63 protein-coding genes, 1 pseudogene and 2 riboswitches (2 of these 66 only partly in view) are annotated in these 55471 nt (G+C 35.2%); of the genes and pseudogenes, 39 read left to right on the plus strand and 25 right to left on the minus strand.

From position 1 onward, the window contains the following. The 7 genes from ACFVQC_RS00380 to ACFVQC_RS00410 all read left to right on the plus strand — a co-directional run. A protein-coding gene (locus tag ACFVQC_RS00380; RefSeq protein ID WP_377890691.1) for a DedA family protein crosses the window boundary here: on the plus strand, positions 1–335 show its 3' portion. 280 nt of this gene lie to the left of the window's left edge; 335 of the gene's 615 nt are visible here — the last part of the coding sequence; the start codon falls outside the window, past its left edge; its stop codon occupies positions 333–335. A 28-nt stretch (positions 336–363) separates the two neighbouring features. Beyond that, positions 364–1065, plus strand: a complete 702-nt coding sequence (locus ACFVQC_RS00385; RefSeq protein WP_377897176.1) for a response regulator transcription factor — start codon at positions 364–366, stop codon at positions 1063–1065. Further along, positions 1049–2557 carry a sensor histidine kinase gene (locus tag ACFVQC_RS00390; protein ID WP_377890693.1) on the plus strand — a complete coding sequence of 503 codons (1509 nt, stop codon included), beginning with the start codon at positions 1049–1051 and terminating at the stop codon, positions 2555–2557. The genes ACFVQC_RS00385 and ACFVQC_RS00390 overlap by 17 nt, the downstream gene beginning before the upstream one ends. A 132-nt stretch (positions 2558–2689) precedes the next feature. Next, positions 2690–3055 carry a YxeA family protein gene (locus ACFVQC_RS00395; RefSeq protein WP_377890883.1) on the plus strand — a complete coding sequence of 122 codons (366 nt, stop codon included), beginning with the start codon at positions 2690–2692 and terminating at the stop codon, positions 3053–3055. A 194-nt stretch (positions 3056–3249) separates the two neighbouring features. Next, positions 3250–4020 carry a rod shape-determining protein MreC gene (mreC, locus tag ACFVQC_RS00400; RefSeq protein WP_377897177.1) on the plus strand — a complete coding sequence of 257 codons (771 nt, stop codon included), beginning with the start codon at positions 3250–3252 and terminating at the stop codon, positions 4018–4020. A 267-nt stretch (positions 4021–4287) separates the two neighbouring features. Further along, positions 4288–5049, plus strand: a complete 762-nt coding sequence (locus ACFVQC_RS00405) for an ABC transporter ATP-binding protein (protein ID WP_377897178.1) — start codon at positions 4288–4290, stop codon at positions 5047–5049. Positions 5050–5064: 15 nt separating this feature from the next. Next, the gene (locus ACFVQC_RS00410) at positions 5065–6915 is read left to right on the plus strand and encodes an FtsX-like permease family protein (RefSeq protein ID WP_377897179.1); all 1851 of its coding nucleotides are present in this window, start codon (positions 5065–5067) and stop codon (positions 6913–6915) included. A gap of 217 nt (positions 6916–7132) precedes the next feature. On the opposite strand, the gene ACFVQC_RS00415 is transcribed toward ACFVQC_RS00410, so the two are convergent. From ACFVQC_RS00415 to hpt, 3 genes are all read right to left on the minus strand, one after another. After that, complete coding sequence (locus ACFVQC_RS00415) at positions 7133–7312, minus strand: cold-inducible protein YdjO-related protein (RefSeq protein ID WP_002067775.1); 180 nt, start codon at positions 7310–7312, stop codon at positions 7133–7135. A 150-nt stretch (positions 7313–7462) separates the two neighbouring features. After that, complete coding sequence (locus ACFVQC_RS00420) at positions 7463–8365, minus strand: diacylglycerol/lipid kinase family protein (protein WP_377890698.1); 903 nt, start codon at positions 8363–8365, stop codon at positions 7463–7465. Between the two features lie 83 nt (positions 8366–8448). Then, the gene (gene hpt / locus ACFVQC_RS00425; protein ID WP_000687586.1) at positions 8449–8976 is read right to left on the minus strand and encodes a hypoxanthine phosphoribosyltransferase; all 528 of its coding nucleotides are present in this window, start codon (positions 8974–8976) and stop codon (positions 8449–8451) included. A 161-nt stretch (positions 8977–9137) separates the two neighbouring features. On the opposite strand from hpt, the gene ACFVQC_RS00430 reads away from it, so the two are divergent. The 6 genes from ACFVQC_RS00430 to ACFVQC_RS00455 all read left to right on the plus strand — a co-directional run bounded on the left by ACFVQC_RS00430 (position 9138) and on the right by ACFVQC_RS00455 (position 13825). Next, positions 9138–9353, plus strand: a complete 216-nt coding sequence (locus tag ACFVQC_RS00430) for a hypothetical protein (RefSeq protein ID WP_002145200.1) — start codon at positions 9138–9140, stop codon at positions 9351–9353. A 185-nt stretch (positions 9354–9538) separates the two neighbouring features. Next, positions 9539–9871, plus strand: a complete 333-nt coding sequence (locus ACFVQC_RS00435; RefSeq protein WP_377890701.1) for a hypothetical protein — start codon at positions 9539–9541, stop codon at positions 9869–9871. A gap of 173 nt (positions 9872–10044) precedes the next feature. Then, the gene (locus ACFVQC_RS00440) at positions 10045–10539 is read left to right on the plus strand and encodes an LPXTG cell wall anchor domain-containing protein (protein WP_377890703.1); all 495 of its coding nucleotides are present in this window, start codon (positions 10045–10047) and stop codon (positions 10537–10539) included. An 89-nt stretch (positions 10540–10628) separates the two neighbouring features. Next, positions 10629–11249: a class D sortase gene (locus ACFVQC_RS00445; protein WP_377890705.1), complete on the plus strand. Its 621-nt coding sequence runs from the start codon at positions 10629–10631 to the stop codon at positions 11247–11249. Between the two features lie 39 nt (positions 11250–11288). Beyond that, complete coding sequence (locus tag ACFVQC_RS00450) at positions 11289–11978, plus strand: response regulator transcription factor (RefSeq protein ID WP_002145204.1); 690 nt, start codon at positions 11289–11291, stop codon at positions 11976–11978. After that, a complete protein-coding gene (locus ACFVQC_RS00455) occupies positions 11975–13825 on the plus strand; it encodes a sensor histidine kinase (protein WP_377890707.1) in 1851 nt (616 codons plus the stop codon). The genes ACFVQC_RS00450 and ACFVQC_RS00455 overlap by 4 nt, the downstream gene beginning before the upstream one ends. A gap of 210 nt (positions 13826–14035) precedes the next feature. Here ACFVQC_RS00455 and thiT read toward each other — a convergent pair whose 3' ends face one another. Then, positions 14036–14695 carry an energy-coupled thiamine transporter ThiT gene (thiT, locus tag ACFVQC_RS00460; RefSeq protein WP_377890709.1) on the minus strand — a complete coding sequence of 220 codons (660 nt, stop codon included), beginning with the start codon at positions 14693–14695 and terminating at the stop codon, positions 14036–14038. An 85-nt stretch (positions 14696–14780) separates the two neighbouring features. Further along, positions 14781–14882, minus strand: a riboswitch (TPP riboswitch). Between the two features lie 194 nt (positions 14883–15076). On the opposite strand from thiT, the gene ACFVQC_RS00465 reads away from it, so the two are divergent. The 3 genes from ACFVQC_RS00465 to ACFVQC_RS00475 are packed head-to-tail and all read left to right on the plus strand — an operon-like array spanning position 15077 to position 17473. Beyond that, entirely contained in the window at positions 15077–15304 is a 228-nt protein-coding gene (locus ACFVQC_RS00465) for a FeoA family protein (RefSeq protein ID WP_000060512.1), read from the plus strand. Further along, on the plus strand, positions 15301–17289 hold the full coding sequence (gene feoB / locus ACFVQC_RS00470) for a ferrous iron transport protein B (protein ID WP_377890711.1): 1989 nt from the start codon (positions 15301–15303) through the stop codon (positions 17287–17289). Before ACFVQC_RS00465 ends, feoB begins: the two co-directional genes overlap by 4 nt. 16 nt (positions 17290–17305) lie before the next feature. After that, on the plus strand, positions 17306–17473 hold the full coding sequence (locus ACFVQC_RS00475; RefSeq protein ID WP_000989601.1) for a FeoB-associated Cys-rich membrane protein: 168 nt from the start codon (positions 17306–17308) through the stop codon (positions 17471–17473). A 34-nt stretch (positions 17474–17507) separates the two neighbouring features. On the opposite strand, the gene ACFVQC_RS00480 is transcribed toward ACFVQC_RS00475, so the two are convergent. Further along, a complete protein-coding gene (locus ACFVQC_RS00480) occupies positions 17508–18086 on the minus strand; it encodes a lipoprotein BA_5634 family protein (RefSeq protein ID WP_377890713.1) in 579 nt (192 codons plus the stop codon). 411 nt (positions 18087–18497) lie between these two features. Between ACFVQC_RS00480 and ACFVQC_RS00485 the strand changes: the two genes are divergently transcribed. From ACFVQC_RS00485 to ACFVQC_RS00505, 5 genes are all read left to right on the plus strand, one after another. Then, on the plus strand, positions 18498–19163 hold the full coding sequence (locus ACFVQC_RS00485; RefSeq protein WP_002067789.1) for a PspA/IM30 family protein: 666 nt from the start codon (positions 18498–18500) through the stop codon (positions 19161–19163). Positions 19164–19242: 79 nt separating this feature from the next. Then, positions 19243–19647: a DUF350 domain-containing protein gene (locus tag ACFVQC_RS00490; RefSeq protein ID WP_002067791.1), complete on the plus strand. Its 405-nt coding sequence runs from the start codon at positions 19243–19245 to the stop codon at positions 19645–19647. 21 nt (positions 19648–19668) lie between these two features. Next, on the plus strand, positions 19669–20175 hold the full coding sequence (locus ACFVQC_RS00495) for a DUF4178 domain-containing protein (protein ID WP_016095930.1): 507 nt from the start codon (positions 19669–19671) through the stop codon (positions 20173–20175). 13 nt (positions 20176–20188) lie between these two features. Continuing rightward, on the plus strand, positions 20189–21007 hold the full coding sequence (locus ACFVQC_RS00500; protein ID WP_219920642.1) for a DUF4247 domain-containing protein: 819 nt from the start codon (positions 20189–20191) through the stop codon (positions 21005–21007). Positions 21008–21103: 96 nt separating this feature from the next. After that, complete coding sequence (locus ACFVQC_RS00505; RefSeq protein ID WP_219920641.1) at positions 21104–21322, plus strand: hypothetical protein; 219 nt, start codon at positions 21104–21106, stop codon at positions 21320–21322. Between the two features lie 201 nt (positions 21323–21523). On the opposite strand, the gene ACFVQC_RS00510 is transcribed toward ACFVQC_RS00505, so the two are convergent. Beyond that, complete coding sequence (locus tag ACFVQC_RS00510) at positions 21524–22396, minus strand: YitT family protein (protein WP_002112469.1); 873 nt, start codon at positions 22394–22396, stop codon at positions 21524–21526. 187 nt (positions 22397–22583) lie between these two features. Next, a complete protein-coding gene (locus ACFVQC_RS00515; protein WP_377897180.1) occupies positions 22584–23618 on the minus strand; it encodes a YdcF family protein in 1035 nt (344 codons plus the stop codon). Between the two features lie 711 nt (positions 23619–24329). Here ACFVQC_RS00515 and ACFVQC_RS00520 point away from each other — a divergent pair. Beyond that, entirely contained in the window at positions 24330–24563 is a 234-nt protein-coding gene (locus ACFVQC_RS00520) for a spore germination protein (RefSeq protein WP_002015747.1), read from the plus strand. Positions 24564–24732: 169 nt separating this feature from the next. On the opposite strand, the gene cydB is transcribed toward ACFVQC_RS00520, so the two are convergent. Further along, the gene (gene cydB, locus ACFVQC_RS00525; protein WP_377897181.1) at positions 24733–25761 is read right to left on the minus strand and encodes a cytochrome d ubiquinol oxidase subunit II; all 1029 of its coding nucleotides are present in this window, start codon (positions 25759–25761) and stop codon (positions 24733–24735) included. After that, on the minus strand, positions 25751–27100 hold the full coding sequence (gene cydA / locus ACFVQC_RS00530; RefSeq protein WP_199675525.1) for a cytochrome ubiquinol oxidase subunit I: 1350 nt from the start codon (positions 27098–27100) through the stop codon (positions 25751–25753). The genes cydB and cydA overlap by 11 nt, the downstream gene beginning before the upstream one ends. A gap of 224 nt (positions 27101–27324) precedes the next feature. Here cydA and ACFVQC_RS00535 point away from each other — a divergent pair, with 224 nt between their 5' ends. Further along, on the plus strand, positions 27325–27888 hold the full coding sequence (locus tag ACFVQC_RS00535) for a beta-class carbonic anhydrase (RefSeq protein WP_377890722.1): 564 nt from the start codon (positions 27325–27327) through the stop codon (positions 27886–27888). On the opposite strand, the gene yidD is transcribed toward ACFVQC_RS00535, so the two are convergent. Next, positions 27885–28121 (minus strand): membrane protein insertion efficiency factor YidD, encoded by a 237-nt coding sequence (gene yidD, locus ACFVQC_RS00540; protein ID WP_341305533.1) that lies wholly within the window; start codon positions 28119–28121, stop codon positions 27885–27887. The genes ACFVQC_RS00535 and yidD overlap by 4 nt on opposite strands. A 128-nt stretch (positions 28122–28249) precedes the next feature. On the opposite strand from yidD, the gene luxS reads away from it, so the two are divergent. Continuing rightward, the gene (gene luxS / locus ACFVQC_RS00545; protein ID WP_001141371.1) at positions 28250–28723 is read left to right on the plus strand and encodes an S-ribosylhomocysteine lyase LuxS; all 474 of its coding nucleotides are present in this window, start codon (positions 28250–28252) and stop codon (positions 28721–28723) included. A gap of 62 nt (positions 28724–28785) precedes the next feature. Here luxS and ACFVQC_RS00550 read toward each other — a convergent pair whose 3' ends face one another. The 5 genes from ACFVQC_RS00550 to ytzI all read right to left on the minus strand — a co-directional run bounded on the left by ACFVQC_RS00550 (position 28786) and on the right by ytzI (position 30280). Next, on the minus strand, positions 28786–29016 hold the full coding sequence (locus ACFVQC_RS00550; protein WP_377890725.1) for a YczI family protein: 231 nt from the start codon (positions 29014–29016) through the stop codon (positions 28786–28788). Positions 29017–29041: 25 nt separating this feature from the next. Continuing rightward, positions 29042–29275, minus strand: coding sequence for a hypothetical protein (locus ACFVQC_RS00555; protein WP_377890727.1), 234 nt, complete (start codon positions 29273–29275; stop codon positions 29042–29044). Between the two features lie 378 nt (positions 29276–29653). After that, positions 29654–29884, minus strand: a complete 231-nt coding sequence (locus ACFVQC_RS00560; RefSeq protein ID WP_377890729.1) for a YczI family protein — start codon at positions 29882–29884, stop codon at positions 29654–29656. A 14-nt stretch (positions 29885–29898) separates the two neighbouring features. Beyond that, positions 29899–30129, minus strand: a complete 231-nt coding sequence (locus tag ACFVQC_RS00565) for a DUF3953 domain-containing protein (RefSeq protein ID WP_377890731.1) — start codon at positions 30127–30129, stop codon at positions 29899–29901. A 1-nt stretch (position 30130) separates the two neighbouring features. Then, positions 30131–30280, minus strand: a complete 150-nt coding sequence (gene ytzI, locus ACFVQC_RS00570; protein ID WP_070145237.1) for a YtzI protein — start codon at positions 30278–30280, stop codon at positions 30131–30133. 83 nt (positions 30281–30363) lie between these two features. Between ytzI and ACFVQC_RS00575 the strand changes: the two genes are divergently transcribed. The 3 genes from ACFVQC_RS00575 (at position 30364) to ACFVQC_RS00585 (ending at position 31897) form a co-directional block, all read left to right on the plus strand. After that, positions 30364–30681 (plus strand): hypothetical protein, encoded by a 318-nt coding sequence (locus ACFVQC_RS00575; RefSeq protein ID WP_002089150.1) that lies wholly within the window; start codon positions 30364–30366, stop codon positions 30679–30681. 84 nt (positions 30682–30765) lie between these two features. After that, positions 30766–31245, plus strand: coding sequence for an antimutator 8-oxo-(dGTP/GTP)ase (gene mutTA, locus ACFVQC_RS00580; RefSeq protein ID WP_002015736.1), 480 nt, complete (start codon positions 30766–30768; stop codon positions 31243–31245). Between the two features lie 115 nt (positions 31246–31360). Then, positions 31361–31897 (plus strand): DUF3267 domain-containing protein, encoded by a 537-nt coding sequence (locus ACFVQC_RS00585; RefSeq protein WP_377890734.1) that lies wholly within the window; start codon positions 31361–31363, stop codon positions 31895–31897. Between the two features lie 69 nt (positions 31898–31966). Here the strand turns inward: ACFVQC_RS00585 and ACFVQC_RS00590 are convergent. Then, positions 31967–32080 (minus strand): annotated as a pseudogene (locus ACFVQC_RS00590) (HAD family hydrolase); the annotation flags it as partial. Positions 32081–32173: 93 nt separating this feature from the next. Here ACFVQC_RS00590 and ACFVQC_RS00595 point away from each other — a divergent pair. Together ACFVQC_RS00595 and ACFVQC_RS00600 are read left to right on the plus strand one after the other, a co-directional pair. Further along, positions 32174–33292 carry a recombinase family protein gene (locus ACFVQC_RS00595; RefSeq protein WP_377890736.1) on the plus strand — a complete coding sequence of 373 codons (1119 nt, stop codon included), beginning with the start codon at positions 32174–32176 and terminating at the stop codon, positions 33290–33292. 226 nt (positions 33293–33518) lie between these two features. Continuing rightward, complete coding sequence (locus ACFVQC_RS00600) at positions 33519–33746, plus strand: hypothetical protein (RefSeq protein WP_377890738.1); 228 nt, start codon at positions 33519–33521, stop codon at positions 33744–33746. A gap of 34 nt (positions 33747–33780) precedes the next feature. On the opposite strand, the gene ACFVQC_RS00605 is transcribed toward ACFVQC_RS00600, so the two are convergent. The 3 genes from ACFVQC_RS00605 to ACFVQC_RS00615 are packed head-to-tail and all read right to left on the minus strand — an operon-like array spanning position 33781 to position 36363. Next, complete coding sequence (locus ACFVQC_RS00605) at positions 33781–34587, minus strand: ABC transporter permease (protein WP_377897182.1); 807 nt, start codon at positions 34585–34587, stop codon at positions 33781–33783. Beyond that, positions 34580–35344, minus strand: a complete 765-nt coding sequence (locus ACFVQC_RS00610; protein ID WP_377890742.1) for an ABC transporter ATP-binding protein — start codon at positions 35342–35344, stop codon at positions 34580–34582. Before ACFVQC_RS00610 ends, ACFVQC_RS00605 begins: the two co-directional genes overlap by 8 nt. An 11-nt stretch (positions 35345–35355) precedes the next feature. Next, positions 35356–36363 (minus strand): ABC transporter substrate-binding protein, encoded by a 1008-nt coding sequence (locus ACFVQC_RS00615; RefSeq protein WP_377890744.1) that lies wholly within the window; start codon positions 36361–36363, stop codon positions 35356–35358. Positions 36364–36483: 120 nt separating this feature from the next. On the opposite strand from ACFVQC_RS00615, the gene ACFVQC_RS00620 reads away from it, so the two are divergent. The 4 genes from ACFVQC_RS00620 to ACFVQC_RS00635 all read left to right on the plus strand — a co-directional run bounded on the left by ACFVQC_RS00620 (position 36484) and on the right by ACFVQC_RS00635 (position 40039). Beyond that, positions 36484–36780 (plus strand): DUF3986 family protein, encoded by a 297-nt coding sequence (locus tag ACFVQC_RS00620; RefSeq protein ID WP_088079542.1) that lies wholly within the window; start codon positions 36484–36486, stop codon positions 36778–36780. An 11-nt stretch (positions 36781–36791) separates the two neighbouring features. Continuing rightward, the gene (locus tag ACFVQC_RS00625; protein ID WP_377890747.1) at positions 36792–37022 is read left to right on the plus strand and encodes a hypothetical protein; all 231 of its coding nucleotides are present in this window, start codon (positions 36792–36794) and stop codon (positions 37020–37022) included. A 188-nt stretch (positions 37023–37210) separates the two neighbouring features. Further along, entirely contained in the window at positions 37211–37789 is a 579-nt protein-coding gene (locus ACFVQC_RS00630) for a YwbE family protein (protein ID WP_377897183.1), read from the plus strand. Positions 37790–37972: 183 nt separating this feature from the next. Beyond that, a complete protein-coding gene (locus tag ACFVQC_RS00635) occupies positions 37973–40039 on the plus strand; it encodes an LTA synthase family protein (protein ID WP_377897185.1) in 2067 nt (688 codons plus the stop codon). Positions 40040–40358: 319 nt separating this feature from the next. Here the strand turns inward: ACFVQC_RS00635 and ACFVQC_RS00640 are convergent, their stop codons facing one another. Together ACFVQC_RS00640 and ACFVQC_RS00645 are read right to left on the minus strand one after the other, a co-directional pair. Beyond that, positions 40359–41168 carry an alpha/beta fold hydrolase gene (locus ACFVQC_RS00640; RefSeq protein ID WP_377897186.1) on the minus strand — a complete coding sequence of 270 codons (810 nt, stop codon included), beginning with the start codon at positions 41166–41168 and terminating at the stop codon, positions 40359–40361. A gap of 21 nt (positions 41169–41189) precedes the next feature. Continuing rightward, positions 41190–43217: a catalase gene (locus tag ACFVQC_RS00645; protein WP_377897188.1), complete on the minus strand. Its 2028-nt coding sequence runs from the start codon at positions 43215–43217 to the stop codon at positions 41190–41192. A gap of 165 nt (positions 43218–43382) precedes the next feature. Between ACFVQC_RS00645 and ACFVQC_RS00650 the strand changes: the two genes are divergently transcribed. Beyond that, positions 43383–44612 carry an ATP-binding protein gene (locus tag ACFVQC_RS00650; RefSeq protein ID WP_377897190.1) on the plus strand — a complete coding sequence of 410 codons (1230 nt, stop codon included), beginning with the start codon at positions 43383–43385 and terminating at the stop codon, positions 44610–44612. A 25-nt stretch (positions 44613–44637) separates the two neighbouring features. Next, positions 44638–45858: an ATP-binding protein gene (locus tag ACFVQC_RS00655; protein ID WP_377897191.1), complete on the plus strand. Its 1221-nt coding sequence runs from the start codon at positions 44638–44640 to the stop codon at positions 45856–45858. A 133-nt stretch (positions 45859–45991) separates the two neighbouring features. Here ACFVQC_RS00655 and ACFVQC_RS00660 read toward each other — a convergent pair whose 3' ends face one another. Further along, positions 45992–47905 (minus strand): collagen-like triple helix repeat-containing protein, encoded by a 1914-nt coding sequence (locus tag ACFVQC_RS00660; protein WP_377897192.1) that lies wholly within the window; start codon positions 47903–47905, stop codon positions 45992–45994. Between the two features lie 346 nt (positions 47906–48251). Further along, entirely contained in the window at positions 48252–49172 is a 921-nt protein-coding gene (locus tag ACFVQC_RS00665; RefSeq protein ID WP_377897193.1) for a Nif3-like dinuclear metal center hexameric protein, read from the minus strand. A 485-nt stretch (positions 49173–49657) separates the two neighbouring features. Between ACFVQC_RS00665 and ACFVQC_RS00670 the strand changes: the two genes are divergently transcribed. Beyond that, positions 49658–49981, plus strand: a complete 324-nt coding sequence (locus tag ACFVQC_RS00670) for an iron-sulfur cluster biosynthesis family protein (RefSeq protein ID WP_002145256.1) — start codon at positions 49658–49660, stop codon at positions 49979–49981. Between the two features lie 272 nt (positions 49982–50253). Then, a complete protein-coding gene (locus tag ACFVQC_RS00675) occupies positions 50254–51159 on the plus strand; it encodes a DMT family transporter (RefSeq protein WP_377897194.1) in 906 nt (301 codons plus the stop codon). Between the two features lie 28 nt (positions 51160–51187). Here the strand turns inward: ACFVQC_RS00675 and ACFVQC_RS00680 are convergent, their stop codons facing one another. Continuing rightward, a complete protein-coding gene (locus ACFVQC_RS00680) occupies positions 51188–51409 on the minus strand; it encodes a hypothetical protein (protein WP_002123250.1) in 222 nt (73 codons plus the stop codon). A 290-nt stretch (positions 51410–51699) separates the two neighbouring features. On the opposite strand from ACFVQC_RS00680, the gene ACFVQC_RS00685 reads away from it, so the two are divergent. After that, positions 51700–52083, plus strand: a complete 384-nt coding sequence (locus ACFVQC_RS00685; RefSeq protein WP_377890771.1) for an ATP synthase subunit I — start codon at positions 51700–51702, stop codon at positions 52081–52083. A 482-nt stretch (positions 52084–52565) separates the two neighbouring features. Here the strand turns inward: ACFVQC_RS00685 and pckA are convergent, their stop codons facing one another. Continuing rightward, on the minus strand, positions 52566–54152 hold the full coding sequence (gene pckA, locus ACFVQC_RS00690) for a phosphoenolpyruvate carboxykinase (ATP) (protein ID WP_377897195.1): 1587 nt from the start codon (positions 54150–54152) through the stop codon (positions 52566–52568). A gap of 228 nt (positions 54153–54380) precedes the next feature. Then, positions 54381–54502: riboswitch (SAM riboswitch) on the plus strand. Positions 54503–54671: 169 nt separating this feature from the next. Here pckA and metK point away from each other — a divergent pair. Continuing rightward, a protein-coding gene (gene metK, locus ACFVQC_RS00695) for a methionine adenosyltransferase (protein WP_002145260.1) crosses the window boundary here: on the plus strand, positions 54672–55471 show its 5' portion. Its footprint extends 400 nt past the window's final position; the window shows 800 of its 1200 coding nt (coding positions 1–800); its start codon is at positions 54672–54674; its stop codon lies beyond the right edge, outside the window.

The following is a 55471-nucleotide window of genomic DNA, read 5'->3' on the forward strand; positions in this document are numbered from 1 at the left end:
TAAAATCACAAGAGATAGTAGGAAAATATGGTCATTATGCATTAGTAATAAGTTATTTTATCCCCGTTGTGAGACATATCGTACCGTATTTAGTAGGAATGAATAACATGTCATTTAAAACGTATGTGATTTATTCATATGTGACAGGATTTGTTTGGACGTTAGTTTACTTTGTACTAGGCTCTATATTTGGAAAGCACATAGAAATGATAGTAACCCTTGTGACCGAGTATGGTATATATTTTGGTGGCATCGTTATCATAGTTTCTAGTATTTCTTATGTGTATATGCATAAGAAGAATGCAGTAGTGAGTGAAGTAAAGCAACATTCATAGTTTGGTAAATGATGCTGGAGGAGATTTTGTGAGTAAAGGAACGATACTTATCGTGGACGATGAGAAGGAAATTAGAAAACTTATCGCCATCTATTTGAAGAATGAAGGTTACGAAGTATTACAAGCTGGAGATGGTGAAGAGGGGTTAGAAATAGTAAGGAAAAGAGACGTGCATCTAATTGTACTTGATATTATGATGCCGAAAATAGATGGTATTCATATGTGCATGAAAGTGAGAGAAATAGCGGAAATGCCCATTATTATGCTGTCGGCAAAAACGCAAGATATGGACAAGATTTTAGGGTTAACAACTGGAGCAGACGATTACGTAGCAAAACCATTTAATCCACTTGAACTCATTGCTCGTATTAAATCACAACTTCGGAGATATATGAAAATGAGCGGGGCGAGTGTAAAAGATGAAAATGTATTTGAAGTTGGAGATATAAAGATAAATATAGCAACGCGGCAGGTCATTATTGCAAATGAAGAGGTGAAATTGACACCGAGAGAGTTTGAGGTATTAGAATTGCTTGCACGAAATCAAGGAATGGTATTAAATGTAGAACAAATTTATGAAAGAGTATGGAAAGAGCAAGCTTTCCAACCCGATAATACTGTGATGGTACATATTCGGAAAATACGTGAAAAGATAGAGGCAATTCCAAGGAAGCCTCGTTACATTAAAACAGTATGGGGAGTTGGCTACAAGATTGAGAAAGATATTTGAACCGATAATATGGATGAATCAAGTTTTTAAAAAAATGATAGGTAAAACAGTTAGTTATTTGCAGAAGAGTATACGGGTACAGCTAATTACTACATTTACTTTCTGTACATTACTTGGTGTATTAGTAGGGTGGTCTTCATCTTCCTTTTTCGAGGATGCGAATAAAATTTCTATCATTGATTATGCATCAGGTATGGAAGCCATTGATGGACAGACACAAAGGCTTGTTGAAAGTATGACAGAAGAGGGTAAGGAAATTAATATACAAGAACTGCTTGATCAATTAAATCATCAAAATCAATTGAAGGTTTTAATAATAGATGAGAATGGGAAAGTCGTTTATAAAACAAAGGGAGCACCGGAAGAACAGATTAATCTTCATGAGACGATGCGTAATGTAATGGATTTTAAAATGGATCAAGTACGCTATGTAGAAGCACAAAATTTAATTCAAGATAGAGCTGAACAAAAGCGTAAGGAGTTTACAACCTTTTATCCAGTTACTGTTAATACGAAAAATATGTATGTCATTGCAAGTGGTATACCACAAGGAAATGTAAAGTATGTAGTGAACGGTAGTAGTCCATTCCCATCTTTACTAGGTTTTATTACTTTTCTACTTTCTTTCTTTTATATAACGAAAAGAAAGATGAATCAGATTGAAGCAATGGCAGAAGGAGTAAGGGAGTTTTCGAAAGGGAACTTACAATATAAAATCAAACAGGCAGGTCAAGATGAAATAGGTGTATTAACTTCAAATATTAATCAAATGGCAGAAAAGCTTTTGGCTAATATAGAAAAAGAAAAACAAATAGAGAAACAAAAAAGTGAATTGATTACAAATGTATCACATGATTTAAGAACACCACTTACTTCTATTATGGGGTATTTATGTTTACTAGGTGATGCGAAATATGAAAATAAAGAACAGCATGATGAGTATATAAAAATTGCTTTTTCAAAATCAGAGCAGTTGAAGATGTTAATAGAGAATTTGTTTGAGTATACAAAACTAACAGATGAAAATATGGCATTAAATCTGCAAGAAGTGTGCATGAATGAACTACTTGATCAATTAATAGAAGAGCTAGTACCACAAGCGGAGGAACATAATCTTTCTTTTGTGAAAGAATTCCAGGAAGAGCGTATATACGCTCTTGTGGACTCGGAAAAAATGGTGCGTGTATTTGAAAATCTCTTAATAAATGCAATCAAATATAGTATAGAAAAGAGAGAAATTAAAGTTTCTATTCAAAGGGAAGAACGTCATATTAAAGTCTCAATAGCAAATCATAGTGAAGAATTTACAAAAAAAGAGTTAGAGAACTTATTTGAGCGTTTTTATAAAAAAGATCAATCTAGAAGTAGAGCTGTAGAAGGTTCAGGCTTGGGGCTTGCAATTGCAAAAAGCATTGTTGAATTGCACAAAGGAGAAATTCGAGCGGAATATGAAAATGGGGTTATTCAATTTATTATCTTATTGCCAACTTAATTAGAAATATCGGTTACCTTCTAATTAGGGAAGAATGAGTGATAGTGTTGCTATTGATTTAGAGGGAGTCTTATTCCATCATTCAGGGGGACATTGACTAATAAAACAGAGAAGTGGAGAATCGAAAGTTATATGAAAAAATTAAGTGCGTTTATGATATTGATTATAGTTGGAGTTACATTACTTGTAGTGAAAGGTGGACCGATTGTAGATCAACTCAATCCTTTTATTAAAGAAGATATTTATTATGCTGTTGTCGACAATGATGGGGAATATGAAGCCAAAAGTAATGGTTTTGGTAGATGGAACTATAAATTTAAAGGATATGATGAATCTGGGAAAGAACAAAAAATTATGATGACTTCTTCAAAACATTTACGAATAGGAGCATATTTAAAGATTAAGTCTAAAGGGACGTATGGTATGAAATGGGAAGAAATACAAGGTGACGAAATGCCCACTAAAGCAAAAGAAAAAGTAACAATAAAGCATGTCTAGTTATAGAAATGATAAGTTGTATTCAATAGATAAAGTAACGATCAAGCTTCAAATGTAATGGCAGTATATGATAATTTCTAAAATTTTTATAAAGAAGATAAAGATTATCTGAACTTTATCTAAACTGCATTTCTTCTGTATACAACTACTAGTATTCTATATTGTGTAGATAAAAAATGGTAAGGAGTAACAGGATGATTATGCAGGTTTCTAAGAGGAAAATATTATTATTTCTTTCAATTATTCTTTTTGTTTTATTGATGATGTATGTATGTACGAATAATAGGCATGTCTTCTATATTGTTAACAATATAGAAGACATTTATAAAGTATATAAAGAGAATCAATTATTGCAAGAAAAAATCGAGAACCAAGAATCGTTAAAGAGTAAAGTGCAAATGTTAAGTGAGGAGAAAGAAAACCTTACTAAGCTTATCAACAAGACGAGAGAATTAAAGGAACAAGGAAAATATAATTTAATTCAAGCTACAGTAGTAAGGCGTGTAGCAGAAGATTGGTATGGAAAAATCGCTCTTGATAGAGGGGTACAACATGGTGTAAAGGTTGATATGGCTGTTATGACGGTGAGTGGTCTTATTGGAAAGGTAGAGAGTGTAGATCAATTTACATCTATTGTGAAATTAATTACGAAAGATGAACGAACAAATCGTTTAGCAATCACCTTCCAAAATAACTCATCCATTTTAGGATTTGTCACAGGGTATGATAAGGAAAAACAAGCTCTTCGAATTGATAATATTCCATCAGATAAAGCGAAAGAAATAAAAATAGGTGATAGCATTATTACCTCTGAATTGAGCCGGAAAATACCACCTGGTCTTGAAGTAGCGGAGGTAATAGATCAAGAGCCGGATAAATATGGCCTTGCACATATTATTTATGCAAAACCAAAGGCGAATTTATATGATTTAGAAGATGTCATTTTAGTAGAACCTAAAGGGTAGAAAAGTATAGATGAATATCATTTTTTTTTAGGTAGAGTAAGATTAAGAGGAGAAATAAAGTCTTTATTTCTTACTCAAAAATAGAATATAGAAATCAAAAGTCCCAAGCTACTAGCTTTGGGACTTTTTCATATTCTTAAAGAAATATTAAGAATATCCGCTGCTATTTATTAAGAAATGCTATCTATACTTAGAAATGGGTTAAGAAATGCTCGGAAAATATGTAAGGAAAATAAAAATAGGAAAAAGAAGTGTAGGAGGATATAAATGACAGCATCAGTTGTAGAGGTAAAGAATGTACAAAAGGTATACGGCAAAAAAGGTGAGAGCCAATCGCATGCACTAAAGAATGTATCGTTCTCGATTCAAGAGGGTGAATTCGTTGGGATTATGGGACCATCTGGTTCAGGAAAAACAACATTATTGAATGTAATTTCTACATTAGATAAAGCGACAGGTGGAATTGTTGAAATTGCTGGAACAGATATTACGAAAATGAAGCAAGGGGAATTATCTGATTTTCGCTCAGAGAAACTAGGGTTTATCTTTCAAGATTTTAACTTACTTGAAAATTTATCAATCTATGAAAACATTGCATTACCGCTTTCTCTGCAAGGTGTTCATTCGAAAAGAATTGGATTAAAGGTGAAAAAGGTAGCAGAGATGTTAGGAATTTCAGAGATTCTTCAAAAATATCCGTCCGAAGTATCTGGTGGACAAAAACAACGTTCGGCGGCGGCTCGTGCACTTGTACATGAGCCAGCAATAATTTTAGGAGATGAGCCAACAGGAGCGCTTGATTCTAAAAATGCGAAAAGTTTATTAGAGGCGATGACCAACTTAAATGAAGAACAGGATGTTTCAATTATGATGGTTACACACGATCCATTAAGCGCAAGTTATTGCCGACGTATTTTATTCATCCAAGATGGAGAATTGTATAAAGAAATTCATCGCAGAGGTACTCGTGAAGAGTTTTATAAAGAAATTTTAGATGTGCTTGCAGATTTAGGTACACAAAAAGCATAAGAAAGAAGGTTCAACATGTTATTCAAACTTTCCATGTCGGGACTAAAAAGTAAACGAAAAGACTATATGGTCTTATTAGTTGGGCTTATTATGTCTATTTCAATTTTTTATATGTTTCAAACGTTAGCGTTAAATAAAACATTTATCGAAGGGAATTCCATGGATGGAATTTTTTCAGTCTTCCAAACAGGATCATTTTTATTAGGCTTCATTACATTATTTTATATTTTATACGCCAATTCATTTTTATTATCACTTCGGCAAAAAGAATTTGGTATGTATATGGTATTAGGGGCAAAAAAGCATAAAATTACATTGCTCATGTTTATTGAAACAATTGTATTAGGAATAGTATCTCTTATAGTAGGTGTGATATTCGGTATAATCTTGGCGCAAGGTGTTGGCCATTTGCTAATGAAGGAACTAGAATTTACTGGTGGTGGTGGTTATCATGCATTTTATGTACCATCAATCATTGTTACTTTCATCTTTTTCATTGCATTATTTATGTTGTCCGCAATTATGAATGGTATGAAACTAGCGCGTAATTCGTTATTACAACTCGTTCACTCCAATAGTCACACAGAGCATACGCCTACTAAAGGAAAACTAACGAATATAGTAGCACTTTTATCAATTATTTTATTAGCAGTTGGTTATGCTTCGATGATTTATATGAAAGAGTTAAAGGAATCAGGATTTATCATTGCTACAATTACAGTAACATTAGGAACTTACATGCTATTTGCATCATTCCTTCCCATTATTATTAACAAACTAAAAGCGAATAAAAATCGTAGTGAAAAAGGAATCAATGCGTTTACGTTTGCACAGTTGAGTTTTTCTATTAATAGTTTAACGAAAGTATTAGCGACAGTTGCTATGTTAGTGGCTCTCGGTGCGGGTGCAATCTCCAGTGGTATGGCGTTAAAAAATAATGTCACAAATATGGTGGAGAGTGCAGAATACTATGATGTCGAAATTAAAAATCCCACAGCAGAAGAAAAGAAAATATTAGATAGCATTACATTTAAAGAAAAGAATGAATATCGATACAAAGTAGATGAGCAGTTTATTTATCAATTGAAAGAAGATTTAGAAAGAAATCGTCCGCTAACACGTACTGGAAAAGACGAGAATAGTAGCCGATTCGTTCCTGTTTCGAGGGAGCTAATTGTGGGAGCCGTTTTAAGTCATAGCCAAGAAAAAAATGAGGATAATACCAATGTAATTCCAGAAGAGTGGGGAAATGTTTTAAGGTCTCTTCAAAAGACATATATGAATCCTAGTCAAAAGATACAAATTGTAGATCAAAAGATGTATGACGGGATACAAGGTAAAGAAGAAATTATAATACTGGGGAAAACGGACAATTTTATAACGTATAAAGAAGAATGGAAAAAAATCGATGAATTAGAGCTAGCTAAATATAAAGATATGAAAGAAGTACATCTTTTGAGTAAATATATGCTGTATGAAGGATATTACAGTACTTACAGTGGAACAGTATTTATGGGATTTTTCTTAGGCATAGCTTTCTTAGCGATGCTGGCAAGCTGTTTAATGTTTAAAATTCTTTCTGGTGCTTCAAAAGATATTATTCGCTATCAAATGCTTCGTAAAATTGGTGTGCGTTATGAGCTATTAACGAAATCAATTTATAAAGAGTTACTTTTAGTTTTCTTGTTCCCAGCGATCGTAGGTATAATGCACGTATTAGTCGGAATGAGCATGTTCTCGTTCTTAATAGATAATCCATATTTCCGTATTTGGCTGCCGATTATTATTTTCTTAGTCATTTATGTGTTTTATTATTTCATTACAGTTCAATTGTATAAAAAAATTGTTCTTCCGAAAGAAGTGTAGTATGTAGTGAGTAAGGGGGATGATGAATAGAAATAAATTTAGGGGAATATTATATGGAATTTATAGCGATGAAGAAGTTATAGATTGAAAGAAGCAGCTATTCTACGTAATAGCTGCTTCTTTCATTATTTATAATTAGGAAGCAACTTGTACTGTAGATAAGGAGAAATAAAATCCTCTATCTTTTCAGTATATAAAAGATAAAGAGGGAAAGGTATTATAACTTCTGTAGTAATCGTTCGCTGCTTTTCATGTCGCCTTTACACAACGGGCATTGCGGCTTATCTTCTAAAGAAAAGTTTTTACGCATCCATCCAAGGCAGTCGTCTGCTTCGCATTCCCACACAGCAATTGCTTCTGGTTCTTCTACAGGTTTATCATTTTTTCTCCAATACATGTGATCGCTCCTTTAAATTGAAAAGTTTTTTAGAAAAAACAAAAAAGGTTGTTAACGATTTTTGTTAACAACCTTTTAGTTATTCATTATACTGTATTTTTTTAAAAAATGCGAAGGTTAGTAATTATTAAAATTATATTGAAATAGTAATTATACAAACGCAGGATTATAAATCATCGTAAAGTGTCCTTGTAATAGTTCAATATGGCATGGTGTATGGAGCGAACTTTCTCCATCTGTATCTACTTCTTTTTCTTCTTCTGTTTCAATATGAATGGATTTCGCTTTTACGTGGAAGATGTCATTTTCGTTTGTGTCTTCAAATAGTTTCTTTCCGATATAATCTTTAAACGCTTGAATGCCTGTTGATTTGACTACGAAAATATCAAGTGTTCCGTCATCACATTTTACGTTCGGAATAAAGGATGGGATACCCCCGAGATATTCACCGTTTCCAACCATAACAAGGACAGCTTCGTCTTCATATACTTGTCCGTCGTAAGTTATTTTTACTGGGAATGTTTCAGCGTTTTTTACAGTTCGAATGGTGCTTAAGTAGTAACCGATTTTACCAAGCTTTGCTTTCTCTTCTGCATCAATATTGTTTGATACTTCAGAGACGAGTCCAATACCCCAGAAGTTTAAGAAATGTTGTCCGTTTGCTTTTGCGACATCAATTGGTTTTACATGTCCTTTTGTAATGAGTTTTGCTGCTTCTGCAATATTTTGCGGAACACCAAGTGTGCGAGAGAAGTCGTTGCAAGTTCCGCCTGGAATGATTGCAAGGGTAGGTCTAGTTTCAAGAGGGGCTAAGCCATTTGTGCATTCAAATACAGTTCCGTCACCACCGAAGACGATAATTAAATCTACTTTACTAGCAAACTCCTGACAATATTTTGTTGCATCACCTTGTTGCTTCGTATGAAGGATATGTAAGTCAGGAAAAGCTGCGGCAAGTGGTGGTACGATTTTCGCTAAGTTAGTATGTAAATCACCTTGTCCTGCCTTTGGATTTACGATGAGGAGTACCTTTTCAAATTTTGTCTTTGGCATTTTTATTCTCTCCCTTTGTCTTTTACGAATTGTGATAGAAAATAAACTTCCATCAGTAATTGATGGAAGTTTATTTTGTTATATTATTCCGTTACAACTGAAGCGATAAATGGTAAGTTACGATATTTTTCTGCACAGTCGATACCGTAGCCAACGATAAATTCGTCTGGAATTTGGAAGCCAACATATTCAGCTTTTAAGTCCACTTTACGGCGCTCAGGCTTATCAAGTAACGTACAGAATTTTAATGCTTTTGGTTTATGCATGAAGAAGTGATCTTTTAAGAAATGAAGTGTTAAACCAGAATCGATAATGTCTTCTACGACAATTACGTTTTTTCCAGTAATGTTTACATCGATATCTTTTAATAGTTTTACTTTACCAGTTGTTTCTGTTTGATTTCCGTAGCTAGATGCAGAGATAAAGTCGATTGTTACTTCGTTTTTAATGTGACGAATTAAATCAGCAGCGAATACGAATGATCCTTTTAATACAGCGATTACAACGATTTCTTCTCCTTCAAAATCACGTTCGATTTGAAGAGCTAGTTCTTTTACTTTTTCTTGTAATTGTTCTTCAGAAATTAAAGTGTCTTTTATTTCAATTTTCATTTGAATCCTCCTACAGTGTAAAACTTGTGAACATTTCGACTGTAAAGGATAGAAAGAAAAAAGTCAAAGAAGATATAAGGTTTTTACAGAAACCCCCACAAAATAATCAGATGATATGATATACTGATTATATTAAGAAAACGCTTTCATAAAGGGTGATTATGATGAGGAAAAAACAGTATACAAGTGTAACATTTATAAAAGCATTGCTTTTAACAATTGTTCTTGGCATGTTGGCTTACATAATTGATGTACCTGCAATTCGCATTTCACTAATTGGAATGACTTTAGTATTAGGCGCAATTTCCCACGGTATGATGTCGCAGCTGCAAGAAGCTGGACTTGATGATATGAAAGATCATATAGATAAGAAATGAGAAACCTTCACGTATATAGAGTGAAGGTTTTTTCGTTTCTTACAAAAATGTAAGGTGATTTGTAAGACAAATCGATAGTTGCATAGTAGTGTTTTGGATAAACTATAAGTGTAAGGTAAAGGGCAAGCATATTTTAGGTGAATTAAGTTTTAGGCACTCTATATGTGAAGAAGGAGTATGAGGGCATGGAGAAACGTTGGACAACCTTTTCTTTTTTAGCGACTAGTAACACAGTAATGCTAGCTGGAGAAATGGATTTTTTGCACTTGTTTGATCGAGAAGACGATCATTCTTCTTCTAAATTTACAATGAAATGGCGTAAATGGAGCGAAAGTTGTAGATTGGAAGAAGAGGCCCCTAACGAAGAGCAAAGAGTTATTTTAACAAATCCTATTAAAGCATGGGTTGTTCAACGTCGTAAGTGTAACGTCAAAAATCACTTCAAGAAAACTGAGCTGAGACAATTAGTTATCGCTCCGGCCCGCTCTACTTCTGAAACACGCGAAAGTAACATGTAAATATTGAGACACGCACCCAAAAAACATCGTATATATTGCGATGTTTTTTATTTTTCTACAATGAAATCTTTAAATGAAATCTATTTCATCTGCATCTTATATTTATATCTCTTGTTTATTCTAGTGATACATCCGATGCGAAGTGATGTAAAACGTATAAGAGGAGAGATAAAATGAAAAAAAAACTATTACCAATTTGTGCAATGGCACTTTTAACAGTAGGATATTCTTCAGTAGCGAGTGCTTCAACTGGGACACTGACAAAGGAAGAAGCAGCGCAAGTGCAGTCAGATGTAGCTAAAAAGGAAGAAGCAATTAAGGCACAGCAAAAAAATGATGCAGAGAAAAAGCAAGCAGCACAAGTACAAGAAAAAAGTGATATGGCTAAAAAAGAGGAAGCAATAAAAGCTGGGCAAACGAATGATACAGCGAAAAAAGAAGTAACACCACAAGTGCAAGAAAAGGAAGCTCTTGCAAAAAAAGAAGCAGCAATTCAGGCCGGGCAAAAGAATGATGCAGCGAAAAAAGAAGTAGCGAAACCAGCTGTAAAAGGTGAAAAATTACCAAACACAGCATCAAATAATGTAGCAATGATGGCATTAAGCGCATGTCTTGTAGCGATAGGGACATTATTTGGATTGAATCGTCGCAATAAGGTTAAAGCGTAAATAAAATATTAGCCTATAAAGAATGGGATAATTTCATATATTAAAAATGGTAGGTTACTCCTACCATTTTTTGCATGGAGGGATTCACAGTGACAGTTCTAAATCGTATTGGATTTACGTTAATGATAGTAGGCCTATTAATGGGAGCCTATTACGCTTTTGAATGGTATAAAGGAAAAAGTTCTGCACAAGATTTAACGACAGAAGAAATTGAAAATTTTGAGCAGCAAACATATAAGCAGCCTTCTAGTGAGGTACCAGTAAATGCGCAAGTACCTTCTTCTCAAATACAGCATAAAGAAGGAGAAAAGGTAGCGATGCTAAATATACCGAAAATAAAGAAGAAGTTTTCTATATATTGGGGAGCAAATGATGCAACATTGAAAAAAGGAGTCGGTATGTTTGTTAGTGATTTAACGACAACACCCTCTGGAGGAGGTCATACTGTACTGAGTGGACATCGAGATACTGTGTTTACAGATTTAGGAGAGTTAAAAGAAAAGGATACTCTTATTTTAGAGTATGATAATAAAACTTACACATATGAAGTTCAAAAGACATGGATTACCCATGCGGATGATCGTACTGTTATTATAAAAAAAGAAGAACCAATATTAACACTGACGACTTGCTATCCATTTGATTATATAGGGGATGCACCGGATCGATATATTATTGAAGCGAAGTTAACTGGTAGTTATTCAAAGTGAAATTGTAGTTTTTGAAAGCGGGAGGGGGATACATAAGTTATGTCAAAAAACATTTTAATTGTTGAAGATGAAGATATTTTGCGTGAAATATTAAAAGATTATTTTTTGAGTGAACAATATATAGTGTTTGAAGCAAGAGATGGGAAAGAAGCCTTAGTTGTATTTGAAGAAGAAGAGGTTGATTTAGTTATTCTAGATATTATGTTGCCAGAACTCGATGGATGGTCTGTTTGCCGAAGAATCCGTAAGACGTCCGAGGTTCCTATTATTATGTTGACGGCGCGTGTAGATGAAGATGATACGTTACTTGGCTTTGAACTTGGGGCAGATGACTATGTGACGAAGCCGTATAGTCCGCCAATTTTATTAGCAAGGGCGAAACGATTATTAGAAAGTAGAAAAGCATCGAAGAAACCTTTAGAGAATGAAGATGATACGTTATCAATTCATGGTATCCACGTTCATTTTCCATCACGTACTGTTACTGTTGATGAGGTAGATGTTAGTTTAACGCATACGGAGTTTGAAATATTGGTGTATTTCATGAAAAACCAAGGAATTGTACTAACAAGGGAACAGTTAATTTCAAGAATTTGGGGATACGAATTTGCTGGTGATGATCGAACGGTTAATAGCCATATTCGTAATTTGCGAAATAAATTAGGAGAGAAAGCAAAGTACATTACAACTGTAGTGCGAACTGGATATAAGTTTGAGGGGAATGTATGAGAAAAGGGATTGTACTAAAATTATTTACTCTCACAACAGCATTATGTATGTTAATTTTAGCGACGATTTTTATTGGACAAACGATATTTTTCAAACAATATTATGCGAATCGAAAAGTAGAAGATATTAAAGTGAATTTAAATTCCTTTGAAAAGAATTATTTAAATTATGCAGGAAATGCAGAAGGAATTCAGAAACTGGAGCAAGATTTTTTAAGAGAAAATAATACGTGGATTACGACATTAGATCAGAATGGGAATTTAAAACATGCGGATGATTTTTATTTTGAGGTAACGATAGACCGTAGGCAACAAAAGAGCTTTGGACAACAAATATTCAAGATTCCCTTATACAATCTCGTCAATATAGAGGAGATTGATAATAAATCGTCAGATCAGTTTTTAGGACAAGAAATTTATTTTTCTGGAGTGAAACAAGAAGATAGCTTCATTCCATTCTCTTTCGCGTTAAGTAAGCAAAATTTAAATGGATCTAATAAACCGTTAGAAAAAGAGTTTCAGGAGAAAATGAAATTAGATGAGGAGAAAAAGAGAGCAGCTCAAGAGCAACTTGTTAAGGAAAAGAAACCAGCTGTTCAGGAAGAAGGTGCTCAGGAATTAGGCGTTTACATAGGAGGACGTGTTACAAAAGTACAGTTACCTGATGTAAAAGGTCCTGTGAATCCAATTTATAAAAATAGTTTATTCTTAGATAGCATAAAGGAATTTCAAGCTGATTTATTATTAAAAGAGAGTAATCATATACAGTATTCAACACAAATAAGGGACCATAAAAAAAATGATATAAAATATAAATTATTAATTAAACCAAAAAAAGAAAAAGACGGATCGGTAACATATATATATGCGATGGCTTCTTTGCAACCTGTCGATGAGGCTGTACAAATGGTACAAGATTATTACATCTATATTGTTGCATTTGTAGTCGTTCTAATTTTTCTAGCTTCGTTTTATTACTCAAAACAAATTGCAAAACCGTTACTAAAAATAAATGATACAACGAAGAAAATAGCACATTTAGACTTTACAGAAAAAATCCCGATTACTTCAAAAGATGAAATCGGTGATTTATCGCAAAATATTAATACACTATCGAATAAACTCCATTCGCATATTGGACAGCTAGAACAAGATATTGAAAAGGAAAGAAAGTTAGAAAAGACGCGGAAAGAATTCATTTCTGGTGTTTCACATGAATTAAAAACACCGTTAAGTATTATGAAAAGCTGTATTTCTATTTTAAAAGATGGGGTAGCTGAACATAAGAAAGACTACTATTTTCAGGCGATGGAAAAAGAAGTAGACAAGATGGATATACTAATTTTGGATATGCTTGAATTAGCTAAATTTGAATCTGGTACATATAAAATGAAAAAAGATTCATTTTATATTGATACAGCAATTGAAGATATATGCGAATACCTTTCTGTGGAGATAGAGAAAAAAGAACTTCGTGTTCATAAAAATATACGTTCATTTGAAGTGATTGCAAACCAAAGTCGGATTGAACAAGTTATCGTGAACTTCATTACGAATGCCATACGTTATACACCAAATAAAGAGGATATCATTATTTCTACAGTAGATGAGAAGGATCGTATAAAAGTGTGTATTGAAAATAAAGGTACTCACATTGAAGAAGAGCAATTAGATAAAATTTGGGATCGTTTTTATCGCGTGGATGCAGCGCGTCATCGTTCACAAGGTGGAACGGGGCTTGGGCTTGCCATTTCAAAGAATATTTTAGAATTGCACAATGCTGAATATGGGGTAAAGAATACAAAAGATGGGGTGTTATTTTACTTCTACTTACCGAAAAAAGCGTAGATCATACATGCTACGCTTTTTTTTAAGTTATTTTCATATTATCTTTACCTAATCTTTATTTTTAAGAGATATAATCTGGTTAGAAAAAGAGGTTATGTAAGGAGTAGATTAGCCATGAATAGCAATTTACTAGGTGTGATGGTATTTATTTTCTTTTGTGCATTTATTGTATTTATTATTGATATTACGATATGAAAAAAAGAGCGCTAATTAAGCGCCCTTTTTTTGTGTATTCATTTGATAAGCACCGGTGCTTTTGAATAAGCGTGGTGAAGTTGTAAATAAAAGAATTAGTAATACAGTACATAATATGAAAGAACCGATCATAGTACTACCGTTTACAATTAAGGAATATAAGGCAGCTGATTGTCCTTTAGGTGCATATTGACCAAAGAAAATAATACCAGCAATAAAGTGACAGAAATAGCGTGCAAAGCTACCGACAAATGTGGCAATGATAATGTAAACGAGTGCTTTTTTTCCTTTGTTTTGTTTTGGTTTATCTTTGCGACTACCAAAACTTGAATGCTCTGCATTATTGTTGTCTGAGGCAAGTGCTTTTTGAATTGGACGATAGAATAAACCAGCAAAGCCGATAAAGGAAAATGCAATGAAGTACTCAATGAATGCTTGAACAGGTGTTAGAATGTAGGCATCACCTACTACGATTTGTAATAGTCCCCAAATTAAGCCTCCTAAGAAAGCCATTTTGAAGCCCCAGCGGTATGCAATAATAAAAATAGGAATCATAGCAAATGAGATGGAACCGCCTGTTGGAAGTTTAAGTGATAATGGTAAAATGTCGATAATCAAGGCGAAGGCTGCAAGAATAGCAGATTCGATCATCGCTTGTAAATTGGTGTTACGCATGTTGTTTCCCCCTAAATCCAAGTTGCACAAAAAAGAATAGATATCATAGGAGGATACGAAATACGTAAATAAAAAGAGGTATGTATTTCGGACGTTTGCACAATCCCTGCGTTAGCATTAACTAACAGGTTCAAAGGGTCGGAACGAAATGTTCCCTCTCAGCGGTAAGGCTCCCCCTGCGATAACGAGATTCTTTATTTGTTATTGTTTATTGTAATTGAAATGGATGAGAATGGCAAATGTACGGTGTATGACAATTATTGAAATATAATTGTATTGAAATGTTAATAAATATGAAGTGAAAAGGTATAGTCCAAGTGAAATAGAGTATGATATAATTTTTTTGAAAATAATTATCATTCTCTTCTGAGGGGGAAGGTTATGAGCTTAGTAGATATTAAAATTGGTGAGAAAGTATTAGTAAAAAGTATTCAATCGTTAGATCAGTTATTAAAGCGTAGACTGGCTGCTTTCGGCCTCGCGGAAGGAAGCGAACTTCGCCTGAAACAGAAAGCGATGTTTAAAGGTCCTTGTACATTGGAGTGTCGTGGACAGTTAATTAGTATTCGTCATTGTGACGCGAAAATGATAAAGGTGGAATTAGCGTGAATAAGGTAGCTTTGCTAGGGAATCCGAATACAGGGAAAACATCATTATTTAATGCACTCACTGGTTCTTATGAATATGTAGGAAATTGGAGCGGTGTAACAGTAGAGAAGAAGGTTGGTAAATTAAAAGATAAGCAAGGAACACTAATTGATTTACCAGGCGTTTATGATTTAAATCCAGTTTCACGTGATGAAGGTGTCGTTACAAACTTTCTACTAACAGACGAATTTCATCATATGTTAAATATAGTGGATTCTTCGCAATTTGAGCGAAATATGCATTTAACATTACAATTACTTGAATTTGGTAAGCCAGTTTCAATTGGTTTAAATATGATTGATGTGGCAAAGCAAAGAGGAATTGTTATTAATGTAAAACGATTATCAGAAATATTAGGTGTAACAGTCGTTCCTGTCGTTGCAAGAAGCGGAAAAGGCTGTGAAGAATTACTTGCTACTCTTCATGAAGAGAAACAAAAAGAGAAAAAGCCATTCGTTATTTCATATGGTGTACAAATGGATGAAGGAATCGGAGAGGTAATTGCTCTTTTAGAGACAGCGAATTATGAGCATCCAAGATGGTTAGCCCTTCAATTTTTAAGCAATAACGAAGTAGTAGAAAAAGAAATGAAAGCATTACCAATTTATAAGGAACTTGTAGCCATTCGATCTCGTTTAGAAGGAAAACTTGATTGTACGTTAGAAGAGCACATTTACAAAACTCGTGAAGCGTATATTGAAAAGTTAAAAACAAATGTCATTCAGCATGAGAAAGAAGGGGAAATTCCTTTTTCGGAAAAAATCGATCAGTTAATTACACATAAAATTTTAGGACTTCCAATCTTTTTAGCAGTTATGTTTTTTATTTTTCAGGTTACGTTTACGTGGATTGGTACGCCTTTATCTGATATGCTTGATGGATTTTTTGGCGGACAACTTACTGATTGGGTTACAGCTGGGCTCACAAGTGTTGGAGCTTCTGACTTTATTCAAGCACTCGTTACAGAAGGTATTATTGCGGGCGTTGGTGCGGTATTAGTATTCGTTCCACAAATCTTTGCACTATTCTTTTTCATCTCGCTATTAGAAGACTCGGGATATATGGCACGAATTGCAGTTGTTATGGATAGAATTATGGAATTTTTCGGTTTAAACGGAAAAGCGTTCATTCCGATGATTATCGGTTTTGGATGTAACGTTCCGGGGATTATGGCAGCGAGAACGATTGAACAGGAAAAAGAACGTTTACTTACAGTTTTAGTAACTCCATTTATGTCTTGTTCAGCACGTTTACCTGTATATGCATTATTTGCGGGAGTGTTCTTCCCTCATAGTCAGGCGACTGTTGTGTTCTCTTTATACATTGCAGGTATTGTTCTTGCGTTACTTGTTACAAAAATTATGTCTCTTACTATTTTAAAAGCGGAAAAATCTATTTTCGTAATTGAATTACCTCCTTACCGTGTGCCGCAAGCGAAAACGTTATGGCTCAGCACGTGGGAGAAAGGTAAAGGATTTGTTCGTAAAGCAGGTACATTCATCTTCGGTGGTTCGGTTGTTATTTGGTTATTAAACTATGCAGGTCCATCAGGATTTGGTGTTGATATGGGAGACAGTTTCTTAGCGATGATTGGTGGATTTATCGCACCACTTTTTGCACCGCTCGGTTTTGGAACGTGGCAAGCTGCGGCATCCCTTTTAACAGGATTTTTAGCGAAAGAGGTTGTCGTTTCTACAATGGCAATTATTTATGCGGTTAAAGAAGATGTGTTAGGAAATGTAATGGGAGCGCATTATACGGCGTTATCAGCCTATGCATTTATGTTCTTTATTTTATTATATGTTCCGTGCTTAGCGACAGTAGCTGTTATTAAACGTGAAACAGGATCGATGAAATGGACAGTTTTCTCTGTCATTTATCCGCTCGTTGTTGCTTATGTATTAACGCTTATTATATACCAAGTTGGGTCCTTACTCGGATTCTAGAAGGAGATGTATCGCGGTGATGGTCAATATTATAATTGGAGCTATCATTTTTGGTTATGCAGCATATACGTTAGTTAATTTTGTAAAGAGAAGTAAAAAAGGCAAATGCGCAGCATGCTCTTTAAGTAAGTCATGTCAGTCACAAACTTGTAGTCCGGATATGGAGCAAATTGCTCATAAATAGAAAAAAGCTTTGCGAATTTCGCAAAGCTTTTTTATTATTTCTTAATTTTTACAAGTTGTGCTCCTTCTACACCATTTTTTCCAGGGAATTCTTTACTAGGGTCTTTATCAAATTTTAATACACCCACAGATTTTTCTTCACCTTTTACATTGCCGTAAGTTGCATCATCAACAATCGCGAACATATCTGCATATGCACGGCCACTACCAATAATTGTATTACCTTCATATTTTAATTTCGCGCCATCAATTGTAGCATTTTCTACTTTATTTTTTGCGAATAACACGCCTTGCTCTGTTGTTACAGCTGGTAATTTATCAAGTGGTTTCGTGTCGTCTTTTTCATCAACTTTTTGTAGTAATTCTTTCTTAACAAGTTCTTCACCAGTTTTCTTATCCATTACAAGAACCTTTTTATCTTCTAGCGTTGTAAGCTTCATTTTGTATACATCTTTTTCTTTTACTTCTTTTTTATTTTTATCTGCAATTTGCGTGACTTGCTCTTCTGTTCCGTATAATACAAAGCCGTTCGCTTTTTCTCCTAATAAAGAACAACCTGATAATGCTCCGAATGAAATTGCTGCTGCTAACCCGATTCCTACTAATTTTTTCATGATGATTTCTCCTTTTATATGTTTTATAGTAAATACAGTTTCTGTATTAGTCATTACAGTATGAGAAGCTTTTTTGTTATTCTGTTGCTTCTGGTATTAGTGTATAAGAAATGTGGAGATGCAACTATCGAGTTAGCTTACAGTAACATTACAATTATGTAATTTAGTGAAAGTACGTAAAAATGAGTTAATTTTGGAGGCAGAAATAATAAGGATATAGTAGGAATACAATATTCTATCTAGAATGTCATATTATATTGGATGTATTTTGGAAATAACATGTAAGGACATCTTAGTTTTGTTATAATAAACACATAGGTTATAAAAATGAATATTCTTACTGTAAAGGGAGATTTTAAAATTTCCAAGTAGTGAATTTGAAATATGAGGTATATCATAGGAGGAATTTGGATGTCTGTATTTAAACGATTAAGAGATTTAACAATGTCGAATGTGTATTCATTAATTGAAAAAGCTGAAGATCCAGTTAAGATGACGGATCAATATTTACGTGATATGCAAGCAGATGTACAAGAAGCTGAGAAAAGTGTAGCTGCTCAAATCGCACTTGAGAAAAAGTTCAAGTTGTTATTTGAAGAGCAAGAAGCACTTGTGAAAAAACGTGAAGAGCAAGCACATATGGCTGTTCAAGCAAGCAATCTTGATCTTGCACGTCGTGCTCTTGAAGAAAAACAAAATGCAGAGCAAAAGATGAATGAATATAAAGCGAGCTATGAACAAAATAAAGCTGCTGCTGATAACCTTCGTGCGAAGTTAGAAGAAATGCGTAAGCAATTAACAGAGCTGAAAAACAAACGTGAAACACTTGTAGCGCGTGTAAATGCAGCGAAAGCACAAAAGAATATTAATCAGGCGATGTCTGGATTTGACTCAAATACAGCAAAAGCTGGTTTAAGCCGTATGGAAGAGAAAGCTCTTCAATTAGAGGCTGAAGCAGAAGCAAGCGGTGAAATTTACAAGAAAGAAAAGTCATTAGACGATGAATTCGCAAGCTTAAACAAAAATTCTGCTGTTGACGATGAATTAGCTCGTATTATGAAGCAGTATGAGAAATAATATAGAATAGACAAAGAAGCCGACATGTCTGAAGAGAATTCATGTCGGTTTTCTATTACCTTTTAGAGGAGGTTTTGCAATGACGTGGACGAATGTTTTAGCCATGCTTGTATGGACTGGAGCAAGTGCGGTACTTTTATTTGCAATTATGTGGGTTGATTCGATTTTTACAAAATACAATGATTTAAAAGAAATAAAAAACGGGAATACAGCTGTAACAACTCGTTTCGTTATGAAATTATTTGCGCAAGGTTATATTTTATCCCAATCGATTACGAAAGCGAATGATTTATGGCAGGCACTTCTTGCTTCAGCAGTTTCTTTCGTTATTTTATTAGTTGTAGAAATGTTTATTGAATTTGTTTTAAGAAAAATGGCAGGTCTTGATTTAGAAGAAGGAACGAAAGAAGGCAGCGTAGCACATGCGATGTTAGCTGGTTCATTACATATTGTTGGTGCACTTATTTTAGGTGCTTGTTTATAAAGAGAGAAGGAGGGGTAGATTGTGAGCTTATTTAAACGTATTAAAAATATAATGAAAAGCCCGGAACCGCCGAAACCAGAAAAGAGTCTTTTAACGTTAGCTCCTGGCGACATGATCGAAGTTTCGTTAGTAATGTACGAATTAACTGGGAAAACGAGTATGCATTCTCGTAAGGAGATTGTTTTAACCCTGCAGGACGGGAAAGATATTCGCTATTTAAAAATTGAAGACCGTGAAAATACGTATTACAAATTATATACACCGATTGATGGTCGTTTAGATTCAATTGATGAAATTCCGACGACAATTGAAATGGATGATACAGAGTACCATATGGAAGAGCAATATAACGGACGTGTTGTTGTCATGGGGAAAACACCATTCGCTGCTTCAGAAGAACAGCACGTATGGGAATTCCAATCTGATAACCGAAAATTATTACGTATTGAATGGCAAAATGGTCGCACAATGATGTATGAGGGAGAAACAATTATTCCTGCTGATGTACAAATTATAAGAGCAACATAAGGGGGGCGTAATCATGTCAAACCGATTGTTTACCATGATTAAATCGTTCGTAATCCCTATACTTGCTATCGTTACATTACTTGTTATTGCTGGTTATGCTTTATCAGGCTGTCAAAGTGGTCAAGCGAAGTCAATTCAAGACCGTTATCCGCTTGAGTCTGTCGCAAAAGAAGGTAAACAAGAATCTTACGTGTATAGGGCCGCCAATCGGTCAGTTCCTGAAGTCGCAAAGGAACTTATAGCCGAAAGGAAACCGAAGCAAGCATCTAAAGAAGATGAAAATCAAATGTTCCTCGTTTATTCTGATAAAATGTATAATCTTCAAAAGGATAAAGAGAAACCATCTGATACGCTAATTGAAATAAGTAATGAAGAATTTGTTCGTCAAAATTACCAACCATCCTTCTTACAAGGATATATTATGGGGAGTATATTAAACGATATATTCGGTTCACGGAAATCATCATACGGTGATTATCGCGGATATAACGATAGACAAAATCATAAACCGGTTATCCCGGAAAGACCACCTACGAAAGAAGAAAAGAAAACCCCGCCTCCAATTACGAAGGAAGGGAAAGGATCTATCATTAAGCGAGGAGATAATGTAGATCCGAAATCATCAGTAGGTGATAAGGGAAGTATTACTGAAAAAGGAAGTAATACGACGCCTCCACCTTCTACCGGAAGCAAAGGGAAAATTACGAAAACGCCAGATGGATCGAGCGGATCTGATGTGAAGCCGAAATCATCCATTAAAACTCCGCCAAAGAATACGTCTCCCCCGAAAACGAGGGTTGGCGGTTCAGGGAAAATTTCGAAAAGAAGATAGTAGAGAGACCGAGAAGTGGAATTTGCTTTTCGGTCTTTTTTTTATGGTGATTAATTCCTTATAACTGGTACACTTAATCCATAAGGAGGGATTAGTATGACTATGTATAAAAGATTTAGTTTGATTATGTTCCTCGTCTTATTCCTCGGTTTGTTTATTAGTACAACGATGAAATTTCACTTTGTAGTAGGTATTCTATGGATACTATGTGCATGTACTCTATTTCTATATATTCCGCTTCGCTTTCAAGATGAAGTGACTGCCTTTCAAAAATACGTAGCATGGATTAAAAGCGGAGGAAGATGGGGTGAGTAAAATTATATCAGCGATTTTTGGAATATATCGACCGCAACTTCAAACGTATCAGCGAATATTAGAATATATCGACCGCAACTCTAAATATATCAGCGATTTTTGAAATATATCGATTTACCGCCAAAAACTGACAACGGTAGCAACTTAATAATAAGAAGAGGCTGTGCCCAAATGTTGGCACAGCCTCGTTTTTCATAACGATTAATGAATATCATGCTTCTTGAAATTACCGCCTTTTACTTCTGCTACGTCATACACTGTAATAAAGGCATTTGGATCAATTTCATGAATAAGTTCTTTCATTTTACTTTCTTCTAAACGGTTAATTACACAAGAGATTTCTTTAAATTTCTCTCTTGAATACCCACCATAAACTTCATTGTATGTTGCACTTCGACCTAAACGATCACGAATTGTTTCTACTATTAATTCAGGTTCTTTTGTAATGATTTTAAACGTTTTAGAACCACTTAAACCAACCTCAACGATATGAATCACTTTAGATGCGATAAAGTAAGCAATCGCTGAAAGGATAGCTCCTTGAAGACCAAATACTGTTGAGACAAAAATAAAGACAAACATATTTAAGAATAAGATAAGATCACTTGTTCCAAATGGTAACTTTCTAGAAAGTAATACGGCTAGCATATCGATTCCATCTAATGCCCCGCCATTACGTAATGCTAGTCCCATACCAAAACCGATAATAATACCACCAACAACAGTAATTAAAAGTGTATCGCCCTCAATAATTGTTGGTACTCCGTGCATGAGAACGGTACCTACTGCTAGCGAAGCAATCCCGATAATAGAATAAATTGCAAAGCTTTTACCGATTTGTTTATATCCTAACCAAACGAAAGGGATGTTAACGACTGCGATTAGAAGTCCTAATGGTAACCCGAATAATCTTGAACTAACGATACTTAAACCAGTTACACCACCGTCTGATACGTTGTTTGGAATTAATACGGCTTCTAATCCGTATGCTGTGATAAATGCCCCAATAATAATCATCAAAGCTTTTGAAGCGATTTTCAGCTTATTGGGCTTGTTTTTCATAATTCTCTCCATATAATTTCCTCGTTTCAAACTAGTTTCGTATTTGTTACATAATTCACATCTAAATTTCATTCTAACATTTTATTTGAAAAAATTCTCCTTTAATGGATGCATGCAGGGAATATTATCACCATATTACCATTAAAATATTTTTGAAATTCGTATAAGAAATCCCATCCTTTTAAAGGATGGGATTTTGTTAAGAAAGTATAAGACTAACGACCGTTAGGAATAAAGCGAAACCTAAAATAGTTCCACATATTTTCATATGGCGTTTACGTCCCATTACGACAATCGCAACGTATTCACGAATCATTGCGTTAGGCCAGTAATAAAATGCTGTTTTTGAGCCGATTCCTTGGCTATTAAGACCGGCTTGTCTTGCATATATACCGGCGCGGAAAAGATGGAAATTATTCGTTGTAAAAATACTTCTATACTTAACTTCAGGTTTTAAAGAATCCATAATTTCTTTAGAGAACGACATATTTTGATATGTGTTTACAGAGCGATTTTCTTGCACTGTGTGTTCAAGAGGAATTCCTTTTTCAACCGCATAACTTTGCATCGCTTCTGCTTCAGGAAGGCCCTCATCTGGACCTTGTCCACCAGAGAAAATAATTGTTGGTGGTGTATTCACAGCTGCTTGTTTCCAATAAAAGTCGATTGCTTTATTAATACGACTTGCAAGTAAAGGCGGTACTTTATCATTAATTAAGCCGCTACCAAGAACGATGATGAAATCTTGGTTACGCCTTGGTCTGTTGAATTGGTATAGAAAATAAGCCGTTAAGAAGTTAGATAGGTGTATAAAGAAATATACGGTTATACGAGAAATACCAGCAAAAATAGGCTCTAAATGTGATGAGAACAAGTTTGCTGTACTTATAAAAGGGAGTAACATACAGAATAGAATACCTAAAGCAGCAATGAGTGTTAAACAGTTAGTGAAACGTCGTCCCTCTCGTTTCATTAAAATTCTAGCATTAAGAAATAGCCCAAACATTAAAGCAACAATACCGAAAGGAATCATAACGATAAGTGCTAAAATAGGTAAGACTATTATGTAGCGCAGGGCATCATTACTTGAGTCCCAAGATACAAGCATACAAAAAAGAAGGAAAAAACAGAAAAAGGCATTAAATAAGAAACCGTTTATTATTTTTCGCGGATCCTTTAAGTAAGAGATAAGAAAAATAATAAACAATATAAGAGGAATAATTCCGAAATACATAAATATAGTACACCTCAATTTGTATAAGAATTTGACATACCTTTTATATTACATGATTTTATAATTGAAAATGAAAGAAAAAGGATTTGGAATTTTCTCAATAAACACTATAGATAAATATGGTAAAATGTATTCAATGCGAGATATTAAAAGTAAAATGGTTGAAAAGGCACTCTGAGAGTGTCTTTTTTCTTTTTGGTATGTAATTATGCATATTATGTTTATTTTCAAGGGAAGAGGATTAAAATATAAGTTGTGGATACACGCTATAAAGCAGAATTTTATATTAATATTTACCTCTACTCTTTTTGTACCTAACAATCTTGTAACAATTCATGATTCTGTTTTCTAGTGTGTGTTTACGAAAAGCGGATGGGTTTTATATAAACAGGGGAAAGGGCGTCTTTTTAAAAGGCGCCTTTTTGTTGTTTAGTGTATATAGTTATTACTGTTAATATAGTGGAAAGTATCTATACTAAACATTAGCAATCTTCCGTATAAAGATTATCAATTTACTATATATTCCAGCGGTGTTAAGCTACATATGAAAGGCTTTCTTTTTCAAAATATTACCCCTAATAAAATTTTGAAGAAGTCAACTGTCTCCAAACTTGCCATTCATGCTTAGAGAAAAAGCACTCAATTTGAGTGCTTTTTCTTATTGAAACATGCTATTTTTTTAGGCGATTTTCATAAAATAAAAGTAACGAAATGAAAGTAGGTGATAAAATGCCAGCTATTGTTGAAGGGGTTATTATTGAAAACTGTAACGGGACAATTAACTTAGGTGATAAATATAACGTACATCCGATTGAAAAAACGAAAGCTTATAATGGATCGGGATCTTCAAATACCGGATTAAATGTGAGGACATTCAGTGGTATTAGTACGGCAGATGTAACGGATAACGATGTGTATGACCAAGTAATTCAATCTACGTTATAAATTTTATATGTAAAATTGCATAAATTGATGTGTTTGCCCTGTGATACAATTTAGTTGTGAGCTGTTAGTGATTCTTCTTTATCATAGTTGTTAGATTAGAAATGTAACATCTTATCGAAAATCATACGTATAAGAAAAAAGACACTTCGCTTGAAGTGTCTTTTTCATTTTAGTGATACCCTTTAGCAGAGTCTTTATGGATTTTATTTTTAAAAATACTGTAGCTCCAAAGTTGATATCCAATAACGATTGGTACCATGACGATTGCAACGAAGAACATAATTTTTAAGTTTAATTCACTACCGGCTGCGTTATATAACGTTGTACTGTATGCGTCATTAATACGTGATGGTAACATTCTTGGGAACATACCTGCAAAACCAGTTGTCATAAACATTGCGATTGTTAAGCAAACGAATGTGAATGCAAGGCCAATTTTATGTTTGTACACCATAATAAGTGCGAGTACACTCATTAACATTGCAAGTACTGGAAGAATGAATAGTACAGGATATTCCGTGAAGTTTTGGAATAAATTTGTACGATTTGCAGTTGCGACATAGAAGATAGCTAAAATGATTGCAGCTGCCATTGAAAATGGTCTTGCGATTTTATAAGCACGATCAGATACTTCACCAGTTGTTTTAATCATAATCCAAAGGGCACCAGATACGACGAATATAGTAGTGAAGAAAAGACCACCTAAAATACCATAATGGTTTAGTAAGCTAAATAAAGTTCCTTCATAACCATCTTTTCCGATTTGCAGCCCGTAATACAGGTTAGCGAATGTAACACCGAATAAAAAGGCAATTAGGAAACTACCAATTGTAAATGCCCATTTGCAAGTTTTTTGCCAAATTGGTGAATCATCTTTATGCATAAATTCAAGTCCAGCAGCACGAGAAAATAGTGCAAGTAAGACTAAAAATAGTGGTGTATACAGGTAACTAAACATATTTGCATATGTGATTGGGAAGGCAGCAAATGTTGCGCCACCAGCTGTAATTAACCATACTTCATTACCACCCCAGAACGGGCCAATAGCTTCTTGTAATTGATTTCGTTCTTGTCGGTCTTTCGCAACGAATGGGAAAATCATCCCGTTACCGAGTGCGTAGCCATCAAGAATGAAGTAAACTGTCCAAATTATGCCCCATAAACCGAACCAGATGATTGCAAGCATATCATGAGACATGAGCTGTACCTCCTTCAGTAGCAGGTTCTTCTAATGCAGCTGGTCCTTTTTTCGCGAACTTCAGCATTAAGTATACGTCTGCAATTAAAAGTAAAGTGTAGAACAATATTAAACTAATTAATGAGAACCAAATTTGTGGAACTGATATAGGTGATACAGATTCTGCTGTACGCATTAGTTTATATACTGTCCATGGTTGACGACCTACTTCAGCAACAATCCAGCCAGCATTAATTGCAATGTATGGAAGTAAGACAGACCACATTGTAATTTTTAAATAGCGTTTTGAGTTTTCTAGTTTTCCTTTTCGGTTTAAATAGAAACCGAACCAAGTTAATGCCATAAAGAACATGCCAAGTGCAACCATTAAGCGGAAGCTATAGTACACGAGGTTAACATTTGGACGATCTTCTTTCGGAATATCTTTTAAACCAACAATTTCTCCATCAAATGAGTTTGTATAGAAGAAACTTCCGAGTTTTGGAATAGTAAGGAATTCAAAGTTCTTTTCATTTTTCACATCAGGAATTTGAATGATTGAGAAGCCTTGTCCTTTTCCCGTTTCCCAAACAGCTTCCATTGCAGCTCCTTTTGCTGGTTGATACTTAGCTGCTGATACACCGGATTGATGTCCCATAAAAGGTGTAATAGTTGCTGCGAATAATCCTAACATTAAACCAAACTTAAATGATTTTTTGAAAAATTCCACTTCATTTTTACGTAATAAGTGATAGGCACTAATTGCCATAACGAAGAAAGCACCAACGATATAACAACTAATTACAGTATGGAAGAACATATTCCATGCATATGGATTTGTAACAAGGGCCCAGAAGTCATTTAATTCAGCGCGGCCATTACGTACTACATAGCCAACAGGATTTTGCATAAAGCCGTTTGCTGTAATAATCCAAAGGGCAGAAATATTTGTTCCAAGTGCAACCATCCACATACAGAAAGCACGGAACTTTGGTGAGATTTTGTCTTTACCGAATAACCATATTCCCATGAAAGTAGATTCTAAGAAAAAGGCAACAAGTGCTTCGATTGCAAGAGGTGATCCGAAAATATCTCCCATATATTTGGAGTACTCAGACCAGTTTGTTCCAAATTGGAACTCCATCGTAATCCCGGTTATAATCCCCATTACGAAGTTAATTGTAAATAATTTACCCCAGAAATTTGCCATTTTGCGGTATGTTGGATTCAATGTGCGGGCGTATTGAGTTTCCATACATGCTACTAAAATAACAAGTCCGATTGTCAAAGGTACAAATAAAAAATGATAAAAAATAGTAATTGCAAATTGAAAACGACTCAGTAACAGAACGTCGGACATAATAAATATTCACTCCTTTTTTACATTATCTACAGTTAGTTTATAGTGAGAATAGGGATAAAGTATGTGTGACTTGTTACAAAGCTGTGTGTATATTTTGAAAGAATTATGTCGGTTATCTGAAAATATATTGCTTTTATAATAATGCAATATCCTTTTTGAGTTTTTCATATTTTGGTACACTATATATGTAATGTAAATGAGAGAAAAGAGGGTTCTTTACTATGAAGTCATTAGAAGAGATTTTACAATACAATGAAAAATTCGTTGAAGAGAAAAAGTACGAAGAGTATGAAACAGGAAAATTTCCAAACAAAAAAATGGTAATTATCTCTTGTATGGATACTCGTCTTGTTGAACTATTACCGAAAGCAATGAATATGCGTAACGGTGATGTGAAAATTATTAAAGTAGCAGGCGCTGTTATTTCACATCCATTCGGAAGTATTATGCGTAGTATTTTAGTTGCTGTATACGAACTGGGTGCCGATGAAGTTTGTGTAGTTGGTCACCATGATTGTGGTATGGCAAAAATTCAAGCAAGCAGTACAATTGAAAAAATGAAAGAGCGCGGCGTAACAGAAGAGAAATTAGATACACTTCGTTATTCTGGAATCGATTTAGAAAGATTCCTACAAGGGTTCTCTAGTGTAGAAGAAAGTGTAGAACATAGTGTGTCAATACTTCGCAACCATCCGTTACTTCCGGGAGAAGTACCTGTTCACGGTCTTGTTATAGATCCTGACACAGGAAAATTAGATGTAGTTGTGAATGGTTACGAAAATTAAGAATGTATATTGTCATCCTTTTTATCTGGGACAGGATCAAATCCTCCTGGGTGGAAAGGGTGACATTTTAATATACGCTTACAAGTAAGCCAAAAGCCTTTGAGTGCACCATGTTTTTGAAACGCCTCTAATCCGTAATGAGAACAAGTTGGATGAAAGCGGCAAGTTGGTGGTGTCATCGGAGAAATGAACTTTTGATAAAAGCGTATAATCCCAATAAAAATCTGTTTCATAATGGTCTCCTTTTCAGCATAGTCTTAAAGTATTATAGCACGACCGTACATAATACTTTACTAATGTTAATTTCCGTTATATCATATTGGATATAACGGAATTAAATTAAAAGCGGGAGAGATGTTGTATGCCATCAGTAGAAAGCTTTGAATTAGATCATACGATTGTAAAGGCACCTTATGTAAGACATTGCGGAGTTCACAATGTAGGTAGTGACGGTATTGTAAATAAATTTGATATTCGTTTTTGCCAACCAAATAAACAAGCAATGAAACCAGATGTTATTCATACGTTAGAACATTTATTAGCATTTAATTTACGTAAATATATTGATCGTTATCCGCATTTTGACATTATTGATATTTCACCGATGGGCTGCCAGACAGGATATTATCTTGTTGTGAGTGGAACACCGACAGTTCGTGAAATCATTGATTTATTAGAACTAACATTAAAAGATGCGGTTCAAATTACAGAAATTCCAGCTGCAAATGAAACACAATGTGGCCAAGCGAAGCTCCACGACTTAGAAGGAGCACAACGCTTAATGAACTTCTGGTTAAGCCAAGATAAAGATGAACTTGAGAAAGTGTTTGGATAGAAGGAAAACTGCCTGTTAAAGGGCAGTTTTTTATTTTGTTAAGTGAAAACTTGCTCTTCTTTTTATGAAAGTATACTAGACACCCCAACATATAAAATAAAGGCAGAACCGAGAAAATAAACAAATGCTTTTGCTTTTTGCCGCTCTTTTATTTCATCAATTCCAAAAAGGATAAACATAATACTTAAAAGGATAAATACGAATGGTAAAAGCATAGAGAAGTTTGTAAAGAGGTTAAGTAGAGCGAGAATGAGGGCAATAGTGGCTACTATAATTCGAATGTTTTTTAACATGAAATCCTCCTTAGTAGAAGTATTGTTATTGAGAGACAAGAATAAGAATGACAATAATTAAAGTAAAGACGCCAGAAAAGAAAGAGATTGTACTATTTACTTTCTTTTGTTTTTGCTTTTCTTCTGCACTCATGATGAAAGTCATAATAGATAAGGCAATAAGCATATAGGGCATAATAACAAGCGAGTTTGTAAACATTCCGGATAGAGCGAGAGCGATGACGATAAGAGCGGATATAATGCGAAATGTTTTTAGCATACTAATCTCCACCTTTTTTGTTTTTTAGATTGTCCTCAAATTTATTACCTGTTCGAAAAAGCCAAATTGGTGAAAGGTAATAGTCAGTAGGTGATTAAAAGTACATGCTACCTTTAGTGAAAGTAGATCGATATTAAAACGAAGAAAATAAGAATAGAAACGAAAAAATACAGAATACTCATTGATTTCCGTCCAGATTTCAGTTCATTAATTCCTAGAAGAATAAAGAAACAACTGAGAGTAAATTGTATGTATGGAAGAAGTGTGAAATTATCGGTAATAAGAGAATAAGTGCAAAGAGAGAGTATGATAAGCGTGAAAAACATGAGGAAAATCCGTAATCCAGTTAGCATTGTATACCTCCTTTAAATAGACTATTTAACGAAATATTTCTGAGAAGCCAAGTAATAAAGCAGCAGCGCCAGCTATGAAAGCAAGTGTGCCACTAGATTGTCTCTGTTTTTTAATTTCTTCTAGACCCATAGTGAAAGCCATCAAGCCTAAGGAAATGAACATGTAAGGCATAATGTCTCTGTTGTTGCTGATAAAACTATAGATTGCTATAAATAAAGCAATAAGTGAAAAAGTAATTCGCAATCCTTTTAGCATGGATGTACCTCCTTTTATCTTATATAGCTAATGATGAGAACAAGCCAAATGAAAGCACCAGCAACAATACAAATAAATCCGGTTCCTGAATCTTTCTTTTTTATTTGCTCAATAGCGATGAGAAACATTAGAGCTCCTAATAAAAATTGTGAAAGAGGTAGAAAGTTATTTTGACCTGTATATAGCCCAATTGCCGACATAATTATCACAGTAAGTGCGATTATGATGCGAAGTATACGAAGCATTTTATGAATCCTCCTTGCTGTTTTTTGTATAAGGGTTATCTTCTGGTTTATCAATCGAATGTTTGTAAGAGTAGCCTTTATTAATTGTCATGACGGAGAGTACTAATATGATCAGTACGATTATAATGCCGATAATTAATATTTTGAGCATGAAATCCCTCCTTTTCTTTATTTTACATAATTTTGTAATTAATGAAAACAATAGAAATTAAAAGGATGAAAGAAGGGTGTTACATGGAGAATAAAAAAACATATTATATATCAGTTGGAAATGGTCAAATTTCACAAGTGAAGACGGCGGATACGTATAATTTTGAAATTTATGCAAATGACGAAGAGATTACGGAGTTAAGAGAGTATTTTGATCAAGCATATGAAGAGGACTTAGGTTCGTATGTACGCTCCCACGTTCCATTCGTTGAGTATCATCACGATTCGAATAATGATCGATATGATGAACAACTACAAAAAGCATATAAAATGATTTATGATCTAGGGAATCATGAAACGAAAGAATTAGTCGCGCAAATGGGAATAATCAATGGATTGTAATTGGATAATATTATGCAGAAAAGCGAGAATATGCTACAATTTGTGGTAGGAAAAACTTGTAATCATCAATAGGGGAGTAATGGCATGTACAAATTTAAAGATTATTACCACAACACTGTACAATTATCGTTTGAACGTTACCCATTTTCTCCTGAGCCAAAGCATGTTTGGGTTGTATGCCGGTACGGGGATCAATGGTTATTAACGCATCATTTACGCCGTGGTCTTGAATTTCCAGGTGGTAAAGTAGAACTCGGGGAAACACCGGAAGAAGCGGCAGTTCGAGAAGTTCATGAGGAAACCGGCGGCATAGTTTCTGATTTAACTTACTTAGGGCAATACAAAGTATCCGGAAAAGACAAAATAATCATTAAAAACATTTATTTTGCAACAATTAGTGCGGTAGAGCAACATACGCATTACGAAGAAACGAAAGGGTCTGTTTTATTAAAAGACATTCCTGATAATATTAAAACTGATAGAAAATTTAGCTTTATTATGCGCGATGATGTATTAGCGCGTACGATGAAACATATAGAAGAAATCGGCTGTTTTACGAAGTAAAATGGCCGGTTTCTTTTTTTATGTGTTCAAGAATAAATGTAAATATATCTTTACATAATTTTGGGTATATTATACAATTTTGTAAAGATATATTTACATTTTAGGAGGGATAAAGGTGGATAACAGAAAAGAAATAACTGTTTCTGTTTCGATGGTTAAATTAAACATCTATGCATTTTTTATAATATTCGCTCTGGCGATTGGAATTAGTTATTTACATGCGCTTTTTTCAGGTAAGTTTCAATTTGAAATTACATTGCCTGTTATGTTTCTTTTAATTATTGGAATGATTGTTCTCGTTTGTATACATGAAGCGATACATTTAATAGGATTTCGCTATATCGGAGGTGTTCCGTGGAGCGAACTAAAATGGGGTGTCAATTGGAAATTAGGTGTAGCATACGCTCATTCTAAAAAAGAAATTACAGTAAAGCAAATGAAGAAAGTTTTAATGTTGCCATTTTTACCGACTGGAATTTTACCAATTGCAATTGGATTAGCTATGAATGTTCAAGCGATCTCATTTTTAGGGGTTCTACTAACAGCAGGTTGTATTGGTGACATTGCTCTATATCAAAAAGTTTCAAAGTTTCCAGATGATGCACTAGTAAAAGATCATCCGAGTAAACCACAGTTTACAGTTTATGAATAATAAAGGAAGAGGAGTCGTTTTTGAATAACGGCCTCCTCTTGTTATTGTCGCTTTTTGTCGGTAAGTCGATATATTGTGAAAATCGCTGATATAGCGATTGTATTGGTCGTGAATAAATCGCACTAAAGATTGACGACGATCTAATAGTGTCCCGTCCAAATCAAATAGCACCGCAAGAATCATATGTAACCTCCTCAAAGTTTTTATAAATAATTATCGCATATTTGTGAAAAAATGATTATCATATTTTTGTAGACTGTAACGACGGAGGTTCAAATGAAAGAACTGTATGGGAAATTAGTTTGTTTTATACTTTCAATTGGCTTAGTAGCTGGATGTGATATGGCGGAAAAAACTTCAAAAAGAGAGAAAAAAGATGTGTGCGAAACGACAGAAGAATGTGCACAAATAGGTGATAAGACGCTTCAAAAAGTATATAAAAAAATAGATGGACTTTCAGAACTTGAAGTACTAGAGGATTATGATTTAGAAGGACATTCAAGTAACGATATGAAAGAAGCGGAAATGAAAAAAGAGGATGATGAAAATTATTTCTTTTTAGCTTCTTATTATATTGATGGTGATGAAATTGTAGATCCTTATTTCGATAAACTAGATCGCAAACGATTGAATAAGGCTTTTGCGGAGGATAAGGACGCGAAAGAAGAAGTATTAAAGCAACGTCAAGATAGAGGTTATCATGAATCGTTATGGGATATGTACAGTACTCTTATTCCAGCTAAGTATCGCACTGACATAAAAGAGTTTGATATGGTAACAGATGGTTACGATGGAATTGTCGCCCACGTTATACCGAGTATGGAGTATCCGAAAGAGTGGACTATTAGTTTAGATACGCTTGATTCTGCAGTAAATATCGATCAAGTGATGAAAACATTAATACATGAGACGGCTCACGTATTGACACTGGGACATAAACAAATACCAGTAAATGAAAAGTACTTAAAGGCTTTTGACGAAGATAAAGATATTTCATCATACCAAAATAAATGTAAATCTCTTTTCTTACAAGAAGGATGTGCGAAGGAGAGCTCTTATATAAATCAATTTTATAATTTGTTCTGGAAACCAATTGACCAGGAGTGGACAGAAAAGAAAGTGGAAGAAAGCGAAGAAGCTCAAATTGAATTTTTTAAGGAAAAGCATAGTGAGTTTGTTTCACTGTATGGAACGACAAATGTAGCGGAAGATATCGCAGATACATTTACAGCGTTTATATTACAAGATTCAAAAAAGGTGAAAGAAGGAACAGAATTAAAATATAAAAAAATTGCCTTCTTCTATCAATTCCCCGAGCTTGTAAAAATGAGAGCGGAAGTGTTAGCTGGATTATATGATGTTTCGAAAACGATAGAACAACCAAGTGGACATTAATGCGAATTATGTGTTCGATATATTTTAGCCAAGGGAAAACGTGAAGAATTATAGTTCTTTGCGTTTTTTTATGCTGATAAAATTGAAAATTCTGTCTTTTTTCAAAAAAGAAGAAGGAACTGAATCATTAAAAGAGAATTAGTATAAAAACGTCACAAATTAGACACAATTATAATGCGCATAGTATAGGGGCTATAAGTTTACTCTCGAGGAGGTAATGAAACGTATGAAAACGATTCTTGCTGTTGCTGGTCTCATTTGGGTAATGTCTCACGGTTTTCCGATTTTTGAAGGGGAGCAAATTCGTAGTGCATTAAATAAAGAGTTTAATGATTATCATATTATTGATCGAAAAGATAATGTCGTTACGGTGCGTGTGAAAGATTGTTTCCATACAGTTACGGTTGCTAATGGGAATGTTACAGATGATTCAAAAATGTGTGATCAAAGATAAAAGAAAGAAGCTGACTCTAGTGTATCGCTCTAAGTCAGCTTCTTTTTCGTTTTCCAATAAGGAGTTTTTCAAATGCCTCGACAAATACATACATAAGAGTTGCGAGGACGCAAGTGAGCAATACACTGAGTAAGACGAGTGTGAAGTTAAAGACTTGGAATCCGTAGCTAATTAAATAGCCAAGTCCTTGTTTAGAAACGAGGAGTTCCCCGAAAATAACACCGACCCATGATAAGCCAACATTCACTTTTAACGTTGAAATAATTGCAGGGAAAGATGAAGGGAGAATAACGTGCTTATAGCATTGCCATTTATTTGCACCAAATGTGTCCATGACCTTTACAAAGTTGGAATCGACTTCTTGAAATGCGCTGTATATAACGAGAATGGTAATGATGATGGAGATGATTACTCCCATTGCGATAGAGGATGAAATATTTGGACCGAAAATAACGATGATGATTGGACCGAGTGCAACTTTAGGCATTGCATTTAGGACGACGAGATAAGGATCAAGTACGCGGGCCAAAAGTGGCATCCACCAAAGGAAAGTAGCAATAATAGCTCCGAGTACAGTTCCGAGAATAAAGCCTACTCCTGTTTCAAGTAATGTCGTCCATATGTGAATCCAAAGTGAACCGTCAATCCATTTCGTTAAAAAGAGATTCCAAATACTTGAAGGAGAGCTAAAGAGTAAAGGATCAATCCATTCTTTTTTACTAGCTATTTCCCATAGTGCAAAGAAAAGAATAAGAAGTACAAGTTGTAAAGAGCGAGCTAACCATGCATGTTGTCTTTCTTTTTTTCGAAACTGTTCATGTAGTTGTTTTATATTATCCAAGTCGTTCCAACTCCTTCCATATTTCTTGGAAGAGGGATGGGAAGTCATGGTGGTGGCGTGCTTCTAATGGCGATAAGGAACGGATACTTTCTGGGACGATGAACGTTTTTGCAATTTTTCCAGGGTTCGCCTGCAGCAAATAAATACGATCACTCATCGCAATTGCTTCTTCAATATCATGTGTCACAAGTAGGGATGTTTTCTTATAGTTACGTAGTAATGTGAAGACGAGATCTTCTAGTTTTAATTTTGTTTGATAATCAAGTGCGGAAAATGGTTCATCTAGCAATAAAATTTTTGGATCGGTCGCTAATGTTCGAACGAGGGCAGCACGTTGGCGCATACCGCCGGATAGTTCACGTGGGTATTGCTGTTCAATATCATACAAGCCGACTTGCTTTAAAAGCTTTAATGTATGTTCTTTCGTGTTTTCATCATACATCTTTCGAATATGAAGCCCGAGCATAATATTTTCTTCAATTGTTTTCCAAGGAAACAAGTAATCTTGCTGGAGCATATAGCCCATAGATGGGGTCATAGTTGTAATCGGTTCACCATCTAAAAATACGATCCCTTCAATTGGATCAAGTAGCCCTGCGATGATGGAGAGGAGCGTTGTTTTGCCGCAACCACTTGGACCAAGAATAGAAATAAACTCGCCTTCTTCTACGTGCAAGCTCATATCTTCAAGAATCAATTTCGCATTCTCTTTTGCAAAAAAACAATGAGAAACGTTACGTATTTGTAAAAAACTCATACACTTCGCCTCTATTTCTTAATAACGCTTTCGGCAATTTTTGTATTGACGAGCGCTTCATGTGGAACTTCTTTTTGTAATTCACCAGATTCTTTCATAATCGTTTGGAGCTGTTTCCATTCTGCATCATCTAATAATGGATTTGTCGCATAAGAATGTTGTTTTTTGTAGCGCTCAATTACTTTCACTGAAATGTCTTTTGAAGTGTCTTTAAATAGTGGTGAAACAGCATTGGCAATCTCTTCGGGACTATGAGTATCAACCCATTGCTGCGCTTTATATAGTGCGCGCGTGAATTTTTCTGCAGCAGCTTTATCTTTCTTTAAGAAACTTTCTTTTGCCATAAACGTTGTATAAGGAACAGTACCAGATTCAGCTCCGAAAGACGCGACGATATAACCTTTTCCTTCTTTTTCAAGTATACTTGCAGTTGGCTCAAAGAGCTGTACAAATTCTCCTGTACCAGATGCAAAGGCATTTGCAATATTAGCAAACTCGATATTTTGAATTAAGTTCGTATCTTTGCGAGGGTCAATGCCATTTTTCTTTAAAACGTATTCTCCAACCATTTGCGGCATGCCGCCTTTACGCTGTCCTAAAAATGTAACGCCTTTTACGTCATTCCAATTAAAAGAGTTTAATTTTTTACGGGAAACTAAAAACGTGCCATCTGTTTGTGTAAGCTGTGCGAAATTAATGACAGGGTCTTTTGCTCCTTGTTGATGAACATAAATAGACGTTTCTGAACCAACGAGCGCAATATCAATTCCGCCAGATAAAAGGGCGGTCATCGTTTTATCTCCGCCAGCTGTTGTTTGTAAGTCAATATTTAAACCTTCATCTTTAAAAAATCCTTTTTCAATTCCAACATATAAAGGTGCGTAAAAAAGAGAGTGGGTAACTTCGCCAACGCGAATTTTTTGAACTTCTTCTTTCGTACTTTCCTTTGTACTACTACAAGCAGCGAATGTGAAAACAGCTAGTAACATGATGCAAAAAACGGTTATTAATTTTTTCACTATATGACACCTCCTAGAAGTCAATCTACAAGCATAATATGTAGGTAAGTGCCCATATGTGAGTATAGATAGCAGGAATTTTTTAGGGAATAAAGAAGTACAAATATAAGGGGTGATAAAATGGATTATGAATACGATGATAGCGTACATTTACATCTTGATTATTTCGGAACTGAATGTGATATGGAATCGATTGCTTATAAGAGGAAGCATGAAGACGTGTGGGATGTGTATTTTAATTTTGGAGTATACGGTATTCAGAAAGATGATGTAGGGGCAGGAATGTTTATGGACGAATATGCCGGTTATTACGTTTTTTCTGTACATGCTCGTGATTTGAGCTGGGAATTTGGAAGTGCTCAGTTTGAGGAATGGGTTTTGAAGAACCATATAGTAGAAAAAACGCTTCAAAAATAGGGAGGAATTTCGTGGTTGAATTTCTCATTCTATTGTTCATTTTCGTAGTCGGATTTCTCATTATGCAAGTACTCATTTACCGATTTGTAAAGAAAAATATTCATAAATACAAAAGATTGAAATTGGTTCATATGTGGTTAGATATGACTATGAAAAAGAGTCCGAGATTAGATTTTTTTAATTTTATCTTTATAGTAATAGTGTGTATCATATGGAAAATATGGATGCTTCCTCTTATATAGTAAACATGCTAATCATTTCATCATTTTTCCTGCTCATAATAAATAGCGAAAAGAACCTGTCGCATGACAGGTTCTTTTGTTATATGGGAAATTCAATGTATACGACAAATTACGACAAGGGAGTTCATACATATTTGCTATTCTATTAAAGGTCATTATTTGTAATGTATATATAGGAGGATTTTTTAATGTTAAAAAAATTATTATTATTTTTACTTACAGGCTTATGTGTAGTTGCTTTAACAGCTTGTAAAGATGAAGAGGACAAGCTGAAGGCAGCGAAAGAACAGAAAATAGATGAGAAGAAAATGGAAGAAGATAAGAAGGCTGAAGAAAAACGTAAGCAAGAAGAGGAGCAAAAAGTAGAAGAAGAAAAACGTAAGCAAGAAGAGGGGCAAAGAGTAGAAGAAGAAAAGCGTAAGCAAGAAGAGGGGCAAAGAGTAGAAGAAGAAAAACGTAAGCAAGAAGAGGGGCAAAGAGTAGAGGAAGAAAAACGTAAGCAAGAACAGCAGAAGATTCAGCAACAACAGTCTGCACAACAAGAGAGAACACAGAAACAAGAAAAAACAACACAAGCAACTGGTGGGAAGCCGACAAGATCACAAATTTCGGTTGGTTCACATGTAGTTATTCAATTAGATAAAGATTATAGTAAAACAGTGAGTGGTGTTGTGAAAGATATTTTAACAAATACAGAAACACACACGTACGGAATTAAAGTTCGATTACAAGATGGACAAATTGGCCGTGTTCAAAGTGTTGGGTAATGAAAAAGAGATTTCCTTTCTTAGGAAATCTCTTTTTTCATTCGGTATGTACAAGAGGTAACAGATGATATTATACGGAGGGTGTACATGAGAGGACGTTGTGTACATAATATGTTATGTTTATATAAGTAATATTTTATTACGGTGCGGGGTGAAATTAATAAACAGAAAAGAGGGAATGAATTGAGGGGTAATTTTTCATTTCATCAGCCAAGAAGAAGTATATTAATTTCAGTGATTTTAAGTGGTTTAGTAACCTTATATGTTGTACCCACACTTTTCTTGATTTTAAGATATTTTAGTTTAGGTACGATGAAAGATATGTTAAATCAAAAGGTTGTTTTAAGTATAATGACAATTTTGATTTGGATTGTACTACTGTATGTTGCGTATTTAAATAAAGGTATAGTTAATAAATTTAAACCGATTATTAGGATTTATATTAGAACTTTTTTAGTAGCTCATGCGATTACTTTTCTTTTTATTTTTACGCAAAATAATATGGATCTCGTCAATACAATGAATTGGATTTACAACTATAATGTACAGTTTATATTTAGCTTAATTGTAATTTATGCGGTATATGTCTTGGTGTACAATGTACTTGGAAAAGTTTTTTTGAGTACTATTTTGACAAGCATTTTGCTAATCATTTTGGCTATTGTAAATCACTTCAAAATTATTTTTAGAGGAGACCCTCTATATCCTTCTGATTTTACACAGATTGGACATATGCAATCTGTTATACCGATGGTGATGGATTATTTTAGTTGGGGTTATATTCTTCTCGTTATTGTAAGTGTTGTTGCCTGTATTTGGACGAGTGTGTATATAAGGAAATATATTCAAAATGTAAAAGTTCATGTAGGCGTACGAGTTCTATTTATAGTAGGATCTGTTGTTGTTTTATATGTGTATGGTAATTTTACGAATACGTTTATGAATAAATTGTTTCAAAAGTCGGGTATAGAGTTCGTTTTGTGGGATCAAAATGAAAATTATGCTTCAAATGGTTTTGTATTAGGATTTATAAGTAATTTAGATACGACAGTCATTGAAAAGCCGAAAGATTATTCAAAAGAAAATACGCTTCAAATAGCAAACGATATAAAGAAACAATATAGTAGCAATATAGGGACGCAGAAGCAAAAAGAGAAACCGAATATTATTTTTGTAATGAGTGAATCGTTTTGGGATCCAACGAAGTTAACGAACCTGTCCTTTAGTGAAGATCCTTTACCTAATTTGCATCATTATATAGAAAGTTTTCCTGGTGGACAAACTATTTCTCCTGCATTTGGAGGAAATACTGCGAACGTTGAATTTGAGGTATTAACGAGTTATTCAATGAGTTTGTTAAAACCAGGCTCTATACCGTATCAGCAAGTTGTTACAAATAAGAAAGAAATTCCATCAATTCCTCGAGCTTTGAAAAAAGAAGGGTATTATACAAGTGCAATTCATTCGTTCGGGCGCTCATTCTTTAAACGGGATGATGTATATAAAGTGTTAGGGTTTGATAAGTTTAATGCACAAGATACGATGGAAAATGTAGAAGTTGATGGAGATTATATTAGCGATTTATCTATGAGTAAAGAGATAATATCTGAATTAGAGAAGCAAAAGAAACCTACTTTTATTCATGCGGTTACAATGCAAAATCATTTTCCATTTACAGAAGGAAGATTTGGCGAAAATCAAATAGAAATTAGTGGTTTAGAAAATGAAGAATCGAAGGCTGAATTAGAGACTTATACAGAAGGGTTAAGACGTTCAGATGAAGCTCTGCAATATTTAATAGAAGAGCTAGATAATTTAGATAGACCTACATTACTAGTATTCTTTGGGGACCATCTTCCGTCGCTAGGAATAAATAAATCTCTTTATAAAGAGACTGGTTATATAACAAATGAAAAAGCGCCAAGTGAACGATTAGCGATGGCACAAACGCCGTTATTAATGTATGCAAATTTTGATATTCCAAATGACAATTTAGGCTTAGTAAGTCCAATTTATTTTTCAAATCTTGTCCTTGATTATGCTGGATTAAATAAGGCACCATTCTATCAATTTTTATCGAAGTTATATGAAGAAATTCCCGTACTTCGTGACGAATTGAGGATAGGAAAAGACGGAGAAGCAATAAAAAGTTTAACAGCGAAACAAAAAGAGATGTTAAAGCAATATGAGTTTATTCAATATGACTTACTCGTCGGAAAGCAATATAGTAAGGAGATATTATTTAAATAGGCGACAAAAAAAGAACTTGTATACGATACAAGTTCTTTTTTCATAGTATTTAACGGGATAACCAGACAAGCTAGGTTCAGGGAGTATTACTTGTACATTTAGTATAAATTAAAATAGAGTCGGTTTAATAATTGATTTGTGAGAAGTGTGTGAATTTTTCATTTAGTATATAATTGGATAATTTGTTTAATTCGTAAAAAAACTCTTTAAGGTTTCTAAGAGTTTTTTTATTTAGATATATATTAAAATTTCAGAAAAACAAGTTATAATAAAGTTGTGTGGATTTACAAACAGACAGGCTTTTTTTACTGTAAAGGAACTATGAATTTAAAAAATTTATTAGTTCCTTATTTAATTCATCCGCTTGATCGATTGGAGAGCCATGACCGCTATTTGTAAGAGGATATAGCTCAGAGTTTCTAATTCGTTCTTTTGTTAGCTCAGCACTTTTGTAAGGGATGAGTTGGTCGTGAACACCGTGGAATATTTTTGTTGGGACGTTAATTTTACGTAAGTCCTTCGTTACGTCTTCGTTTGCAGCAGCTTGCAAAATTTTGATGAGAGCATAAGAAGCGGACTGCATACCGAGATAAGAAAACCATTCTAACGTGGCAGCTCCTAAGTTTCTATTAAAAAATGATAAAGATACATCATTAAGAAATTTAGGCAAATTTGCATACATTTGAGCAATCAGAGCATCTGCTTGCTCTTTCGGTACGCCGTAAGGGGATTGTTGGTTTTTTACGAAAGAGGGGGAGACGGCATCAATTAATGCAAGTTTAGAAATACGGCGACCGTTATATCGTGACATGTATCGAATAGAAAGAGCACCGCCGACTGAGAAACCAACTAACGTAGCATTTTCTATTTGAAGTGCTTCTAATACAATTGCGATATCGTCAGCTAAACGATCATATGTGTAACCAGTCCATGGTTTATCAGATTGCCCGTTTCCGCGAATGTCCATAGCGACGCAGCGAAACCCGTGCTGTGGTAAAACATTGAATTGATATTGAAACATTTGGTGATTTAAAGGCCAGCCGTGTACAAAGAAAACAGTTTTACTGTCAGGACCTGGGTTCATATCTTGCACAAAAATGTGTACATCTTTTTCCACTGTAACGAACATGACGTATCCTCCTCATGCATTTTAATAGGATCTTTCCCAAAATCGCTGTTTTGTCATTGCCTGAATAAATTCATTCGCAAGTAAGGTAGGGTTTTGTTCTGTTATAACGCCAGGTTTTCCTTCGATGTTTAATGATTGAATAATAGTAGTTCCATTTTGGAAAGCGCCAATTGGCTTAAAGTGATTATACGATTCTACGACAAATGAACTTGCCTTGTTAAGAAAATGATCATCAATATTTCCGCCAATAAGAAGTAGCCCATCATAAAGAAGCGGTGATCCTGTTAAGAAAGTATCATTCACTTCCCACTGTACATTTTGTGTTCCTTGCACTATACCTAATCGTTCGGAAATAATTACTGGCTGAAGACCGACTCGTTTGAATTGCTGTAGCATAGATTGTGCGTTTTGCCCGTCATATCCGTTTGCGACAATGACGCCTACTCGTAATGTATTTGGACTAAATGTTGTATGTTCCATACTTAGTGCTGGTGAGGAGTTTGTAACATTTGATTCTTGAACATTTGGTACTGTTGCCCCGACTGCTTCAGCTACTAAAGTAGCTAATTCTGTACTTATATGACCAATCATATCTACGACTTGTTGGCGAACTGATCTACTTTTTACTTTTCCTAATTCAAAGGAGAAGGCCTGCATAATATGGATTTTTTCGACGTGGCTCATACTATTCCAAAATAAACGGGCTTGTGAGAAATGGTCTTTAAAACTAGCGGCTGTTTCTCTTGTTTTATGTCCAGAAACAGTAGAAGGATATGTAACGAAACCGCCTTTCGTACCAGGTACAGTAAAGGGAGAGTTATTAGCTAAAGAGTTATTATGGTAAGCTATTTTTCCTTTATCAATTATATATTTAGACGCACCATCTCTTTGGTTGTTATGAAAAGGACATACCGGACGGTTAATCGGTAACTCTTGATAGTTTGTGCCGACGCGGGCTAATTGCGTATCTGTATAAGAAAAGAGTCTACCTTGTAAGAGAGGATCATTTGTGAAATCGATACCGCGGACGATACTTCCAGGGTGTAGTGCGACTTGTTCTGTTTCCGCAAATACGTTATCAACGTTTCGATTTAACGTCATTTTTCCGATGATTTTAACAGGGAAGTCTTCTTCCGGCCAAATTTTCGTTGCATCTAATATATCGAAATCGTATTTAAATTCGTCCTCTTCTTCTAAAATTTGAACGCCAAGTTCGTAATCAGGGTAGTTTCCAGCATTAATATTTTCCCATAAATCACGGCGATGATAATCTGGATCAGCACCGCCTAGTTTTTGAGCTTCATCCCAAATTAACGAGTGAACGCCAAGCCTTGGCTTCCAGTGGAATTTTACGAATCGTGACTTTCCATGTTTATTAACGAAGCGGAATGTATGAACGCCGAACCCTTGCATCATTCGAAAACTTCTCGGAATTGCACGATCGGACATAATCCACATCATCATCGCAGCTGATTCTTGATTATTGGCGATAAAGTCCCAAAAAGTATCATGTGCTGTTTGTCCTTGGGGAATTTCATTATGTGGCTCTGGTTTAAGAGCATGGATAAGATCCGGAAATTTAATACCATCTTGAATAAAGAATATCGGAATGTTATTACCCACTAAATCGAAATTTCCTTCCTCTGTATAAAACTTAACAGCGAATCCTCGTACATCTCGGTTCGTTTCATTTGCACCTTTTGATCCAGCAACTTCAGAAAACCGAATAAAAATAGGTGTCTTTTTAGATGGGTCTTGTAAAAAATGAGCCATTGTTAAGTCTTCTAAAGAATCATATAGCTCAAAAACACCATGTGCTCCGTAACCGCGAGCATGAACGACTCTTTCAGGAATTCGTTCACGGTCAAAATGAGCGAGTTTTTCTCGCATCAGGAAATCTTCTAAAAGTGTAGGACCACGATCGCCGGCGGTTAAAGAGTTTTCATCATTTGAAATTTTGACACCCGTATTCGTTGTCATCTCTTTTCCTTCATTGTTTTTCGTAAAGGATTGTAACTGTTCTATCTTCTTATTTTCACGACCGTCCATATAAAGCACCTCCCATATTATACGTATTATTTTTCGTTAGTTTTATGCTTATATAACTGTGGGCATATATTACTTATTTGGTTTATTTTATCTTTGTTTACCTATTAAAATCGTTTATTATAATAAATGGTATTCTTTGAAATATCATTTTGAAGGGGTGTTGAAGTGAGAGGGATTTTTCTATCGGCTAAAGAAGAAAAGAAAAACGCTAAGATTTTCTTATGGATATTACATGTTATTTTAATAGGATACGAGGTTGCATATGCCATTATATTAGAAGATAAAATGCCTTTAGAAAATTGGTATAAAGTAATATGGAAGATTACATATATTATGACTATATTAGGTATTAGTGTTTATTTATTTGAGAGGGGCAAAGCACATTTAGTTAAATATACATACTTATTTGCATACATAATTGCGGAGATTTTTAATATTGGATGGTATGCCTTTCATAATAAAATAGCATTTGATGAAGGGAATATCATCGAATTTATTTTCATTTTTTTCGTGCCAATATTTTTAAGTAAACGATATTTATTTATGTTAACGCCATTTCTTATAGGGAAATATATGATATACCTATTTGTATTTGGAGAACTTAATTTATTTACACCTCTTGTTATGAATATGTTATTGCTTTTCGTGTCGTATATTATTTTAAATCGGTTTTTACAATATCTTTCAGCAGTAAGGAAAAGTATTACAGAGGCTAGTCAGTCACAAAAATTGGCGGTTATCGGAAAAATGGCAGCGACAGTCGGGCATGAAATAAAAAATCCACTCGCGTCATTAAAAGGGTTTACGCAATTACAAAAAGAAAAGCACAAAAAAGATGCGACATATGGACAAATGATTATTGAAATAGAAAATATAAATAACATGATTAGCGAATTGATGGAGGTTGCTACATATAAACCTTCTGTTTATGAAAAACATATTGTAAGTGATGTTCTAATACAAGCAGTAGCAAATATGCGTGAAAAAATGGATGAGCTAAATATAAATTTCACCTTCAATGAAGAGTATAATAGAAGTGAAATTGAATGTGATAAACGTAAAGTAAAAGGGGTATTTTTGTATGTTATTAAAAATGCTTTAGAGGCAATGGAGCTCGGTGGAACATTACAAATACAAGTTGAGGATAAAAAAAGAGATTATGTAATAGTAAGTATAGTAGATAGTGGTTTCGGGATAAAAAAAGAGAATTTAGGAAGAGTTACAGAGGCTTTTTATACAACGAAGCAAGACAAAATCGGATTAGGCCTTACGGTAGCAGAGCGAATTATTAAAGAGCATCTTGGAGAATTACATATTTCTAGTGAAGTAAAGAAAGGAACGAGAGTAGAAATAGTACTTCTGAAAAAACTTGAGCGTAATGTGGGACAAGATTAAGAGGTGTTGTTAAAGGAGCTACTATATGGAGAAAGACTATATATTTGAAAAGGAAGAAATAAAGGCGTTGAAAATATTTTTAAGTTTATTCTTTGTTATATTTTTTGTGTATGATTTTGCTGAAAAGGCTACTGTCTTTTTCTCGGAGGGAGATCTAAAGCCAGCAGATGTTTTTGGAGAAGGCTTAGGTTTATGGTTATATATTTTGATGGTCTTATTATTCTTTACTGGAATTTATTTTATGAAACAGAAAAAGCCATATATTGTGAAGTACATTATTTTAATTGGCTATAATATATTGGATTTTATTCATAACTTCATTATTTATTACGGAAGTGATGCTGAATTTGATGGCGGTAATATAGTAGAAGGATTCTTTATTTTATTTGCACCAATCTTTGTGAATAAAAGATATTTTTTGTTAGTAGCAGGGATACTTGTTGGAAAGTACGCTCTTATGGGAATCGTTATTCAATCCGCTATCGTTCTAATTCCAATGGCATTATGCAGCGTATTTGCTATTATATGTTGGATTATACTTTTAAGATTTCAGTCTTACGTTCGCAAACTTGAAATGATGGATAAAGAAATACAAAAGGTAGAAAAATTAGCGATGGTTGGAAAAATGGCAACAGTAATTGGCGATAAGATTAGAAGGCCGTTAGTGAAATTGAAAAAACTTGTGAATAAGCAAGCGAAAAAACATCCAGAAGATAAGGTTTATAGCGACATTATGAAACAGGAAGTAGAGCGAATTTATACAATTGCTACAGAACTAAATGGGTTTGAGAAATCTAAATCGGTAGAATCCGAAACTCATAATATTAAAGAAATCATCTCTTATGTTATCAGGGTTATGGAAAAGCCAGCTTTAGAACAAGGGATAAAAATGCATGCTATTTATAGTAAAGATATACCTTCAATTACATGTGATGAGAAACGATTGAAACAAGTATTTTTTAATTTAATTAAAAATGCGATTGAAGCAATGTCAGTTGGCGGAACTATTACTGTAAAAGTTATAGTGGAAGGTGTGATCATTGTTCAAATTATAGATGAGGGATGCGGTATTCCGAAAGATAAAATTCCGAAGCTAAATGAAGCCTTTTACACAACGAAAGAAACTGGAACAGGCTTAGGATTAGTAGTTACGGAAAAAATTATTAAAGATCACCACGGTAAATTGAACTTTGAAAGTGAAGTTGGAGTTGGAACGACTGTTGAGATTATGTTGCCGATTTGTTGATAGTGCAAGAGATAAATAGAAAACATCACTTTGTCAAAAGTGATGTTTTCTATTTATTTATCCTGCGTCAAAATCAGATTGGTTCAACTAATAATCAGTAGAGAAGGGATCCCCTACTGATTAAAGTTTAGTCTTAAATAGAGGTAATTAAAAAAATGGAGTATACAGCACTGTCAGTAATCCCAGGGCTAATATATAGGCATAATGCATCGCCTCTTGAAACTGGATTTCCAGTTGTTGTACTAGTCCAAGTAACGGTGGCGGGTCCTGGTAAAGGGGTAGGATCGTACACTTGAACTAACTGTGCTCCAACGTCCGAAGGGGTAATAGTAAATGTGATTGTTCCAGTGATTTTAGCCGTAGTGGTAAAAGTAATAGTAGATATAACGTGATTAGACGTAGGGGCAGAAAGGTTTGTTGGAACATTAGTACAGATTTGAATTGTATAAACTTCTATAGGTAAATTATTTACATTTATAGATGCAGAAAAACCAGTTATATTTCCAAATCCAGCAACTACATAAGGAATAATATTGGAGTCAACTGCTGGAGCACCTGCTATACGTTGAAACTCAGTGTTAGTTCCTTGGAAAAGGATGCTTTTTGCTGAACTGCTTCCAGCAGGTCCGGTACTTCCGGTAGTCCCAGTGTTCCCAGTAGGTCCAGTACCTCCGGTAGTCCCAGTGTTCCCAGTATTTCCGGTGCTCCCGGTAGGTCCAGTGATTCCGGTATTTCCAGTATTTCCAGTAGGTCCGGTGCTCCCGATAGATCCAGTGTTCCCAGTAGGTCCAGTACCTCCGATAGTCCCATTGTTCCCAGTAGGTCCGGTGCTCCCGGTAGATCCAGTGTGCCCAGTATTTCCAGTGATTCCGGTAGTCCCAGTGTTCCCAGTATTTCCGGTGATTCCGGTAGGTCCGGTAGGTCCGGTGCTCCCGGTAGATCCAGTGTTTCCAGTAGGTCCGGTGCTCCCGGTATTTCCAGTGATTCCGGTAGATCCAGTGTTCCCAGTAGGTCCAGTGATTCCGGTAGATCCAGTGTTCCCAGTAGGTCCAGTGATTCCGGTAGGTCCAGTACTTCCGGTAGATCCAGTGTTCCCGGTAGGTCCAGTACTTCCGGTACTCCCGATAGGTCCAGTGCTTCCGGTGATTCCGGTAGGTCCGGTGCTCCCGGTAGATCCAGTGTTTCCGGTAGATCCAGTGTTCCCGATAGGTCCAGTACTTCCGGTAGATCCGGTGCTCCCGGTAGGTCCAGTAATGCCAGTGGATCCAGTGATTCCGGTAGGTCCAGTGATTCCGGTAGGTCCAGTGTTTCCAGTATTTCCGGTGCTCCCGATAGATCCAGTGTTCCCAGTATTTCCGGTGCTCCCGGTAGGTCCAGTGTTCCCAGTATTTCCAGTGATTCCGGTAGATCCAGTGCTCCCGGTAGATCCAAATCCAGTGTTTCCAGTAGGTCCGGTGCTCCCGATAGGTCCAGTGCTCCCGATAGGTCCAGTGCTCCCGGTAGATCCAGTGATTCCGGTAGTCCCGGTGTTTCCAGTAGGTCCAGTACTTCCGGTAGATCCAGTGTTCCCGGTAGGTCCAGTAATGCCAGTGGATCCAGTGTTCCCGGTAGGTCCAGTAATGCCAGTGGATCCAGTGTTCCCGGTAGGTCCAGTGATGCCAGTATTTCCAGTGATTCCGGCAGATCCAGTGTTTCCAGTAGGTCCAGTGTTTCCGATAGGTCCGGTGCTCCCGGTAGGTCCAGTATCTCCAGTATCTCCAGTAGGTCCTCCTTCGACTAATACTATATAATCTGGAGATACATGTGGAAATCCTTGAGGTGCATCTTTTTGTGCTACGTAACCACTACGTGTATAGGTAACAACTTGTCCAGCTTTATAGGTAGGTGCATTAGCTAGACTAAATGTAGTGGTACCCTGTAAGCCCGCACCAGTGGGGCCAGTAATGCCAATAGCACCAGTGCTTCCAGTAGCACCAGTAGGCCCTGTTCCGCCAATGGACCCGTTGTTGCGTCTACCGTCACAACTAAAGCAATTGTGTCGATACATAGTTGTTTATTCTCCTTTTTATATTTTTTAAATCGAACTAATATATATATATTGTAAGTTGTACATTTTGGTTCGGTTGTTGTTTATATATAGGTTATAAGATGAATTTTAAGGATATTTATGTTGGTCATTATTCGGATGAGAGTTTCAAAATGAAACATTATACATAGGAGACTCAATATATGACTTTTAATGTGGAAAACAGGAGGGGGCAAAATTTTGTTTTGCGTTATGGAGAGCAAAGAGAAGGAAAGGATTTGAAGGGGATAATCATGTTTTTAAAGTAACGTATGAAATTTTAATGGTAGTAAAGAGAGGTAGCTAAAGTAAGATACCTCTTTAAAAATTATAACCACCATTTTTCCTGCGGCATCAAAGTAACATCTACATCAAAATTCTCTTTAAACCAATCATACATCAATGTCTCTTTCACTAAATATTCAGAGGCAGAGTGTGACACACCGATGAGTGACATGTTTGTTTCTTTCACGTAATCCATAATAAGCGAGTATTTATGTCTACCGTAATCATTGTCGATATGGCAATGGATTTCTCCTGTAATATACGCTTCAGCGCCTTTTTCTTCTGCTTCTTTCATTAAAGATACGACATCGCCGCAGCCAGCGATAATTGCAATTTTCTTGATGGAATCATGTTGTTTACCTTCGAAGTCTGTGTAAGGAATATGGAAGAGTTTTTTTAAACGTTTTTGGAGTTTTTCTGTTGATGTTTCATCTATTTCACAAATAAGACCGACTGGCTCTTGCTCTGGACCACCGTAAGCAAATCCGTCAATTACGTTAGCTTGAAGTGCCTTTGCAATTGAAATGCTAGTTCCATATGTTTGATGAAAATCCATTGGAACGTGACATGTATATATAGAAAGCTGTTTCTCTTTTATTGCCTGCAAATATTTTTGTGGAATTGGAATAAAGCCTCTCCCTGATTTCCCGAGCGGATCACCGCATTCCATCACAAGTGGATGGTGCATAAAGAGTAAATCACCTGGCATGGATTGTGAAATGAATGTTTCAAGAATATCATCAGTTGGGAAGACAGCTAAAAATACTGTGTTTACATTTTGGGCACCTCGTATCATAAGACCGTTAAATAGCTCCACAAAATTTGCTTCGAAAAATTGTTGCCATGGAAACTGGATCTGATCATATGTGGCTGGAATGAACCGACTAAAGGAACTGTCTTTTCCGTATTTTTCAATTTGGAATAAATGATTAAGTGATTGTTCTATTTCTTTTAAGACTGGCATGTTTGGTAATCCTCCTTAAGATAATTCTTACTGTGTTAGTTGTTCTTATTTTTCATAGCAAAATAAGAAGCGGATGTAAAACAAATAAAGTGAAACTTTAATCAGTGGGGTTTTGTCTATCCCCCACTGATTATTAGCCCACACCAATCGGGCTTTTACGGGCAGCCCGCCTCTCACCTAACTTCTTTGCTTCAGCTGAATTTTGAGGTGGGAGTCTTACTGCCCACAAATAGCGGGATAAAACCTAGAATCTAGCCAATAGAAGGAGAATAGGGAAGTATATGTTGTAATACCATTCCGCTAGAAATAAAAAAGCTACCTAATAGACTTAAGAAAGTGGGATATCGCTGTAGTTTGAACATCAGTGATATAACCTCCTTTACCACATACATTGTATATTAGTCTTAATTTTCTGTATATAAAATTTAAGAAAAATGGTGGTACAATATATAAATGATACGAGAAGAGAGGATGTAGATTCACGCATGTACGTTACTGTAACAGAAGCAGCATATAAAAAGATTATGGATACGATTCCAAGTGAAGCGAAATATATAAAGTTATTTTACGATAATGAAGGTTGCGGTTGTGTTATGAGCGGGATTATTGATTTAGTAGCCGTTTCAGAGAAAGATGAGCGCGATGTAGATATTGAATCAAGCGTACTAAACTTTATTGCAGATCGCACAAAGCTTGTATTTATGGATGATAAGTTAACGGTTGATTTACAAGCATCCGGGGGACATTTTCAATTAAAGAGCCCGAGCCAGTATTATAATCCAAATATGAAGCTTCATATTCGAGTATAGAACCTTTCTTTTTTAGATGGGAGAGGGGACCTGGCCATGCATAGAAGCGGTCAGATCCTTTTTCTGCCCCATGCCAAGTTAAAACAAAGGGAGTAAATGGGTACGAGATTATTTTTTATTCTGAATAGCAGTGAATTATATGTTGAAAAGTTAAAATGAATATATATGAAGGAGCATATTGTGTGTTCCTTTTTCTTATGAATCTTTTCAGTTAATTAAATGTACATGTGATTGAATTTTCTGTATAATTCTTTTTGCGGAGGGGATTGCGTATGAGAAAATGGGGAATTGAGTTATTAATTTTAAGTGTCGTTATTATTTGGGGTATTAACTATACGATTGCGAAATATGGACTTTTAGAATTTACAGCAATTGAGTTTACTGCAATTCGGATGATGACGGCTGCACCGCTCCTGTTACTCCTTACATTCTTTATCGAAAAGTCACTTTATATGGAGCAAAAGGATATACCTAGATTAATTATTGTTAGCGTTGTAGGTATTGTACTGTATCAAACGCTATTCATGGAAACTGTACAATATACATCCGCTACAAATGCCTCTTTACTCATTTCTATTTCACCTATTTTTACAACTGTATTTGCGATTTTCTTGAAACAAGAAAAATTCTCTTCTCGAAAGTTAGTTGGTTCCATGATTGCCTTTATTGGTGCTACATTAGTTTTAGTAGCGGGGCATTCACTCGCTAGTTCTTTCTACGGAAATGGGATTGGACTTATTACATCAATATGTTGGGGACTTTATCCCGTTTTAGCAGGGCCGCTTATTAAAAAATACTCAGCATTACGTGTTACTGCATGGTCGACATTAGTTGGAGCGGTTCCGCTCTTATTGTTAAGTGGTCCACATGTATTTGTAATGCCATTTCACATTACACACGGGATGACATGGTTTGCCTTGCTGTATTCTATTTTCTTCGTGACTGTATTCGGTTTAGTGATGTGGTATGTTGGTGTTCAAAAAATTGGTGCGTCACATACGATGGTATATATGTATATAACACCGCTTGTAGCTGTTTTATTTGCAGCTGTATGGGCAAATGAATATGTATCGTTTCAACAAATAATCGGTGGAATTATCATTTTCTTCGGTCTATGGTTTGTGAAATCAGAGAAAGTAGAAGCTCATTCTATCGTGCAAGAACCTATATCAAAATAGGAAAACAGATCATCTATGATCTGCTTTCCTATTTTTTTATTTTTGGTAAGAAGATGAGAAACAAGATAGCAGTAATAAGTGGAATTAAATTAAGAAAAGGAATGCGGAAGAGTGTAATAAGAATAATTCCTGGAAGAAGAACACCGAGGACAGCATAGAAAATACTATGTTTTTTCGTGTACCAATATAATGAAAGTCCAATAAGTGCAGGGACAATGAGATGAATGAGAGCCATTAAAAAATAAATCATTAGACGCCCCCTTTATTTATGTGCTTATTACATCATATCCGTATGTTCATAGATTGATATCACTTTTTTCATAATTGGACGAAAATGTTTTGAAAAACGTCACATTTATGAGGGATTCTATATTAGAAATCTTGTATAATATTATTTTCTAAAAGCATTTTAACAACATAAACATACAGTTTATGTTGTTTTTAATTTGAATGAAATGGATTTTAAGTAGCATGGACTCGAAAGAAATGAGTTATGTAGCTTTTGTTGGATAAATAAAAACCATTGAAGAGGAGTACAGCATGATTAGTATGTCACTGAGGTCGTTTAAAATTCAAATGTATTATTTGCTAGGCGCAATGTTAATAGGCTGGGCAATGACACCTTTTTCAGCACATTTTTTAGGTGCAGGCATTGGACTTATTGTAAGTATGTATTGCGTTTGGATTTTAGGAAGGCGTATCGAAAAGCTTGGAGATAGTATTGTAAAGAAAACGAAGGCACCGACACTTGGTATGTTTAATCGCTACGCAGCGGCGATCCTTGGTGCAATTATTATGTACGAAATTGAGCACCATATGGTTATGTGGGCATTTGCAGTTGGGATTATGGGTGGTTATTTCTTAATCGTTGTTAATTTAGGGTATTATAGTATGAAAGATGAAGAAGAATTATCAAAGAGCTAAAAAAGATAAAAAGCCTCTTTTTAGATGGAATAGAGGATCTGGCGATGGATAGAAGCGGTCAGATCCTTTTTTAGTCCCATGCGATGTGAAACCAGAAGGAGCAAGTGAGCGTAAAACCTATTTATATGTTCGAAGCCGTGGTTTGTATGTATGGAAATCCGAGTATATCAATTGAAAATTAGGTTTGGAACTTTTCAGATGGAATAGAGGATCCGGCGATGAATAGAAGCGGTTAGATCCTTTTTTAGCCCCATGCGGTGTGAAGCCAGAAGGAGAAGGATGTAGTGAGTGGGAAAATCGTTTGTGTGTTCGAAGCCGTGGTTTGTATGTGGTAAATTAAAGAATATATAGAAAGAAGCTTACGCGAAAAACGTAAGCTTCTTTTTTATGTAAGTATGTGTAACCGTTAAGCCGCATTGGGTTTTGTCGGTGAGTACGCGAAACTTTTGGCTACACGATACTTATTCATATGAGTAAATATATTAAGCGATTGGACCGCCTAAGTTAATAATATTTTCAGAAACGCTATCGAATTTTGTGAAGTTTTCTTTAAATTCGTTTGCAAGCTCAATTGCTTTCGCTTTGTAAGCATCTTTATCAGCCCAAGTTTGTTCAGGCATTAATACTTCGTCAGGTACACCTGGAACGTGACGAGGTACTTCAAGGCCAAAGATGTCGTGTTTTGCAGTTTCAGCTTTAGCAAGTTCACCGCTTAGTGCTGCTTGAATCATTGCACGAGTGTAACCTAAGTTCATACGTTTACCAACGCCATATTCGCCACCAGTCCAGCCAGTGTTTACTAAGAATACTTTTGCATCATGTTTCTCGATTTTTTCACCAAGCATTTCAGCATAACGAGATGCATCAAGCGGTAAGAATGGTGAACCGAAGCAAGTAGAGAATGTAGCTTGCGGAGATGTAACACCGCGCTCAGTTCCTGCTAGTTTACTAGTGTAACCGCTTAAGAAATGGTACATAGCTTGCTCTTTTGATAACTTACTGATTGGAGGCAATACGCCAGATGCATCAGCAGTTAAGAAAATAATTGTATTTGGATGTCCTGCAACACTTGGCAGTACGATATTGTCAATCGCATGCATAGGGTATGCGGCACGTGTATTTTCTGTTAAAGTAGTATCGTTATAGTCAGCGATGCGTGTTTGACCATCAATGACAACGTTTTCTAAAACTGAACCAAATTTGATTGCATCGAAGATTTGTGGTTCTTTCTCATGAGAAAGGTTTACACATTTTGCATAGCAACCGCCTTCAATATTGAATACACCGTTATCAGACCAACCGTGCTCATCGTCACCGATTAATTTACGGTTTGGATCAGCAGATAATGTTGTTTTACCTGTTCCAGATAAACCGAAGAATAGTGCTACGTCGCCTTCTTCGCCTACGTTTGAAGAGCAGTGCATAGAAAGAATGTCTTGTTCAGGTAATAAGAAGTTCATAATAGAGAAGATTGATTTTTTCATTTCTCCAGCGTATTCTGTACCACCGATTAGTACGATACGTTTTTCGAATGAAACCATAATGAATGCTTCAGAATTTGTACCGTCAATTGCTGGATCTGCTTTGAAGTTTGGTGCAGAAACAATTGTGAACTCTGATTCGTGAGTTGTTAATTCTTCTTCAGTTGGACGAATAAATAATTGATGTACGAACAAATTATGCCATGCATATTCGTTAACAACTTGAATTGGTAGGCGATAGTTGCGATCAGCGCCAGCAAATCCTTTGAAGATGAATAACTCTTCTTTTTCTTTTAAGTATTCTAAAACTTTTATATATAATTTATTAAAATGTTCTTCAGAGATCGGTTGGTTCACGGCTCCCCAAGCAATTTTGTCAGCAACCGATGCTTCCTTCACAATAAATTTATCTTTAGGAGAACGTCCTGTGTATTTTCCTGTTGAAGCAGAAACGGCACCAGTAGAAGTTAATTTCCCTTCGTTTCGCATTAATACTTTTTCCACTAATTGCGGAACACTTAATTGAATCTGTGCATTGCTTCCGTTCAATAATTCATGTAAACCAATTTGGACATTCACAGTACTCATATTTATATACCATCCTTTTCATTTAATGAAATATTTCTCGTAATCCCCATCAAGAGTATAACACAATTATATAAATAATGTATACTATTTATTTATTTTTGTTTGTGTGAATGTATCATTTTCTTATTAATATTTCATTCTATGCGTATTGAGAAAAACTTTCAGGAAAATGTGAATATTAATTGACAAATGAATATCATTTCTTTAGTATAAGTTGGGACGGATACTCTCTTATCCCGAGCTGGCGGAGGGACAGGCCCGATGAAGCCCAGCAACCTCACTTGTAGTGGTAAATACAGGTGAATAGGTGCTAAAACCTGTGCGAGGCTAACGGTCTCGAACGATAAGAGCAAAGGGCAAAAAGCAGTATGCAAGTAGCAAATTAAACCTTTCCTCTATGTTAAGTAGGAAAGGTTTTTCTGTATGCTTGTGTGGGAGAATAAATGTATGTCGCAGTTTGTGGCAAATTAAGGATGAGTTCCGTACAATATATACAATTACTGTAGGGAGGTTTACCACATGACAAAAAAACGTCATCTGTTCACATCTGAGTCTGTAACTGAAGGACATCCAGATAAAATTTGTGACCAAATTTCTGATTCAATTTTAGATGCGATCTTAGCAAAGGACGCAAATGCACGTGTAGCTTGTGAAACAACTGTAACAACTGGTTTAGTATTGGTAGCGGGGGAAATTACGACTTCTACTTACGTAGATATTCCAAAAATCGTTCGTGAAACAATTCAAGGCATTGGTTACACACGCGCAAAATATGGATTCGATGCAGAAACTTGTGCAGTTTTAACATCTATCGATGAGCAATCTGCTGACATCGCTATGGGTGTTGACCAAGCACTAGAAGCACGCGAAGGTCAAATGACTGACGCTGAGATTGAGGCAATTGGTGCGGGAGACCAAGGTTTAATGTTTGGCTTCGCATGTAATGAAACACAAGAATTAATGCCACTTCCAATCTCGCTTGCTCACAAATTAGCTCGTCGTTTAACTGAAGTACGTAAAGATGACACATTATCATACTTACGTCCGGATGGAAAAACGCAAGTTACAGTTGAGTATGATGAAAATGGTAAACCTGTACGTGTGGATACAATTGTAATTTCTACACAGCATCATCCAGATGTTACGTGGGAAGAAATCGATCGCGATTTAAAAGAGCACGTAATTAAAGCTGTAGTTCCAGCAGAATTAATGGATGGAGAAACGAAATTCTTCATTAACCCAACTGGCCGCTTCGTAATTGGTGGACCACAAGGTGATGCTGGTTTAACAGGACGTAAAATCATCGTTGATACTTACGG

The organism is Bacillus sp. NPDC057893, from assembly GCF_042796455.1.
Classification (GTDB): domain Bacteria; phylum Bacillota; class Bacilli; order Bacillales; family Bacillaceae_G; genus Bacillus_A.

What these genes read in the sequence shown, in the direction of transcription:
- ACFVQC_RS00395 (WP_377890883.1), top strand. Translation starts at nt 2,690, where the DNA reads ATGAAAAAATTAAGTGCGTTTATGATATTGATTATAGTTGGAGTTACA.
- mreC (WP_377897177.1), top strand. Translation starts at nt 3,250, where the DNA reads ATGATTATGCAGGTTTCTAAGAGGAAAATATTATTATTTCTTTCAATT.
- ACFVQC_RS00405 (WP_377897178.1), top strand. Translation starts at nt 4,288, where the DNA reads ATGACAGCATCAGTTGTAGAGGTAAAGAATGTACAAAAGGTATACGGC.
- ACFVQC_RS00410 (WP_377897179.1), top strand. Translation starts at nt 5,065, where the DNA reads ATGTTATTCAAACTTTCCATGTCGGGACTAAAAAGTAAACGAAAAGAC.
- ACFVQC_RS00415 (WP_002067775.1), bottom strand. Translation starts at nt 7,312, where the DNA reads ATGTATTGGAGAAAAAATGATAAACCTGTAGAAGAACCAGAAGCAATT.
- ACFVQC_RS00420 (WP_377890698.1), bottom strand. Translation starts at nt 8,365, where the DNA reads ATGCCAAAGACAAAATTTGAAAAGGTACTCCTCATCGTAAATCCAAAG.
- hpt (WP_000687586.1), bottom strand. Translation starts at nt 8,976, where the DNA reads ATGAAAATTGAAATAAAAGACACTTTAATTTCTGAAGAACAATTACAA.
- ACFVQC_RS00430 (WP_002145200.1), top strand. Translation starts at nt 9,138, where the DNA reads ATGATGAGGAAAAAACAGTATACAAGTGTAACATTTATAAAAGCATTG.
- ACFVQC_RS00435 (WP_377890701.1), top strand. Translation starts at nt 9,539, where the DNA reads ATGGAGAAACGTTGGACAACCTTTTCTTTTTTAGCGACTAGTAACACA.
- ACFVQC_RS00440 (WP_377890703.1), top strand. Translation starts at nt 10,045, where the DNA reads ATGAAAAAAAAACTATTACCAATTTGTGCAATGGCACTTTTAACAGTA.
- ACFVQC_RS00450 (WP_002145204.1), top strand. Translation starts at nt 11,289, where the DNA reads ATGTCAAAAAACATTTTAATTGTTGAAGATGAAGATATTTTGCGTGAA.
- ACFVQC_RS00455 (WP_377890707.1), top strand. Translation starts at nt 11,975, where the DNA reads ATGAGAAAAGGGATTGTACTAAAATTATTTACTCTCACAACAGCATTA.
- thiT (WP_377890709.1), bottom strand. Translation starts at nt 14,695, where the DNA reads ATGCGTAACACCAATTTACAAGCGATGATCGAATCTGCTATTCTTGCA.
- ACFVQC_RS00465 (WP_000060512.1), top strand. Translation starts at nt 15,077, where the DNA reads ATGAGCTTAGTAGATATTAAAATTGGTGAGAAAGTATTAGTAAAAAGT.
- ACFVQC_RS00480 (WP_377890713.1), bottom strand. Translation starts at nt 18,086, where the DNA reads ATGAAAAAATTAGTAGGAATCGGGTTAGCAGCAGCAATTTCATTCGGA.
- ACFVQC_RS00485 (WP_002067789.1), top strand. Translation starts at nt 18,498, where the DNA reads ATGTCTGTATTTAAACGATTAAGAGATTTAACAATGTCGAATGTGTAT.
- ACFVQC_RS00490 (WP_002067791.1), top strand. Translation starts at nt 19,243, where the DNA reads ATGACGTGGACGAATGTTTTAGCCATGCTTGTATGGACTGGAGCAAGT.
- ACFVQC_RS00500 (WP_219920642.1), top strand. Translation starts at nt 20,189, where the DNA reads ATGTCAAACCGATTGTTTACCATGATTAAATCGTTCGTAATCCCTATA.
- ACFVQC_RS00505 (WP_219920641.1), top strand. Translation starts at nt 21,104, where the DNA reads ATGACTATGTATAAAAGATTTAGTTTGATTATGTTCCTCGTCTTATTC.
- ACFVQC_RS00510 (WP_002112469.1), bottom strand. Translation starts at nt 22,396, where the DNA reads ATGGAGAGAATTATGAAAAACAAGCCCAATAAGCTGAAAATCGCTTCA.
- ACFVQC_RS00515 (WP_377897180.1), bottom strand. Translation starts at nt 23,618, where the DNA reads ATGTATTTCGGAATTATTCCTCTTATATTGTTTATTATTTTTCTTATC.
- ACFVQC_RS00520 (WP_002015747.1), top strand. Translation starts at nt 24,330, where the DNA reads ATGAAAGTAGGTGATAAAATGCCAGCTATTGTTGAAGGGGTTATTATT.
- cydB (WP_377897181.1), bottom strand. Translation starts at nt 25,761, where the DNA reads ATGTCTCATGATATGCTTGCAATCATCTGGTTCGGTTTATGGGGCATA.
- cydA (WP_199675525.1), bottom strand. Translation starts at nt 27,100, where the DNA reads ATGTCCGACGTTCTGTTACTGAGTCGTTTTCAATTTGCAATTACTATT.
- ACFVQC_RS00535 (WP_377890722.1), top strand. Translation starts at nt 27,325, where the DNA reads ATGAAGTCATTAGAAGAGATTTTACAATACAATGAAAAATTCGTTGAA.
- yidD (WP_341305533.1), bottom strand. Translation starts at nt 28,121, where the DNA reads ATGAAACAGATTTTTATTGGGATTATACGCTTTTATCAAAAGTTCATT.
- luxS (WP_001141371.1), top strand. Translation starts at nt 28,250, where the DNA reads ATGCCATCAGTAGAAAGCTTTGAATTAGATCATACGATTGTAAAGGCA.
- ACFVQC_RS00550 (WP_377890725.1), bottom strand. Translation starts at nt 29,016, where the DNA reads ATGTTAAAAAACATTCGAATTATAGTAGCCACTATTGCCCTCATTCTC.
- ACFVQC_RS00555 (WP_377890727.1), bottom strand. Translation starts at nt 29,275, where the DNA reads ATGCTAAAAACATTTCGCATTATATCCGCTCTTATCGTCATCGCTCTC.
- ACFVQC_RS00560 (WP_377890729.1), bottom strand. Translation starts at nt 29,884, where the DNA reads ATGCTAAAAGGATTGCGAATTACTTTTTCACTTATTGCTTTATTTATA.
- ACFVQC_RS00565 (WP_377890731.1), bottom strand. Translation starts at nt 30,129, where the DNA reads ATGCTTCGTATACTTCGCATCATAATCGCACTTACTGTGATAATTATG.
- ytzI (WP_070145237.1), bottom strand. Translation starts at nt 30,280, where the DNA reads ATGCTCAAAATATTAATTATCGGCATTATAATCGTACTGATCATATTA.
- ACFVQC_RS00575 (WP_002089150.1), top strand. Translation starts at nt 30,364, where the DNA reads ATGGAGAATAAAAAAACATATTATATATCAGTTGGAAATGGTCAAATT.
- mutTA (WP_002015736.1), top strand. Translation starts at nt 30,766, where the DNA reads ATGTACAAATTTAAAGATTATTACCACAACACTGTACAATTATCGTTT.
- ACFVQC_RS00595 (WP_377890736.1), top strand. Translation starts at nt 32,174, where the DNA reads ATGAAAGAACTGTATGGGAAATTAGTTTGTTTTATACTTTCAATTGGC.
- ACFVQC_RS00600 (WP_377890738.1), top strand. Translation starts at nt 33,519, where the DNA reads ATGAAAACGATTCTTGCTGTTGCTGGTCTCATTTGGGTAATGTCTCAC.
- ACFVQC_RS00610 (WP_377890742.1), bottom strand. Translation starts at nt 35,344, where the DNA reads ATGAGTTTTTTACAAATACGTAACGTTTCTCATTGTTTTTTTGCAAAA.
- ACFVQC_RS00620 (WP_088079542.1), top strand. Translation starts at nt 36,484, where the DNA reads ATGGATTATGAATACGATGATAGCGTACATTTACATCTTGATTATTTC.
- ACFVQC_RS00630 (WP_377897183.1), top strand. Translation starts at nt 37,211, where the DNA reads ATGTTAAAAAAATTATTATTATTTTTACTTACAGGCTTATGTGTAGTT.
- ACFVQC_RS00640 (WP_377897186.1), bottom strand. Translation starts at nt 41,168, where the DNA reads ATGTTCGTTACAGTGGAAAAAGATGTACACATTTTTGTGCAAGATATG.
- ACFVQC_RS00645 (WP_377897188.1), bottom strand. Translation starts at nt 43,217, where the DNA reads ATGGACGGTCGTGAAAATAAGAAGATAGAACAGTTACAATCCTTTACG.
- ACFVQC_RS00655 (WP_377897191.1), top strand. Translation starts at nt 44,638, where the DNA reads ATGGAGAAAGACTATATATTTGAAAAGGAAGAAATAAAGGCGTTGAAA.
- ACFVQC_RS00660 (WP_377897192.1), bottom strand. Translation starts at nt 47,905, where the DNA reads ATGTATCGACACAATTGCTTTAGTTGTGACGGTAGACGCAACAACGGG.
- ACFVQC_RS00665 (WP_377897193.1), bottom strand. Translation starts at nt 49,172, where the DNA reads ATGCCAGTCTTAAAAGAAATAGAACAATCACTTAATCATTTATTCCAA.
- ACFVQC_RS00670 (WP_002145256.1), top strand. Translation starts at nt 49,658, where the DNA reads ATGTACGTTACTGTAACAGAAGCAGCATATAAAAAGATTATGGATACG.
- ACFVQC_RS00675 (WP_377897194.1), top strand. Translation starts at nt 50,254, where the DNA reads ATGAGAAAATGGGGAATTGAGTTATTAATTTTAAGTGTCGTTATTATT.
- ACFVQC_RS00680 (WP_002123250.1), bottom strand. Translation starts at nt 51,409, where the DNA reads ATGATTTATTTTTTAATGGCTCTCATTCATCTCATTGTCCCTGCACTT.
- ACFVQC_RS00685 (WP_377890771.1), top strand. Translation starts at nt 51,700, where the DNA reads ATGATTAGTATGTCACTGAGGTCGTTTAAAATTCAAATGTATTATTTG.
- pckA (WP_377897195.1), bottom strand. Translation starts at nt 54,152, where the DNA reads ATGAGTACTGTGAATGTCCAAATTGGTTTACATGAATTATTGAACGGA.